This window comes from Paractinoplanes aksuensis (genome assembly GCF_024137025.1).
Lineage (GTDB): Bacteria > Actinomycetota > Actinomycetes > Mycobacteriales > Micromonosporaceae > Actinoplanes > Actinoplanes aksuensis.
The window spans coordinates 113,099-169,884 of record NZ_JAMYJR010000021.1 but is presented as its reverse complement, the minus strand read 5'-3'; the positions used below and the strand labels follow the sequence as shown (position 1 = coordinate 169,884).

Sequence of the window (56,786 nt, the reverse complement as noted above, 5' to 3'; positions counted from 1 at the left end):
AGGGCCGGGTGCAACGCCATGCCGGGATGGTCGATCAGGGTGTCGAACACGAACCACCGCGTCGCGAAGTCGGCCGGTTCCGGGTCGAGGGCCAGGGCGAGCAGCTGCCGCATCAGGTAGACGACAGCGCCGGGGTGGTCGCCGAACTCGAACGTCCGCGGCCCGCCGTCGTACCGGGCGGCCGGGAACGGGTCGGCCCGCACGGTGCCGTCCGGCTCCGGGGTGAGCGCGAGCAGGGGACCGGCACCCGCGGCCGGGCGGCGGACGCCAGCACCGTCTGATCGGTCCAGGTCGCCGCGACCGCGGGATCGCGCGGCCACTCGGCGCGCATCTCCGGTCCGGGCAGCACCACCACGTGGCGGCCGTCCCGATCCCGGTACGCCTCGTGGATCTCGCCGGCGCCGGCCAGACGTTGCAGGGCCGCCGGGCGGTCGCACACCGGCGTGAGGCTGCGCAGCCAGACCTCGACCGCCGGCCCACCCCAGGCCGCGCGGACCGTGATCAGGCGGTCTCGTGTCGACTCGGACATGACGACCATCGTCCCCAGCCCTGTCAACCCGGGGGTTCCGCGGTCAGCGGCTGGTGTAGCCGCCGTCGATGGGGAGGGTGACTCCGCTGATCATGGCGGCGGCGTCGCTCAGCAGGAAGGCGATGGGGGCGGCGATCTCGTCCTCGGTGGCGTAGCGGCCCAGCGGCATCTGGTCCAGGAACGGCTTCTGGATCTCTTCGCGACCCCAGTAGGACGCCGACATCGGGGTCATCACGACCGTCGGGTTGACGCTGTTGACCCGGATCCCGTGCCGGCCCAGCTCGTACGCGGCGACCCGGGTGATGCCGTCCAGGCCGGCCTTCGAAGCGGCGTACGAGGCGTGCCCGTCCAGGGCGACCAGCGCCGCCTGGCTCGAGACGTTGACGATCGCGCCGCCCCGGCCGCCCGCGATCATGCTGCGGGCGGCGTACTTGGTGACCAGCAGGGCGCCGCGGGTGTTGACCGCCAGCACCTCGTCGAAGACGCCGAAGTCGACCTCGGTCAGCGGGCCGACCACCCCGCCGTAGCCCGCGCAGTTGACCGCGCCCTGCAGCGCGACCCCGTCCAGGGCCTCGCGGACGCTGTTCTCGGCGGCCAGGTCGAAGGCCAGCGGGCGGGCGCCGGTCTCGGCGGTGATCGCGGCGAGGCTCTCGGGCGTGGGGCCGGCCGCGATGACGTCGGCCCCGTATTCGGTCAGCAGCCGCACCGTGGCCGCGCCGATGTTGCCGGAGGCGCCGGTGACGAGGATGGTGCGGTTGGTGAAGTCGAACATGGGGTTCCTCACTTGACTGCGCCCATGGAGAGGCCGCGCACGAGCTTATTCTGGGCCAGCCAGCCGGCGATCAGCACCGGAAGCGACACGATGGTCGCGGCGGCGCACAGCCGGGCCAGGAAGGCGCCCTCGGACGAGATGAAGCCGACCAGGAAGATGGGGGCGGTGCTGGAGTTCGTGGCGGTCAGGTTGAGGGCCAGGAAGAACTCGTTCCAGGCGAAGATGAAGCAGATCAGCGCCGTGGCGGCCAGACCGGGGCTGACGATGGGCAGGATGATCTTGCGGATCGACGTCAGCAGCCCGGCCCCGTCGACCTCGCCCGCCTCGAGCACCTCGCGCGGCACCTCGAGCAGGAACGAGCGCATCATCCACACCGCCAGCGGCAGGTTCATCGAGGTGTAGAGGATGACCATGGTCCACACGTTGTCGAGCATGCCGGCGTGCTTGACCAGCAGGTAGACCGGCAGGAAGGCGGCCACGACCGGCATCATCTTGGTGCTGATGAAGAAGAACAGCGAGTCCGACCACTTCTCGACCGGGCGCAGCGACAGGGCGTACGCGGCCGGGGTGGCCAGCAGGATCACCAGCAGGGTCGAGAAGATCGAGGCCATCAGGCTGTTGAGCAGGAACGGCGTCATGTTGCGCTCGAACACCAGCGCGTACTGGTCGAACGTGGGCTCGAAGATCCAGCTGGGCGGGTTCGAGGCGGCCGCGTTCTCCTGCTTGAAACTGGTCAGCACCATCCAGATCACGGGGAAGACGAACACGATGCCCGCGACCCAGGCCACGACGCCCCAGGCGGAGTCGATCAGACGGCGGTTCATCGGTTCGCCTCCACCTTGAACAGGCCCGAGATGACGCGCAGGGCGAACGTCGCCACGATGATCGTCAGGACCACCACGATCACACCGGCCGCCGACGCCTCGCCGTACTCGAACTTGCGGAACATCGTCAGATAAATTTCGTACGGCAGATTGGTGGTCGCCGTGCCCGGTCCGCCCTGCGTGATGGTGAAGACCGCGTCGAACGTGTTGACCAGGTAGATCGAGCCCAGCAGGGCGCCCAGTTCGAGATACTGCCGCAGGTGCGGGATCGTCATCCGGCGGAAGATCTGCCAGGCGTTGGCCCCGTCGACCTTGGCCGCCTCGAGCACCTCGTGCGACTGCGACTGCAGGCCGGCCAGCAGGATCAGCATCATGAACGGCGTCCACTGCCAGACCAGGGTGGCGATCACGGCCGCCTTCGGATACGACGAGACCCAGTCGGTCGAGCCGCCGAAGATGCCGTTGATGAGCCCGTACGTGGGGTTGTAGATCGCGTGTTTCCACAGCAGCGCGGCCGCGATCGGCATCACCAGGAACGGCGTGATGAGCAGCGTGCGCACCACCGACCGGCCGAGGAACTTGCGATCGAGCAGGATCGCCAGGGCCAGGCCGAGGATCAGCGAGAAGATCACCGCACCCGCCGTCAGCAGCACCGTGTTGAACAGCGCGGCCCGCAGGCGGGTGTCGGTCAGCACGGTCAGGTAGTTGTCGAAGCCCACGAACTCGCGCTGGCCCGGCCGCAGCGCGTTCCAGCCCTGCGTGGACAGATAGAGCGTGACCAGGAACGGCACCTGGGTCACGATGATCGCGAAGATCAGGGCGGGCAGCAGGGGCGCGCGGCGGACCCAGCGTTCCTTGGCGCCCCTTTTCGGCGCCGGAGCAACGGGCGCGGGCGCCGGCCGGGTAGCAAGATCGGTCATGGTTCGAGGCCTCCGGGCTGAGGCGGGCGCGCTCGGCAGGAGCGCGCCCGCACGGCGCTACTTGTACTTCTTCGCCACGTCCTCGGCGAGCTTCTGCCCGGCATCGAGCGCCTGGTCGACCGTCTTCTGGCCGGTGAGCGCAGCCGCGATCTCCTGCGACACCTTGGTCCCCAGGTCCTGGAACTCGGGGATGGCCACGAACTGCACGCCGGTGGCCGGCCGCTCCTGCAGACCGGGGTTCACCGGGTCGGCGTTGGCGATCGACTCGAGCGTGATGTCGGCGAAGGCGGCCGCCGACTCCTTGTACTCGGGGATCGAGTACGTCGAGGTGCGCTTGCCGGCCGGGAGGCGCGACCAGCCCAGCTCCTTGCCGACCAGCTGCTCGTACTCCTTGCTGGTGGCCCACGAGATGAACTTCCAGGCGTCGTCCTGCTTCTTGGTGGTCTTGGGCATCGCCCAGTCCCACGACCAGAGCCAGCCCGAGAAGTCGGTCTTGTTGACCGGGGCGTACGCGTAACCGACCTTGCCCGCCACCTTCGACGCGTTCGGGTCCTCGACGGTGCCGGCGGCCGACGTGGCGTCGTACCACATGGCCGACTTGCCCTGGCTGAAAACGTTCAGGCACTCGGTGAAGCCGGACTGGGCCACGCCGGGCTCGCCGTGGGCGCGGGCCAGGTCGACGTAGAACTTGGTGGCCTCCTTGAACTCGGGCGCGTTCAGCTTGGGCGTCCAGTCCTTCTCGAACCAGGTGCCGCCGTACGTGTTGACGATCGTCGTCAGCGAGGCGATGCCCTCACCCCAGCCGGGCAGGCCGCGCAGGCAGATGCCGGCCACGCCGTTGGCCTTGTCGTCGACCTTGGCCGCCAGGTCGGCCACCTGCTGCCAGGTCGGCTTCTCGGGCATGGTGAGGCCCTTGGCCTCGAACATCTCCTTGTTGTACATGAGCAGCGACGACTCGCCGTAGAAGGGAGCGCCGTACATCTTGCCGTCCTCGCCGCTGGCCACGGTGACCATCGGCTTGAGCAGGTCGGCCTTGTCGTAGGCGGTGTCCGCGTCCATCTGGGTCGACAGCTCGTGCAGCCAGCCGTTCTTGGACCAGATCGGCACCTCGTACGCGCCGATGGTCACCACGTCGTACTGGCCGCCCTGGTTGGCGACGTCCTGGGTGACTTTGTCGCGCAGCTCGTTCTCCGGCAGGATCGTGTACTTCACGGTGATGCCGGTCGACTTGGTGAAGTGGTCGGCGGTCAGCTTCTGGATGTCCTCCATCTGCGGGTTGCCGACCATCAGCACCGTGATCTCTTTGGCGCCACCCTCGCTGCTGCTCGAGTCACCGGTGGTACCGGCGCCGGAGCAGGCGGACAGGGCCAGGGCGCAGGCCGCGACGGCGGCGAGCGTTATTCGTGATCTCCTCATGACATGACCTCCGTTAGGGACGCATGTACCAGCCGGGGAGGGCTCTCTCCGGTGGAAAGTTCGTGGGTCGCTGGAAAGGTGACGCTCAGCCGGCGGTGACGACGACCTTGACGTGGCGGCCGCTGCCGGCGGCGGCGAACGCCTGGTCGACCTGGGCCAGCGGGTAGCGGGCGGTGACGATCCGGGCCGGGTCGACGGCGCCGGCGGCCAGCAGGGCGATGGCCTGGTCGATGTCCTCGCGGGTGTAGGTGGCGCTGCCCTGGATGCGTACCTGCAGGTCCTGGATCTCAGGCAGCGGCACGGTGACCGGCGCGGCCGGAACGCCGACGATCATGACGGTGCCGCCCTTGACGGCGATGGCGATGGCCTGGTCGACCGAGCTCTGGACGGCCACGCAGTCGAAGACCACGTCGGCGCTGGTGCCCAGGTCGGCCCGGATGTCGCGAACCAGGTCGGGCGAGGCGGCGTCGTGGACGGAGTCGGCGCCGAGGTCGAGGGCGAGCTCGCGCTTGTGTGGCGAGAGGTCGCTGACGGCGATGCGGGCCGCGCCGGCGTGCCGGGCCGCGGCCATGGTGAGCAGGCCGATGGTGCCGGCGCCGAGGACGGCCACGGTCCGGCCGGCGAGGTCGGGCCCGGCCAGCCGGACGGCGTGCACGGGCGTGGAGAGCGGCTCGATGAGCACCGCGTGCAGGTCGCTGACCTCGTCCGGCACCGGCACGAGCCGGTCGGCCGGGACGGCGAAGCGGTCGGCCAGGCCGCCCCCGGTCGTGGTGCAGCCGAAGAAGGCCATCGTCGCGCACAGGTTGTACCGGCCGTCGCGGCAGTACTTGCAGTGCCCGCAGGACAGGACGGGCTCGATCACCACGCGGCGGCCGTCGCTCTCGACGACGCCGAGGATCTCGTGACCCGGGGCGTAGGGCAGGGACACGAACGGGTGCCGCCCGTGCAGGGCGTGCACGTCGGAGCCGCAGATACCGACCATCCGCATGCGGACGACCACCTCGCCGGGAGCCGGCGTGAGGGCCGTGGCCGGTCGCAGTTCGACGATCCCGGGAGCGGCGACGACGGTCTGACGGTGGTTGGTGCCGGTCATCGGTGTGCCCCTTCCTGAGCGGTCTGTTAACTCGGTTGAAACGCACAGTAGGTCATGTCACCGGTGTTTGTCACCGGTGTCATGGACGAAAAGTTCGTCAGTATGTCATCGGTGTCATGCCTGTTGAGGGACGCTCGCGAACGAGGGTGGGTCAGGGCTGCGCGGTCCGGCAGGACTCGCGCTCGACCAGCGTCACGTCGAGGATGGTGGTGCGCCGCAGCCGGCGCTTCGGGTGGTCGACCCGTTCGAACACGCGGTGGGCGGCCGAGCGCCCGATGTGGTCGGGATCCTGGTCGATCACGGTCAGGGCGGGATTCAGCGCGTCGGCCATCGGGAAGTCGCCGAACCCGACCACGGCGAGCTCGTCCCTCGGGATGGCGTGGACGAGCAGCATCGACGTGCGGGCGTTGGACGAGAAGATGGCGGTCGGCGGCTCGGGCAGAGCCCGCAACCGGGCCACCTCGGCCTCGATCGTGGCCCGGTCATGGACGTACGCGGAAACAAGGGTGTCATCGGGCTCGAGCCCGGCCTCGCCGAGCGCGCGGCGGTAGCCGGCCAGACGGTTGACCTCGGTCGACAGGTGCATGGTGTCGCCGACGTAGGCGATCCGCCGGTGCCCGTGCCCGATCAGGTGGCTGGTGCCCAGATGGCCACCGGCCTCGTCGTTGTCGGTGAAGGTGTCGGCCGACAGGTTGATCGGCGCCCGGTCGACGAACACCAGCGGCGTGCTGTCCTTCCACCGCTTCAGCCACGAGTGGTCGGTGCCCACGGGGGCCACGATCAGGCCGGCCAGCCGCCGGCTCAGCAGCGACTCGAGGATGTCGCGTTCGCGCACCGGGTCGTCGCCGAGGTTGGTCAGCAGCGTGGCCACCCCGCGATCGCGGGCCACACCGTCGACGGCCCGGGCGATGGCGGCGAAGAACGGGTCGACGATGTCGGGCACGGCGACGCCGATGGCCGAGGTCTTGCCGGAGCGGAACGTCGTGGCCAGCACGTTGGGCACGTAGTTCAGTTCCTGCATGATCCGTTCCACGTGGGAACGGGTCTCGGGCAGCACGTGCGGGTCGTCGTTGAAGACCCGGGAGACCGTCTTCGCGCTCACCCCGGCGCGTGCGGCCACGTCCCGCATCGTCGCCATGACCACCTCCGCGTAGTTCCTGTGAGCGCCGCCGCAGCATATATCGGACCCGCGCCGGCGGATCAGCGACGGCCGTCGACCACCGCCGCGAGTTCGTGCAGGCGCGGCAGGGCCCGCTTGGTCAGGTAATCCTTCCGCAGATCGGCCGAGACCGAGAGGCTGTCCTTCCACAGCGACCGGCCGGCCATGGCCCCGGCCGCGCCGTGGGCCATCGCGGTGCCGACCTGGCCCAGGAACGTCTCGTGGTCGACCCCGGCCGACAGCACGGCCCACGGCACGCCGTCCGCGGCCGCGGTGACCGCGGCGCAGCCCTCGGCCGAGCCCGGGTACTGCAGCTTCAGCACCTTGGCCCCGCATGCGACGGCCAGCCGCGCGCCCTCGGCGACCAGGCCCGGGAAGGCGGCCGCGTACTGCTCGTCGGTCTCGTCCTCGAGCTGGTAGGTGAGCAGCTCGACGATGAGCAGCACACCCTCGTCGGTGCAGGCCTGGATCAGCTCGCGCATCTCGGTCGCGACCCGCGAGTCCGCGTCCTGCCGGTCGGGGCGGGTGTACCAGAGCATCTTGGCCGCGTCGCCGCCCAGCTCGCGGACGCGACGGGCGGTCACGCCGGGCACGAACCGGGTGTAGCGCAGGCCGTCGGCGGTCTCGTAGCCGGACGCGTCCATGCCGACGACCAGCGAGGTGCCCCGCTCCAGGACGCCGTCGTCGACCACGGCCGGCAGCGCGACCTCGGGGTCGAGCAGGATGGCCGGGGCCTCGACGGCCAGATAGCGGACCAGGTCGGCCTTGGCCGCGGCCAGCTCGTCGGCGCTGATCGAGCCGGGGCCGCCCGGGGCGTCCTTCATCGCGGCCTTCATGCCGTTGCGCTGGTCGGCGGCGACGATCAGCATCCGGCCGCCGGGGGTCGAGATCGCGGACATGCCACGGCGTTCGACGGTGGTGAGGGCATTCACGGTGCGGTTCCAATCTTCGAAGGAGTCGTGCTGAGCAGGCGGAGGGCGGACCGGGTGGCCCCGTACGCGGTTTCCTGGTCGCGGGCCGAGGCGGTGAGCGCGGGCAGCACCTGGGACCGGGCCCGCTGGACGGCCGCCATGCCGGCCCAGCCGCCGGTCAGGGTGGCCGTGACGGCCGGGGCCAGTTCCCGGTCCATGGCCTCGATGAGCAGCGAGATCTCGGCGTTGCTGTGCCGCAGCACGGCGCCGAAGACCTCGGCCGGGCTGACCCCGTCGGTGCGGACGGTCAGGTGCAGAACGCCGTCGTCGTTGCGGGCCCCGGACACCTCGATCGCGTCGTCCGGCAGCAGCCCCTCGTACGGCAGGGCCATGACGGCGACGTCGAGGTCGTCCCGGCCGCGCCGGTCGTGGATGCCGGCCGTCTGCAGCACCCGGCGCAGCAGCAGACCGGTCTTGACCCCGGCCACCAGCACGTGTTTGCCCGGCACGACGTGGCGGACCTCGTTGATCAGGTGGTCGGCCAGCCGGCGCCGGGCCGCGTAGCCGAGCGGGGCGTCGATGACGCGCAGCAGCACCTCGGCCGTGCCCATGGACACGTGGTAGTGGTCGGCCGGCAGCCCGCCGGTGGCCTCGGCCGCGACCAGGTGGTCGTGCCCGGCCACGGTCAGCCGGGCCCCGGCCATGCTCGGCGGAACGATGCCGGCGCGCGCCTCGCCGAAAGGGCTGCCCGCGTCGACCAGCGGCGGCAGGAACGTCTCGTCGAGGCCGAGCGCGTCCAGCATCTGCGGCCAGGGCCGCCCCGTGTCCTGGTCGAGCAGGCCCGTACGCGAGGTCAGCGACAGCTCGAGCGCGGTGCGCCCGCCCAGCGCGCCCGCCACGAACTCCGGCAGGTTGAGCCAGCGCCGCCCGGCCAGCCGCACTCCCTGGTCGCGCAGCCAGGCCAGCTTGGCCACGCTGACCTGCGCGCCCAGCGGCAACCCGGTGCGACCGGCGAACTCGTCGCGGATTCCGGGCGGGAAGGCCGCGGCCTGGCCCGCTCCCCGCGGGTCGAACCAGGCCAGGCCGGGCGCGACCGCGGTGCCGTCGGCGTCGATGACCAGGCCGGTCTCGGCCATGCCGGCGATCGCGACGGCGGCGATCGGCGCGGGGGAGACCTTCGCGGTCTCGTGCGCGGCCGCGCCGATCAACGACCACACGGCCTCGAGCAGCGCCTCGGCGGTCATCTCGGTGCTGCCGCCCGGCCCGGAGCGCCACGGCGTCGGCACCTGGGCCGCGCCGACCTCGGTCCCCGCCTCGTCGGTGACGAGCATCTTCAGGCTCGTGCTGCCCAGGTCCAGACCGGCGACCAGGCACGACGGGGCACCAACAGGGTCTGCCACAGGGGATCTCCAACCGCCGAAGTTTCGTCATGTCACCGGTGTCGCAGAAAGCCATGACACCGGTAACATGCGCCTCATGATGTGGCGCTCTCCGCAGGCTTGTCAACCGGCCGAAGCTCTCGTCGTGGCCGTCGCCGGCATCGCCGGCAGCGGCAAGTCGACGCTCGGCCGGGCCCTGGCGACCGCGCTCGGCGCGCCGCTGCTCGACCTCGACTCGCTGACGAATCCGCTGCTCGACAGCCTTCCGCCGGACGTTCTGGGCGGGCACTGGCTGGCCTCGCCGCACAGCCCGGCCATCCGCGAGGGTCGTTATGCCGCCCTGCGCGCGGTGGCCGGTGACGTCGCCGCCACCGGGGGCCGGGCCGTGCTGGTCGCGCCGTTCACGGCCGAGCTGCGGGGCGGCGAGGCCTGGGAGCGGCTGCGCGAGTCGGTGGGCGACGCCGACCTGTGCATGGTCCACATCGCCGGCGACGCGGAACTGTTCGACGCGCGCCGGGCCCAGCGGTCCGAGACCCGCGACCGGCACCGTACGCCCGAACCGCCCGCGCCGGCCCCGGTCGCCCCCGTCGTCACCGTCGACGGGGAGCTCACGACCGGCCAGCAACTGCTGCGGGTGCTGGCCGTGCTGGGGCACCGGGCCGCCGCCGAGCCGTCCGAGGCCCTGCTGCGCAAGACGTTCGACGCCGTCCTGTTCGACCTCGACGGCACGCTCATCGACTCCACCGCCTCGGTCCTGCGCTCCTGGCGACGGCTGGCCGCCGAGACCGGCATCCCGCCCGGCGCGGTCGCCGCCCACCACGGCCGACCGGCCCGCGACCTGCTCAGGATGCTGCTGCCGCCGCGCCGGGTCGCGGCCGGGCTGGCCCGGATCACCGACCTCGAGGTCGCCGACGCGGTGACCGTGCAGTCCACGCTGGGCGCGCTGTCGCTGTTCACCGGTCTGCCCGAGGCGCGTCGAGCCATCGTGACCTCCGGGTCGGCCCGGCTCGCGACGGCCCGCATCCGCGCCGCCGGCCTGCCCGTGCCCGCGGTCATGGTCACCGCCGACGACGTCCGCCGCGGCAAGCCCGACCCCGAGCCGTTCGTGCTGGCTGCCCAGCGCCTCGGCGTCGACCCCCGCCGCTGCCTGGCCGTCGAGGACGCGGTGGCCGGGATCCGCTCGGCCCGGGCCGCGGGCTGCTCGGTCATCGCCGTCACCGGCACCTCGGCCGCCGGCGAGCTGACCGAGGCCGACCTCGTCGTCGACGGCCTCGACCGCATCGGCCTCGACCGGAGCAACGGCGCCCTCCGGCTGTCGGTGTCGTGATAGCAGGGTCGCGCCCGCCCCGGATCCTCGGTTGACTGGCTGGTGTGGACAACGAAGCAGTGGTGATCGGGGCCGGGCTGGCGGGGTTGACCGCCGCCCGCATGCTCAGCGACCGGTACGACCAGGTGACCGTGCTCGATCGCGATTCCCTGCCCGACGAGCCAGTGCCCCGGCGCGGCGTGCCGCAGGGCAGCCATCCGCACATCCTGCTGGCGTCCGGGCTGCAAGAGCTGGACACCCGCTTCCCCGGCTTCGAGGCCGAGCTGATCGCCGCCGGCGGCACGAAGTTCGACACCGGCACCGGTCTGTGCAGCTACCGTCTGGGCCGGCGCTGGCCGAAGGCGCCGACCGGGGTCGAGCTGGTCGCCGCCACCCGCCCGCTCATCGAGGGGCTGGTGCGCGACCGGGTGACCAAGCTGCCCGGCGTGACCTTCCGCGACCAGGTGGCGGTGTCGGGGCTGACCGGGTCCTCGGCCGGCGTCACCGGTGTCGTCCTCGACGCCGGCGAGACCGTCGGGGCCGACCTGGTCGTCGACTGCACCGGGCGCGGGGCCCGTTCCGACCGCTGGCTCACGGCCCTCGGTCTGCGCGCGCCGGCACAGCTCGAGGTCAAAGTCGGCGTGGCGTACGCGACCCGTCTGTACCGCCGCCGGCCGGGCGACCTGCCGGACTGGGAGGCCGTCTTCACCCTGCCCACCTCGCCCCACGAGCGGGTGGACGGCCTGGCCATCCCCGTGGAGGGCGACCGCTGGATGATCGGGATCGGCGGCTGGCACTTCCCCGAGGTGCCGACCGACGTCGAGGCGTTCGAGCGGTTCGCCCGTGAGCTGCCCGACCCGATGCTGAGCGAACTGATCGGCCGGGCCGAGCCGCTGACCGACATCGTGGTCGCGAAGTTCCCGTCGTCCCGCCGCCGGTTGTTCGAGCAGCTGGAGAATCCACCGCCGGGCTACGTCGCGCTCGGCGACGCGATCTGCAGCTTCAACCCGATCTACGGCCAGGGCATGACCTGCGCCGCCTTCTCGGCCCGGGCGCTCGGGGAAGCCCTCGACAAGCACCCTTCCGGTACGGCGATGGCCCGCGACTACTACGCCGCGGTCGCGCAGATCGTGGAGACGCCGTGGCAGTTCGCGGTCGGCGGCGATTTCGCCTATCCGCAGACCACCGGGCCGCGCCCGCGCGATATCAAGCTCCGCAACTGGTACTCGCGCCAGATCGCGTACGCCTCCCAGATCGACGCCGGCGTCAACCGCGCGTTCGTCCGGGTCCAGCAGCTGCTCGACCCGCCGTCGGTGCTCATGAAGCCCGAATTTGTGTTGCGGGTGCTGCGCCGGGCGCGGGAGCGTAAACGCCAGGGGTGAGGGCATGGGCGACTACGACTTCGCGGCGCTGGAACGCAAGTGGCGGCCGGTGTGGCAGTCGCTCGCCCGCCCCCACGGTGGGCCCCGCCGCACCGTCGTCGACATGTTCGCGTACCCCTCGGGTGATCTTCATATGGGCCACGCCGAGGCCTACGCGCTGGGCGACGTGGTCGCCCGCTTCTGGACCCAGCAGGGCTTCGACGTGCTGCACCCGGTCGGGTGGGACTCGTTCGGCCTGCCCGCCGAGAACGCCGCCCTCAAGCGTGGCCGCCACCCGGCCGACTGGACCGTCGCCAACATCGAGACGCAGGCCGAGTCGTTCCGGCGGTACGCGACGTCGATCGACTGGGCCACCCGCCTGCACACCCACGACCCGTCGTTCTACCGCTGGACACAGTGGATATTCACGCGGCTGCTCGGCGCCGGCCTGGCTGAGCGACGGCGGGCGCCGGTCAACTGGTGCCCGGCCGATCAGACCGTGCTGGCCAACGAGCAGGTGATCGCCGGCTGCTGCGAGCGTTGCGGCGCCCAGGTGGTCCAACGCGAGCTCACGCAGTGGTTCCTGAGAATTACGGCGTACGCCGATCAGTTGCGCGACGACCTGGCCGAGCTCGACGGGCGTTGGCCGCCCGCCGTCCTCACCATGCAGCGCAACTGGATCGCCCACCTGCACGACTGGCTGGTGTCCCGGCAGCGCTACTGGGGCTGCCCGATCCCGGTCGTGCACTGTGGAGGGTGCGGCGTCGTGCCGGTGCCCGACGACCAACTGCCGGTGCTGCTGCCCGACCTGCGCGGAGCCGACCTGGCCCCGAAAGGGCAGTCACCGCTGGCCGCCGCCCGCGACTGGGCCGAGGTCGACTGCCCGCGCTGCGGCGGCCCGGCCGAGCGGGACACGGACACGCTGGACACCTTCGTCGACTCGTCCTGGTACTTCCTGCGGTACTGCTCACCCTCGTACGAAAAGGGGCCGTTCGATCCGGAAGAAGTTCGGAAGTGGATGCCGGTCGACCAGTACATCGGCGGCTCCGATCACGCCGTGCTGCACCTGCTGTACGCGCGCTTCCTCACCAAGGCGCTGCGTGACCTGGGCCTGATCGGTTTCGGCGAGCCGTTCCGCCACCTGCTCACCCAGGGCCAGGTCATCCTGAACGGCGCGGCGATGAGCAAGTCGAAGGGCAACATGGTCCACCTGGGCGACCAGTTGGACACCTACGGCGTGGACGCGGTCCGCCTGACCATGGTGTTCGCCGGCCCACCGGAAGAGGACATCGACTGGGCCGACGTCTCACCGGGCGGCGCGGTCCGCTTCCTGAGCCGCGCGCTACGCCTGGCCGCCGCCGTGACGACGCCACCCGGCACCGACCCCGCGCGCGGCGACGCCGAACTGCGCCGCACCACCCACCGCCTGCTGCGCCAGATCACCGACCTGCTCGAGCATCGTCGCTTCAACGCGGCGGTGGCCCGCACGATGCAACTGACCACCGCGGCCCGCCGGGCCGACCCCGCCGACCCCGCCACCCGCGAGGCCACCGAGCACCTGGCCGTGGTGTTGACGCTGTTCACCCCGTACGCGGCCGAAGAGATGTGGTCCCGCCTGGGCCACCAACCCGGCGTGGCCTACGCCGGCTGGCCCAGAATCGACCCCACCCTGGCCGCCGAGCCGACCGTGACGTGCGTGGTCCAAGTCAACGGCAAGGTCCGCGCCCGCCTTGAAGTCCCACCCGACATCGACGCCGCCACCCTGCGGGAACGCGCCCTGGCCACCGTCGACCACCCGGTCGCCCGCGTCATCGTCCGCCCACCCCGCCTGGTCAATCTGCTGACCTCTTTGGAGTGACAGCTGTCTCTGCCGTTCCGAATTGCCGGGCCGGACACGCCTACCGTGCGGGACTACCCGGTCCTTAGGGGAGGGCAGACGGCACGTGGACGCCGACAAGGTTGTCGCGTAAGGAGAACCGTCGGCTGACCGGCGAGGCTGAGTATCAGGCGGGTGTTTTCGAGCGCCCCGGGGACGAAGTCGCGGGCTGCCTGGAGGATCCGCTGACGAGGGATGAGCTTCTCAGCGTGTTGACCCCGCAACAGCGGAACTTCGTCGAGCGCACGATGGCCGGCCGGGCCGCGACCTCGTCGGTGCGCCGGCGCTGGATCACGGCCGGGGCCATCACCGTGGCGGCCGGGGTGGTCGGCGCGGTGGTCGTGCCGGCGCTGGTGCCGGGGGCGGCGGAGAAGGCGGTGGCGTCGTGGACCGCGATGCCGACCGCCCGCACCGACGAGTTCACCGTCGTCGCCCGCAGCGCCTCCGGCGAGACCACGTATCTCCCCTCTCAGATGCCGTAAGGGCTATTGATCCTCGGGGGCGAGGCGAACCCGGCGCAGGAGCTGGGCGTTGAGGGCCACGACGATCGTGGACGCGCTCATCATGATGGCGCCGACGGCGGGGCTCAGCGTGAAACCGGTCCAGGCCAGGACGCCGGCGGCGAGCGGGATGGCGAGGACGTTGTAGCCGGCCGCCCAGGCCAGGTTCTGGATCATCTTGCGGTACGAGGCCCGGGACAGCTTGATCACGCTGGTCACGGCGCGCGGGTCGGAGGAGGCCAGCACCACGCCGGCCGACTCGATGGCCACGTCGGTGCCGGCGCCGATGGCCAGGCCGACGTCGGCCCGGGCCAGTGCGGGGGCGTCGTTCACGCCGTCGCCCACCATCGCCACCGTGAGGCCCCGCTGTTGCAGGTCGGCCACCGCCTTGTCCTTGTCGGCCGGCAACACTTCGGCGAAGACCTCGTCCAGGCCGAGGTCGGCCGCCACCGCCTCGGCCACCGGGCGGGCGTCGCCGGTGATCAAGACCAGTTTCCGTACGCCGTGGGCGCGCAACTGCTGGATCGCCTGCCGGGCCTCGGGGCGGATCTCGTCCTCGAGCGCGAACGCGCCGATCACCTCGGGGCGGTCGTCCGTCAGCCGTACCAGATGGAGCACGGCGGCCCCCCGGTCGGACCAGGCCTTGGCCTCCACGGCCAAGTCGGCCGGGATGAGCCCATGCAGTGTCCGAGCGTCCGCCGCTGACCCGCCTGCGGCCGGTCGGCCGGGATCGTTCGTGGCGCCGGGCGCGGCGGCTAGTTCGCGGAGCAGGGCCGGGCCGCCTACGGCGTACCAGCGGCCGTCGACCTGGGCCTGGACGCCGCGGCCGGTCAGGGATTGGAAGTTGCTCGCCGTGGTGGTCAGGTTGCGCTCCCGGGCCACAGTAACCAGAGCCTTGGCCAGCGGGTGCTCGCTGTCGCTCTCGACGGCGGCGGCCAGGCGCAGCACCTCGTCCGCCGTATGACCGCCCGTGCCGGCCAGGCCGGTGACCGTATGTGCGCCCTTGGTCAGGGTGCCGGTCTTGTCGAAGAGAACCGCGTTCACCGTACGCATCCGCTCGAGCGCGAGCCGGTCCTTGACCAGGATGCCGGCTTTCGCCGAGAGGGCCGTGGACAGGGCGATGACCAGCGGGATGGCCAGGCCGAGGGCGTGCGGGCAGGCGATGACCAGCACTGTCACCGTGCGGACGACGGACTGGTCGAGGCTGCCCAGCGTCCACCACGTCACGAAGGTGATCAGCCCGGCCGCCGCGGCCACGTAGAACAGCCAGGCGGCGAAGCGGTCGGCCAGCACCTGGGCCCGGCCGCTGGACGCCTGGGCCTGCGCGACCAGGCGGCCGATCCCGGCCAGGGCGGTGTTCTCACCCACGGCGTCGACGTCGATCCGGACGGCCGAGTCGGTGGCCACCGTGCCCGCCACGACACGGTCCCCGGTCGTACGGGAAACCGGCCGGGACTCTCCGGTGATCATCGATTCGTCCATCTCGGCCGTGCCCGCGACGATCCGCCCGTCGGCCGGGACGCGGGCGCCGGAGCGGACGAGCACCCGGTCGCCGATCATCAGCGTCGCGACCGGCACGTCCGTGGTCGTGCCGTCCTCCCGGACGAGCGTGGCCTCGTCCGGCAGCAGCGCGGCCAGTGCCGACAGCGCGCCCTGGGCCTGGCCGATCGCCTTCATCTCCTGCCAGTGCCCGAGCAGCATGATCGTGACCAGGGCGGCCAGCTCCCACCAGAAGTCCAGCTCGAACAGCCCGGCGCTGGTGGCCAGCGAGGCGGCGTAGGCGACGGTGATCGCCATCGCGATGAGCAGCATCATGCCGGGCGCGCGGGTGCGGACCTCACCGACCGCGCCGGCGAGGAACGGCCACCCACCGTAGAAGAAGACGAAGGTGCCCAGCACCGGCCCGGCCCAGTCGATGCCGGGGAAGTCGAGCGAGTAGCCGAACCACTCCATGACCATCTCGCTGCTGACCACGATCGGGATCGTCAGCACGAGGCTCAGCCAGAACTTGCGCCGGAAGATCGCCGGATCATGCCCGGCATGGCCGCCGTGGCCGGCGTGCATCTGGTCGTGGTGCTGGTGTGTCTCGGTCATGGCGGACCACCTCCGTCGTCCGAACCTATACCCCCTAGGGGTATAGGTAAAGCCCAGTCATGCGTATCAAGCGGCAAGGACAATCGAGTGACCTGCGGCGTGGCAGGCTGGAGTAATGCGCATCACGGCCCTCTACTCGCACCCGGTCAAGGGGTGTCATCGCGTCGAGCACGACACCGCCCGGGTCGAGCCGTGGGGGCTGGCCGGCGACCGCCGGTGGGCGATGGTCGACGCCGAGGGGGTCGCGATCACTCAGCGCGACACCTCGGTGCTGACCCGACTCACCGTCACGCCCCGGCCCGGTGGTCTGCTGCTCGAGGCGCCCGGCCTGCCGCCCCTGGCGATCGACGAGCCCGTCGACGGGCCCGAGGAGTACGTGCGCGTGTTCCGCCGCAAGCCGGCCGTGCCCGCCCGCGTGGCCGAGAAGGAGTGGAGCAGCCGGTTTCTCGGGCGCGACGCGCGGCTCGTGTGGCAGGCCGACCCGGCCGGGCGGGCGATCGAGTCCCACGCCCGGCCGGACGACCACGTGAGCTTCGCCGACGGCTTCCCCGTGCTGCTGGCCAACGAGGCGTCGCTCTCGGCGCTCAACGACTGGCTGGTCGAGGCCGGGGACGATCCGGTGCCGATGACCCGGTTCCGGCCCAACCTGGTGGTCGGCGGGGCCGAGCCGTGGGCCGAGGACGACTGGCTCGGCGGGCGGCTGCGGATCGGCGCGATGACGTTCCGGGCCGCCAAGGAGTGCTCGCGCTGCCTGGTCACCACGATCGATCAGGAGACGGGGGAGAAGGGCGGCCAGCCGCTGCGGATGCTGGGGCAGCGGCGCAGGTTCGAAAGCGGCCTACTCTTCGCTATCAACCTTATTCCGGATGAAACGGGTGAACTGCACGTCGGCGACCCGGTGGAGGTCCCGACCGGGTGAAGCGGGCCACCCGAGTCTTAGGAGTGTCTTAGGAAAGTGGCGCCGCGCTCGCCGTCCGCGCAGGATCGCTGACCGTGACCGCTTCTCGTCTGTTCTCGCCCCGCTGGCTCGCCCTCGGTGGCGCCGGCGTCCTCGCCGCCGTCCTCGGAGTGGCGCTCGTGCTGCAGAACAGCGGCTCGGCCTGCGCCGCCCCGCCGTCCACCGCGGCCGCCAAGGGCAAGGCGACGTACTTCTTCATGGAGGGCACGCTCGGCAACTGCTCCTTCCCGAGCGTGCCGGCCGACGACCTCTACGTGGCGCTCGGGCAGAAGAACCAGTACTCGAACGGCGCCGCCTGCGGCACGTACATCGACGTCACCGGGCCCAAGGGCAAGGTCCGGGTCAAGGTCATCGACTCCTGCCCGGAGTGCCCGGTCGGCCACCTCGACCTCAGCCTCACCGCGTTCAAGAAGATCGGCGCGCAGTCGGCCGGGATCATCCCGATCACCTACAAGGCGGCGCCCGGCGCGGCCGTTCCCGGGCCGATCTCCGTACGGGTGAAGGAAGGTTCTTCGCAGTACTGGCTGAGCGTGCTGATCGACAACCACTCCAACCAGCTGGCCTCGGTCAAGATCGCCGGCAAGGGTGGCAGCTTCAAGTCGGCGTCGCGCGAGGACTTCAACTACTGGACCCTGCCCAGCGGCGTCGGCAACGGCCCGTTCAAGGTCAAGATCACCGATGTGTACGGGAATTCGGTGACCGTCGGCAACATCAAGCTGGCCGTGGGGAAGACCCAGAAGACCACGGCCAAGCTGGGCGGCAGCATCAAGGTCCAGCCCGAGAAGGCCAAGGCGACCAAGAAGGCCGTCACCAAGAAGGCGACCCCCAAGCCGACTCCCACCAAGACCACGGCGTCCCCGAAGCCGACGAAGACGACGGCCGCCCCGCTGGTCGAGTCGACCGTCGCGGCGGCGCCCACCGTCACTCAGCCGGCCGCCCCGCTCGACGCCGACCTGGCCGCCGATTCCCCCCGCTGTTCCTGACCGTCCCCACCGCACCCGGCCGGACGCGACCTCCCCGTCGCGCCCGGCCGGCTGCGGTCCGGGCCGCGGTAGAAGCGGTCGGCCGGCTTGGCCAGGCCGCAGCGGGAAGCCGGCCGTCAGGGCCGTAGGGGAGCCGACCGTCAGGCTCCTAGCGGAAGCCAGTAGAGAAACTCGTCGCGGTCGTCGTCCGGGGCGACCCGCAGCGCGCCCGGGACCCGGCCGACCTGGGTGTAGCCGAGCCGTTCGTAGAACTTCTCGGTGCCGGCGCCCCCGCGCACGGTGACCTGCAGGGCCTCGAGCCCCAGGCCGCGAGCGACCTGCTCGGCCTCGCGCATCAGGGCGGCGCCGTAGCCCCGGCCCTGGCGCTTCGGGGTGACCATGACGCGCTTGAGCACCTGCCAGTGGTCCTTGAGGTCGAACCGGTTGCTGACCACGAACAGCAGGGCCACCAGCTCACCGTCGTCGTAGCCGGTCAGCAGGTGGTCGACACCCGACTCGACGCCCGCGAAGGCGGCCTCGGCGACGGGCGTGACCTGCGTACGGGAAACCGGCGCGACAAAACCGACCGCCCCGCCCGCGTTGGTCACCTCGACCCAGAGCGTGATGATCTCGGCCCGCAACTGCGGGGTCAGCGGCGGATCCACGACGAACTCGATAGCCATGACGCCATCATTACGAGTGCGGAAGGGGGGACTTGAACCCCCACGCCCTTTCGGGCACGGGCACCTAAAACCCGCGCGGCTGCCGATTACGCCACTCCCGCGTCCAGCCGAGTGTAGACGTAAAGGCACGGCGGCCGCCTCGCGGATCATGCCGCGTGACAGCCGCCGTGGTCTGAGAGACCGTCAGAGGGTCCTGCCGTAGAGATCGGCCGCCGCCGGAGAGACCGTAGGCTCAGTCGATGCCAAGATCGCGACGCAGCTTGGCGACGTGACCGGTGGCCTTGACGTTGTAGAGGGCGCGCTCGATCACGCCGTTCTCGTCGATCACGAAGGTCGACCGGATGACCCCCATGACCGTCTTGCCGTAGTTGTTCTTCTCGCCGAACGCGCCGTACGCCTGCAGCACGCTTTTGTCCTCGTCGCTGACGAGAGGGAACGTGATGGCGTCGCGCTCGCGGAACTTGGCCAGCTTGGCCGGGGCGTCGGGCGAGATGCCGACGACCTCGTAGCCGGCCGCCTGCAGCGACCCCAGCGAGTCGCGGAAGTCACACGCCTGGGTGGTGCAGCCGGGGGTCATCGCGGCCGGGTACGCGTACAGCACGACCTTGCGCCCGCGCAGGTCCTTGAGGGTGAGCCGGTCGCCGTTGTCGGTCGGCAGGCTGAACTCGGGCGCGGTGTCGCCGGCGGTGAGGCGAGCGGTCTCAGTCATGCCGAAGAGACTAGACCGCCTGCCCGCAAGGGCGGCGAAAAGGCCGTCCGGGTCACACAGCCACGGCGTCCGGGGCCGGGGCCGGCACGGCGGAGCGCATCCGCAGGAGGCCGGTCACGGCCAGACCGGCCCCGGCCCCCAGGGCCAGCGCGACCGCCAGCCGCACGAGCCAGTCCGGGCCGGTCGTCGGCACCACCGAGGCGAAGAACACGCGGGTCTCGTTGAAGCCGGCGAACAGTGCCACGACGGCTCCGGTGAGGGCCAGGAAGAACGGCGGATGGCGGTAGACCGCGGCGAGGGCCATCAGCCCGGCCAGGAAAAGCACGGGCGAGGGCGTCGTGCCGTCGAGCAGACTCATCACCCCGTACGCCAGAGGAGCGAGAGCAGCGACCAGAGCAACCGCCCGTACGGACCTCGGCCACCGGTGCAGCAGAGCGGCCGCCGCGAGACCGGCCAGCCCCGCCCCGGCCCACCACAGCCAGGCCACCGGCGGCGGCTCCCAGTCGAGCGTGCCGCGAACCTCGTACACCGTGGTCTGCACCCGCAGCGGCACGGTCCAGTCGCGCAGACGGTGGCTGCGCGACGGGTCGGCCACCGACTGCGGCGGCTTCGACGGGTTCAGCCACTGGGTCCGCTGGTCGTGCCAGCGCACGGTCGTCGAGTCGGAGAGCTTGCGCCACGTCGGCGGCGCGGTCGCGTCGGCCGACGCGGGCACTGCCTCACCGGCCGCGGTCTCGTTGATGTACGCCGCCGGCGAGCTCACGTTCTGCCACGTGCCGTCGGGCCGGATCTCGAGGTAGGGCTCGCCCGCGTAGCCGAGCACCTCGACCGGGTGGCCCGTGGGGTTGGACAGTTCGAGCCGCGCCCCGGCCTCGACCGCGCGCACCTCGATCCCCGGCGCCGAGACCGAGGTCACCGCCGTCCGGTACGCCGTGGCGCCCGGGATGTCGCCGGTGTGGGCGAACGCGGGGGCGGCCGGCGCGAGCACCACGCCGGCCACCGCCACGATCAGGAGGAACCGTCTCACCCGGCGGCCGCCGTGACGGCCTGCGTGAAGATCTCGGTGGTCGGCAGCGTCTCGTTGGGCCCGGTCACCTGCTTGCCGTTGACGACGATCGTCGGCGTGCCGTTGTAGCCGCGCGACGCGAACGTCTCGGTGGACTTGGTGACCCAGGAGTCGTACGTCTTGTCGTTGACGGCCGTGGCGAACGAGTCGCCCAGCCCGACCGACTTGCCCAGCTCGATCAGCTTGGCGTCGTCGAGCCCGTCGCTGCCCTCGGCGGGCTGGTTCTCGAACAGCACGTTGTGGTACTCGAGGAACTTGCCGTCGACGGCAGCGGCCGCGGCGGCCCCGGCCGAGCGGGTCGAGTACTTCGTGCCGTTCGACGCGCGGTCCAGGATGGACACCGGGTGGTAGCGCACTGTCACCTTTTTGTCGGTCACCATCTGGGCGATCGTGGGGCCGGTCTGCTTCTCGAACTCGTGGCAGATCGGGCACATGAAGTCCTCGTAGATGTCGACCGTCACCGGCCCTGACCCGACCGCGAACGCCGTGCCCTCGTCGACGGCCACACTGGGCGTACTCGCGGTGGAGTTGTCCTGGTTGGCGACGACGCCCCAGCCGATCAGGCCGGCGATCACCAGCACGGCCACCACGCCGACCGACGTCCAGATGGTCACCCGGCGGCGGCGCTCGGCCGCATTCTGCTGTTCGACGATCCGCTTGGCCGCCGAGCGGTCGCGCCCCCGATTACCCTTGCTCATCTCTCTCCCAACAAGACACTGTCGAGCGAGAACTTCGACCGCGGCTTCCAGATCAGGATGCCGGCCAGGGCCAGGAAGCCCACGTCACGCAGGATGTCCAGGCCGTACTGGGCGGTGCGTCCGCCGGTCAGTTCCCCGCCTTTGCTGAAGCAGCCACAGTCGATCTGCAGCCCGCGGGCCCACGCCGAGATGATGCCGGCGATGAAGATCACCATCAGCACCGCCGCGATGATCGCGCTCAGTCGGGTGGCGATACCGATCAGCAACAGCAAGCCCAGTGCGATCTCCAGGAACGGCTGGACGGCCCCGATCACCTTGGCGGTGTCGTAGGACATCAGGTCGTACGCGTTCACCGCGCGCGCCGAGGCGGCCAGGTCGGTCACCTTGAGCCCGCCGGCGATCAGGAAGACCGCCGCCAGGCCGAGACGCGCGAGGGTGGAGATCCACGGCCAGGCCGCCGCGAGCCGGTTCGGCTGCTGCCTCAAGTCCATGGTCACGCCCGTTTAGTCGAAGCAAATGTCCCGCCGGTTCCCTTTATTGTGCTGGGGTTCCGCTGGGAATTGGCTGACTACACCGCTCTGGCTTGCGAGACGGCCGTCACCAGCTCGTCCCGGGCCCGCGCCACGCGCGAGCGGATCGTGCCGACCGGCACGTCCTCGATCTCGGCCGCCTCGGCGTACGACAGGCCCAGGACCTGGGTCAGCACGAACGCCGTACGCCGCTCGTCGCCGAGCCGGTCGAGCAGATCGGCCGTGGAGAGCCGGTGCGCCGGGTCGGGCGAGGGCGTCGCCGTCCAGGCCTCGGCGGCCAGGCGGGCGTCGAGCCGGCGGCGGCGGACCACTGTGCGCAGATGGTCGGCACACGTGCGCCGGGCGATGCCGAGCAGCCAGGTGCGGGCGGTCGAGCGGGCCTCGAACGCGGGCAGGGCCTTGAACGCGCGCAGGAACGTGTCCTGGGTCAGGTCGTCGGCCGCACCCGGGTCGACCAGCGCCGCCGTGAACCGCCAGACCTCGGCCTGGGTGGCGCGCACGAACGTCGCCAGAGCGGCTTCGTCACCCTCGCGGGCGGCGAGGGCGAGCGAGGTCGTTTCGTCCAGGCCGTCCATGGCCCGTCATCGTACGCCCATGGGTTTGCGGATCGTGTCCAGCGGGCACCGCGGTCCGGATCGCATCGTCGCCGACCACCTCTAGTGGGCAGCGGTAGACCGGATCGGGCAGCATGTCGGGCATGACTGTTGATCGGCGCCGGTTTTGTCGGGGTTTGGCGGCTCTGGCGGGCATCCTGATCGGGTTCTTCGCCGTTCTGGTCGGCCCGGCCCTGCCCGCGAGCGCCCACGCCGCGCTGGCCAACAGCGACCCGGCCAACGGCACGATCGTGCCCGACGCCCCCAACAAGATCACGTTGAACTTCACCGAATCGGTGCAGCTGCTCAACGGCAAGATCCAGGTGCTGGCCCCGGACGGCTCCCGGGCCGACCAGGGCGAGCCCAGCGTCGACGGCGGCAGCGTCACGATCCCGCTCCGCTCGGGCGGCGGCCGCGGCACCTACCTGGTCAGCTACCGGGTCATCTCGGCCGACAGTCACCCGGTCGGCGGCAGCATCACGTACTCGGTGGGCGCCGCCTCGGCCCCGCCCACGGCCACCGTCGACGACGAGACGGTCGACCCCGTCGTGCGCGGGCTCATCCCGGTCGGCAAATACCTGGGGTACGCCGGTCTGGTGCTCCTGGTCGGGCCGGTGCTCGTCCTCGCGCTGCTCTGGCCGCACCGGCTCAGCCGCCGCGGGCCCGGCCGCCTGGTCTGGACCGGGCTCGGGCTGATCGCGTTCAGCACGCTGCTCGCGATCTGGCTCCAGGCCCCCTACTCGACCGGGTCCGGGCTCTTCGACGTCCGGGTGGGCGACCTGCGCGACGTGCTGGGCAGCACCTTCGGCGCGATCATGCTGGTGCGGCTGGGCGTCATCTGCGCCGCCGCCCTGCTGCTGCGGCCGCTGCTCAAGGGCTCGGGCAACGACTCCAAGACCGACCTGGCCCTGCTCGGCGTGCTCGGCGTGGCCGCGCTGGCCACCTGGCCGCTGACCGGGCACCCGACCGCCTCCCCGGTGGCCGGGGTGTCGGTGGTGGTCGACGCGATCCACCTGGCCGCCATGGCGGTGTGGCTGGGCGGCCTGGTCATGCTGGTCGGCTTCCTGCTGCGCCAGGCCGACGAGCGGGAACTCGGGGCGATCCTGCCGATCTGGTCGCGCTGGGCCTCCACGGCGGTGGCGGCGCTGATCGTGGCCGGCGTCGTGCAGGCGCTGATCGAGGTCTCGTCGCTGGACGGGCTGTTCTTCACCACGTACGGCCGCCTGATCCTGGCCAAGGTCGGGCTGGTCGCGATCGTGCTGGTCGTGGCGTTCTTCTCGCGGCGGCTGGTGCGCTCGAAGGCGGGCGAGGCCGAGCCCAGGGGCCTGCGCCGGGTGGTGTGGGCCGAACTGGCGGTCACCGCCGTTATCCTCGGCATCACCTCGGCCCTGGTGCAGATCCCGCCCGCGCGGACGGCCGAGGCCTCGCAGAGCACGGGCACCTCGACCACCGTGTCGAAGACGCTGACCGACAACAAGATGGCCCTGCAGATCGACGTGTTCCCGGCCACGGTCGGCAACAACAGCATTCACCTGTACGCCTACACGCCCGACAACAAGCCGCTGACCGTGGTCGAGTGGACCGCCACGGCCGCGCTGACGGCCAAGGGCATCGAGCCGATCGAGGTCCCGCTGCTGCGGATCACCGACTTCCACGCGATCGGCGACATCGCGCTCCCGGCCGCGGGTGAATGGACGTTCAAGGTCACCGCGCGCACGAGCGACATCGATCAGTCGACGCTGTCCACCACCGTCACGATCAAGTAAGCCTTCACTACTGTCAGCGAGTTGGCCACTGTTTGACCACTTTGGGGGTATTTGGACTTGTATGGTCGGGGCCGTTACCGCTTGAGCTTTGAGGGGGAGAAGCGATGCGGGTGTTCCGGACCATCCTCGGGATGCTGGCGCTGACCATCGGTCTGCCGTCGCTGCTGGCCGGCGCGGGCCTGTGGGCCGCCATGCAACACCGCGACGCCGGTGGCGCGTTCAGCGGCCGGTTGCAACAGTTGTCCACACCCGGCTACGCCCTGGTGGTGGAGGACGTGGACAGCCTGCTGCGCACCGACGCGCCGTTCACCCGGCTCGGCGACACCCAGCTACGGCTGCTCGGCCAGACGCAGAAGGGCGCGGCCTTCCTGGGCCTCGCGCCGACCAACGCCGTCCGCGAATACCTGGCCGGGGTGCAACACAGCACAGTGCGTACGGTCGACATCGGCACCGGCGCCCTGCCGGTGGCCACGACCGTCGTCCCCGGCATCACCGCGCCCCGCCTGCAACCCGGCCAGGCGCCGTTCTGGACCAGGTCGAGCAGCGCGGGCCAGATCTCGTGGACGCCGTCCGAGGTCCGCGGCGGCCCGTACAGCCTCGTCGTCATGAGCACCGACGCCACCCCCGGCGTGCAGCTGCGGGCCACGGCCGAACTACGCCCCGGCTGGCTCAACTCCAGCGCCTGGGGCCTGCTCACGCTGGGCACCCTGCTGGTCATGGTCGGCCTGGTCGTGCTGGCCTGGCCCACCCGCCGCCGCGAGATCGTCTACGTGGTCGAGCCGAGCCAGGTCCCCGACCTGATGCGGGCCATCGGCGCCCCCATGCCCGTCCTGCCCGCCACCAACCGGCCGGTCGGCGCCCACCGCCCGCGCTCGCTGGCCGACGCCCGCCCCGGCCCCGTGCCCGCCGTCCTGGCCTGGCCGCCGACGCCCGCCCTGACCGCGACCGCGTCGCCCGCCGCGGCCCCCGGCATCCCGCCCGACCCGGCCGAGTACGCGGCGGCCACGGCCATCCCGGCCCGCCCGCCGGCCCCGGGAGAGCCGCTCGAATACCTCGGCGCGGCCGCGCCGACGGCGAGTCGCCCCGTGGCGAAGCGCCCGGTGCCGGTGCCCGGCGACATCCCCATGTTCCAGCCGTCGGCGGTCGAGGCCTGGGTCGCCGAGACGGCGCCGGTGCGCGCCCGTGAGACCGAGGCCCAGGCCACCGCCCGCCTGGCCGAGGCGGCCCGGCGGCGAGCCGCCGCCGGGGCCGAGCGGCCGGGGGCGGCCTCTCCCGCTTCCCCGCGTACGGCGATGCCCGCGGAAACTGTCGACCCGGAGATCGGGGCGGCATCCGCATCGGCCGCGGTCGAGGCCGCTTCGGCCGCCGCTGCGGCGTCGGCCGCCTCTTCGGCCGCCGCCGTCGGGGCCGCCAAGCTGGGCGCAACCTCGCCCGCCGGCGCCTCATCCGCAGGCACGTCGCCCGCCGCTGCCTCATCCGCGGACACGTCGCCCGCCCGCGGCTCATCCGCAGGCACGTTGCCCGCCGCTGCCTCATCCGCAGGCACGTCGCCCGCCGCTGCCTCATCCGCAGGCACCTCGCCCGCGGCCGCCACCTCGCCGGCGTCCGCGGCGGCTGCTGCCGTCTCGCCGGCCACGTCGCCCGTGGCCGCAACCCGGTCGGCCACGTCGCCCGCCGCCGCCTCGCGGGCCGCCGCGGCCGGTGCTGCCTCAGTGCCCGCGGCCACCACCTCGTCGGCCGCCGCGGTCGGTGGTGCTGCCTCGCCCGTCGCTGCCGACCTCGCTGCGCCCGCCGGCAGGCAGGCCGCCGCTGACGGAACTGGCGCTTTTGCCGCGCCGGCTGCCGCTGCCGGCGTCGGCGTTCCTGCCGCCCAGGCGGGCGCCGCCCAGGCGGGCGCTGCCCAGGCGGGCGCTGCTCAGGCGGGCGCTGCTCAGGCGGGCGCTGCTCAGGCGGGCGCTGCTCAGGCGGGCGCTGCTCAGGCGGGCGCTGCCGCTTCGGGCGCTTCTGCGGCCCAGGCTGTTGCTGGCCCCGCTGGTGCTGCTGGCCCGGCTGCCGCTGGTGCTGCCCGCCAGGGTGCCACTGCCGCCGGCTCGGGTGTCGCTGGCCCAGGTGCCGCTGGCTCGGGCGCGGCCGTGACTGCGTCCACGCCGGCTGCCGATATGGCTCACGGCACGGCTTCCATTGCGGATCCCGGCACGTTCGTCGAGGACCCGGCCGAGGTCGGCCACCCGATCGACGCCGTGGCCGCCGCGTACGCGGCCGGCGCCGCCGACGCCCGCGCCGTCCGCGAGGACGCCATGGACTACGACCTGCGCGACCCCCGGATGGCCAACCAGAAGGTCTCCATGGTCACCGGCCCGAACGCCACCGACTGGTCCGCGATGGGCATGCCCCGCACCGAGCCGCCCCGCGCCGAGCGTCAGTCTGCTCCGGCCGCCCGCCAAGCCCCCAGCCGTCGCTCCTCGTCCGGAGGCCGCCCCGGCCGCCCGTCACCCACCGGCCGCGGCCCGTCCCCGGACCACGAGTCCGCGGCACCCCACCTGCCCAGCCCGACTCCCGGCGCAGCACAGACCCCGCAGGCTGCCCCGGGCCGCCAGGCTCCCGGCAGCGACGGCACGGGCCGCCGCTCGGCACCTGGTGGCGAGGGCACGGGCCGCCGTCCGGGCATCCCGGGCCGCCCGGCCGCGTTCCCCGGTCGCCCCGTGCCCGGCCCCGGCCGCGCCGCCGACGAGCCGATCAACCAGGTGGATCCCGCAGGCGACCACGCCGACCCGGCGAACCTTCCCGATCGTGCGACTGCTGGTTCGGGCCCCGCGACCGCCGCCCCCGACGGGCGGGCTGCTGGTTCGGGTTCCGCGGGCACTGCCTCCGACGGGCAGCGTTCGGCCGCGGATGTCTCCGGTGGTGCTGTTGCTGGTTCGGGCCCTGCGGCCGCTTCTTTCGGGAGTGCGGCTGCGGGTTCGGAGCCCGCTGCGGGCGTCTCTGAACGTCCGGTCGACGGTGCCGGGCGCGGGACGGCCGACGCCGGCCACCCGGTCGCGTCCCCGAACTCCGCGGCCTCGGCCCGGGCCGGCCGGCAGACCTCCCTGGCCGACGCCCGCCCCGCTACGCCCACCGCCAATGCGGGCCGGCCGTTCCCGGCGGCCGAGGCGGGCCGGTCGATCCCCGTCGCGAACAGTGGCCGCCCGGCCCCCGCAGTGAATGCGGTGCCCCCGGCGCCCGTGAACAACAACGACCGCGGCTGGGCGGCCGGGCTTTCCCGCCCTTCGCCCGCGGCCGCCCGGTCCGCGGCCGCCGGGTCCGCAGCCGCTCGGTCCGCGGCCGCCGGGTCCGCGGGCGCTCAGCCCGGCAGCCCTGACGCAGGCCGTCGAGACGACACCCGATCCGTGCCGGGTTCCGGGCAGCCCGCCCAGGGTCAGACGGTCGCAGCCGACGTCGATGCGGTGATCCCGGCCGGCCCCGGCGGGCGCGTGACGAACGCTGCCGGCTCGACGCCGGACGCGGTCGGCTCGGCTCCGGCCGTGACCGATTCGGGAGCCGCATCGGCTGACCCGGTCGGCGTCAACGGCTCTGTGAACGCGGACAACCTCGAAAGCTCGGCTGCTCCTTCGGCGGCCGCGGCTGAGGAACGCGACGGGGAATCGGGCGCTGCGCAGGCCACGACCGCGCCGGCCCCGCCCCGGCCGACTGTTCCGCGGCCGCCGTCGCCGAGCCGGCCGATCGTGCCGTCGCCGGCGCGTCCGGGGACCTCGGGGCAGCCGGCCGGCGACGCCGCCGCGACGGGTTCGGGACCGGCCCGGTCCGGCCGACCCGTCCCGGCCGGCGCCTCCGCTTCCGCGCCGGCCGCGCCGGGCGCCCGGGTCTCCGGTGCGGCCACCACGGACGGCTCAGCCCAGCCCATGACCTCGGCCCGCGCGGACACGTCGGCCGACATCGACGAGTCGATGGGCAACAACCCGTCCTCCACGGGCAGCGCCGGAGCCACGCTCGGCCGAGCGCAGGGGTCACCCACAGCCGGCGACGACGCGAACGGCCGCACGCCGGGAACGCCCCGGGTCAACTCGGCCGGTGCCGCGAACGGCCGGGCTCCGGGCGCGACCGAGGGTGGTTCGACCGGTGCGGCGTCCGCCGACAGCGGATCGCCGGACGACGGGGACGCCGACGGCTGGACGTCGGGATCTTCGGACGGTGGCCCGACCGCCGACTTGTCGTCCGCGAGTGAGGACTTCGCGGAGCACCGGGCTTCAGGATCGGAGCAGGCGGACTCGGCCCAGGGGCGCCCGGCTGCTTCGCCGCACCAGCGGACCAAGTCGTCGGCGGCGGTCGGCGATTCCGACGCGGAGGCCGACGCCGAGGGTGAGCGGCCCGCGGCGGCCAAGGAGGCGGCGTCGGGCCGACGGGCTGCGGGACGCTCGGAGTCGGAGCGGGACCTCATGGCCCAGGCCCAGAGCCGGACCGAAGGCGGCGTCACCTCGTCGCTGTTGGGGCGGCTGCCCGGCGGCGCTTCGGGACGGCCGGCCCCGGCCGCGTGGCGCAAGGCCGCGCAGACGGTGGCGGCTCGAGCGGCCGCCGCGGCCGAGGTCGGTTCGGAGCCGGCCGCGGACACCCTCGACGAGGAGCCCGCGAAGACGGCCAAGCCGAAGGCCAAGACCACCCGTACGCGTGCCACGAAGCCCAAGGCCGACGCCGCCGAACCCGAGAAGCCGGTCAAGGCGGCGAAGGCCGCGAAGGCGGCTCCGGCCAAGACGACGGCGGCCAAGGCGACTCCGGCCAGGACCCGGGCCGCCGCCAAGCCGGCCACCCCGGCCAAGGCAGCCACCCGGGCCACCACCAAGCCGGCCGCGCCGCGACCCGCCCGCCCGGTCGCCGACGTGCCGGTGCGGACCAGCACGGGCGCCATCCCGGCCAGCAGCGGCACCCCGGCCGGGTGGCTGGCCGCGTACCAGAAGGAAGCGGCCGAACTGCTGGCCGGCAACCCGCAGCGACGCCGTCGCCCGATCACGGCCACCGCCCCGGTCGAGCCGGCCCAGGACGACCAGGAACGTCCGCCCACCCGTCGCCGCCCAGCGCCGGGTGCTCCGACCGAAGGCTGACCGACCGGAAACACAGATGGGGCCCTCCGCGCTGCCGACGCGGAGGGCCCCATCTGCGTCCGGAAGGCCGCCGGAGCCTGAAAGGGCCCTCCGCGCTGCCGACACGGAGGGCCCTTTACCGGGGGAACGGAGTAACCGAAAGGGGGCTTCGTCCGTTAAGCCCAGTTTAGCCGGTTAGCGGCGCGAGTGGGAGGTCATCGCCCGAAAGCGGACATAGCACGTGCCTGCGTCGGTCGTGCCCGAACGGGTCTCTCGAAAAGAGGTGACACCGGTCCATGTGGTCACGGCGTAGGCTGTGCGGGTGGCTGATCATTTGGTGTGGATCGACTGTGAGATGACGGGCCTCGACCTGGGCAAGGACAAGCTCATCGAGGTGGCCGCGCTCGTCACCGATGCCGATCTGAACGTGCTGGGTGAGGGCGTCGACCTGGTCATTCACGCCGACGATGCGGCGCTCGACGCGATGCCGCCGGTGGTGCGCGACATGCACGCCAAGTCGGGGCTGACCGATGAGGTGCGCCAGTCGGCGATCACCATGGCCGAGGCCGAGGAGGCCGTGCTCGCGTACATCCGCGAGTTCGTCCCCAACCCGCGCTCAGCGCCGCTGTGCGGCAACTCGATCGCCACCGACCGCGGCTTCCTGGCCCGGGACATGCCCGCGCTCGACTCGTTCCTGCACTACCGCATGATCGACGTCTCCTCGATCAAGGAGTTGTGCCGCCGCTGGTACCCGCGGGTGTATTTCGGTCAGCCGGCCAAGGGTCTGGCCCACCGCGCGCTGGCCGACATCCGCGAGAGCATCCGCGAACTCGAGTACTACCGCCGCACGATCTTCGTCCCCCTGCCCGGCCCCGACGTCGAGTCGGCCAAGGCCATCGCCGCGGAGCTCTAGAGCAGGCAGAACCGGTCACTCGACCGTGCCGGCAACCCGCTGGACGGGTACCGCCGGAGTTCGGCTATGCTTGTCCGGCACCACGGGGTTGGTTCCTCGTGCGCGATGGTGGTCGTAGCTCAGTTGGTAGAGCACCTGGTTGTGGTCCAGGGGGTCGCGGGTTCAAGTCCCGTCGATCACCCCATTGAAGTACCTGTTCAGAGGGCCGTGCCGAGAAGTCGGTACGGCCCTCTGGCTGTTAGATGTCCGAATTCGGGAGCAGCGTGGGAGCGGAGCCCCCGAGGCCGGGTACGCGCGGCCCGGTCGGCAGCGCCCGCAGTGCCGCATCCAACACAGGCACTGACGACGTCGGCGACAGGGCAGCGCGAGCTTGGAGCGACGTCATCCACAGCAGCTCCAGGGCGGTGCGGATATCAGCGAGCATCCGATCAGTGACGTGACTGTAGATCCCTCGCATCCCCGGCACTTGGTGGCCCATCTGCTGTGACTGCGCGACGTACGGGATCCCGGCCTCATCGAGCCACGTCTGATAGCCGTGCCGCTGACCGTGTGGCGTCAGGCCGGCCAGGACCGGCAGCCACGAGGCCAGGCGCACATCATCGGTGATGCGAGGGCGGCCCCGTCCCTGCGGAGGGGCGTAGACCTCATCCGGCACTGACGCCGGCCACGGCGGAAGTGGGCGGCCGGGCCAAGGTGCTTGGCAGTCGACCAAGACAGGCATCCGCGGCCGTCGGTTGCCACGTTGCGGATACCACCCGTCTGCGGCAGGGCGGAAGATTCTCTCGCTGAAGTTCGAGCGCCGGTAATGGGTGCCCTGCGCGGTGAGAAACGCGTACCGGTCTCCGCGGCACCACGGGATATCGCCGTCCTGCTCCGGCAAGGACGAACAGGTGCACCGAAGCGGGACGCCCGACGTCAGGTGCCGTCTCAGAAGTTCGTTTAGGAAAGGTGGCGTCGCGATAGTCCGCATTGAGCCGTCCTTCGGTCGGCCCCGGTAGAAATTGCCGTTGAGTTCGTACAGCTTCCAGTGCAGGTCGATGGCGTCGGCGTGGATCAGCTGTGGCGGCAACCCGAGAAGCTCGCTCCACCGGCAGCCCGTATAGGCGATGGTGATCGCTGCGGTGAATGTGGCATCGCCACCGGATATGACTGCCGCCCGTTCGGCGATCAGAAGGACCTGCAACGGCGATGGCCAAACCTTGGACTCCGACTCAATACGCTCGACTCTGCCTCGGCCTTTCCGGCCCTTCCCTTTCTTTTTAGCCGCTGGGTTCACGGCGATGTATCGCGGCACGGCATCCGAGAGTGCCGTCGAAAGAGCGCCGCGGGCGTTGGACGCCGTCTTCTGGGCGTATCCCGCGGTTATCAGTCCTTTTTCCCACTTGGAGACTTCTTCGATGGTCAGCGAGTCCAGAGGTGTGTCACCGAACTTGGGAAGGACGAACACCTCAAGCAGATATCGGTAATTCGTCATCGTCGTGGGTTCGAGGTCGAGAGCCGAGTACCAGGTGTTTACCCAGTCCATCAAAGACATTCGGGCGCCACGGGGGTCCACATAGCGGTTTGCGCGGATCGCCGCTTCTTGGTCGCGTGCGTACTTCTCGGCCGCAGTCTTCGTGGTGAATCCCGGCTGGGATTCCAACGTGCCATCCGGTCCGCGCCACCGGGCGCGGTACAGATTTCCTCGTCTCTCGGCGTAGCCCATGCTGTTCTTCCTTCTGATTTTCGACGGATCAGGCAGCGAGGTTGTTCTGGCGGTGCGTTTGAGGTTGCCGGGGCCGAAGCGGAACGACACTCGGATCGGACGGCTCGGCTGGCTTTCGCCTGGGACGTCGAGAGGCCGTGTCCGTCCGACCAGGCGAGTCGGCGACGACGGTAGGAAACTCTTCGAATTTGCGGACTATTTCTTGCAGATGCTCGGGAGTGAACCGGTAGCTGCCGCCGAGCATGGTGAACGGAATTCGCCGAGCGGCAGCCTTTCTTTCCAACCAGGTCCGCTTCACCCGAAGGATCTCTGCGGCCTCGGCAGCGGTGTAAATCTCGGGTGTCGAAGGAGAGACGTTCAGCGGAGATGCCACGAGAGGCTCCTCGGTAGTACTTCGCGGCCCGCCTGAACGGACCGTCAGGCCCGATCCGAGCGGGTGAGGGGTTACGAGATGCGTCTGCCACGAGCCGTAGCAGCGGGCCTTACATCGCGCCGTTCAGGGCGCCGTGGAGCCAAGATCTGTGCCGGGTGAGGGGTTTGGCAAGGGCGGTTTGGCCTGGGTGGCTCTGAGGCGGTCGGGGTTCTGCGCTGTGTCGAATCGGGCTGGGATGGCTGAAACATCTCCGCATCTCCGCAGCAGGGCGTTTGACCTGCGGTTTTGTGGTGCGGAGATGCTCGGAAGCCATCTCCGCACATCTCCGCATCTCCGCATGATCTTGGGAGGGGTCCAGGTTGCGGAGATGCGGAGATGTGCGGAGATCGGTGGCAGCTCATCTCCGCAGCCTGTTTTGGCTGGTAGAGCAACCTTTCTTCGGTGGCTTGCGGAGATGCGGAGATGTTTCAGCGGTTTGAGGTCATCCGTCGTGGTGCTCAACCCGGAACACGGACCGGTCACCGCGTTCGGAGGGCTCTGCGCGGAGCACGTATTCGCCGCGCCACCTGCCGTTTTGGCCGGTGAGCATCCGGCCGAGCACGATCGCGTTGGGCAGCCGGCCGTTCTTGCTGGTAATGAACAGCCCGTCCCACGGGTCGTGCAGGTCCCCGCCGAGCTGCATCGGTTCGGCGCTACGCCGAAGCTGCGCCGCGGTGACCAGCGAATCACCGTGGCGTTCGTGCCAGGCCGACAGGAAACCGCGCCAGCGGGTGGCATCCTCGTCAACCTCGCGCACCTCGGTGATGTTGGTCAGGAAACCCTCGATGCCGTGATGGGTGAGGAATCCGCCGAGGGCTTGCGCCCACGGGGTGAACTGCCGCATCGAGATCCCACCGGATCGTGGTGCCCCGGCGCGGGTCCAGTCGAGCACCAGCACGAGCAGATGCCACAGCACGGTCATCTGGTTGGCCGGGAGGGTGATCCACTGGTCCAGGTGCGGGATGCCGAATCCGGACTGGTCGCGGGCCTCGGGGTGCGGCATGTTCGGATCGAGGTGCACCCGCACCGTTCGGGAGGCCATGTCCCCGCCGACCTGAAGGTTGTTGCCGGTGGCCATCCACAGCCGGTCGTTGACCGAGGCGACGTTGCGGGAGGCGCCGAGTTGCCGGTCGGACCATTCCCGTTGGGTGATCAGCTGGGCCAGCACGGCCGAGTCGATGACGGTGCCTTCGGCCAGGTTGTCCCAGATGACCACGCCGACCTGCTCGGCGAATACGGCCGTGATGCTCTTGCGGAGTTCGCCGTCCTCATCGGGCCAGGTGAGGATTTTCTGGCCGTAGAGCATGCCCGGCCCGCCGGTCAGAATCGATTTGCCGGAGGCGGGCATGGTCGCGTCGATCAGCCCGAACGGGGTCAGGCTGCGGGTGAAGTGCCGCAGGATCGGCGTGGCCAGAAGCGCCACGTAGTTGGCCCGGTCCGCCGGTGTCGACCACGGGAAGTCGCGCAGGAAACGGCCGAGCAGGAACGTCCGCGCGGCGGCCACCTGTTCCGCGGTCGGGGTGTCGGGCACGGGCGGCAGGTCGACTTTGGAGGCCAGGTAGAGGCCGGTGGTCGGGTCGTAGCCGGGCGCCTGCAACAGGGTGCCGTCCCGGCGTAGCACCGGCGCGCCGATGATTGCCCTTAGCGCGGGTACCCCGGGCCACGTCTTCCCGGCCAGCACCGCCGAGAGAACTTCGCGCGGTGGGGTGCATTCCTCGTCGTAGGGTTCCATCTCCCCGGCCGCGTTCTTGCGGTGCTTGGTGCGGTAGACGTGGGCGTGTTCGGCCAGCAGCGCGGCCAGGCCGGCCGGGTTGAGCTGGCTCGCGGCGACCGGTAGCGGGCTGTCCTCATCGGCGGCGCTGGGCAGGCCACCGGAGACGGTCTCCATGTGCACGAGCTCCCCGGCCGCCACGTACGTGTCGGGCAGCAGCCCGCAGGTCAGCTCTCGCTTGAGGGTGCGGATCGTTTCCGGGCCGGTGCCGACCTTGACCCGCCGCCGGTCCGCGGGGATCTCGGCGTCGCTCATGCGACCCTCCTCGGTGCGCGGGCTCCGGCGGCCAGGCCGGAGCGGATGGTGCGGGCGGTTTCCCGCTCGGACAGCCCGATCGCGTGTGCGGTCGGGGTGAGGGCCTCGGCCACCTCGGCCTCGGTCAGGGCGCCGCCGGCCGCGAGCTGCCCGAGCGAGGTCGCCGCGATGTACAGGGCGAAGTTGCGGCCGCCGGGCGTCGCGGCGGCGAGCCGGTCGAGGGTGCGTTCCACGGCGGCCCGCACGTACGCACCCCGCCTAAATGCGGAGAAATCGCCCAGTACCTTGCGTGGCCCGGCCACCTCGGCCGGGCGCAGCAGGGCAGTCAGCCAGGCGGGTAGGGGCGCGGCCGGGCGGTCGAGCAGCACCTGGTAGGCCCGGCCGCTGACGGTGGAGCCGGGCGCGACGACGTAGCCGCCGTGCGCGCGGGTGTCGATCAGCCAGCCGAGGCCGCCACGGTCGCCTTGGGTGTTGCGCAGCGGCGGCCCGTCGGGGTGGGTGAAGTAGAGGTGCCGGCCACCGTTGCCGGTCGCGACGGTGAACGTGTCGTCAGGCACCGGTCGCCCGTTGGCGGCGCAGAGATCGGCGAACACCTCCCAGCCATGTCCATACCGGTCGTGGCCGTCCGGCGGCACGGCGGCGGGCTTACGGACGTCGAGGTCGATCACCACAAGGCCGGCGGGGCCGCACGCGATGCCGATGTTGTACGGCGTGCCCGCCCACGCCCGGGTGATGCGGGCCGCGTCGGTGGTGGCGCGGGGCTCCCAGCCGGCGTGACTGTCCCGGCAGCGCGGGTCCGTGCCGGTGCACCGATCCTCGGCGTGGTCGGGGAAGGCCGGCCGTTTGGGGTGGTCGGCGTCGTGGGGCCGGTTGTCGCAGCGCAGCGGGAAGACGGGCCAGCCGCGGGCGGCGTGGGCGAGGGCGGCGGCCCGCAGCGGGCCGTTCTCGAGCATGGGGATTCTCCTCGATCGGCAGGCGGCCAGGGCGGCGCCTGATCCGGGTAGCGGGCGGCCAGGTCACGGCGCCGGGCGATGCGTAGCGCCCGCTCGGCGGTACTGACGTCCGGCGCGGCCGGGCAGGCGAACACGTCATGCACCCACGCGAGATGTGCGGCCCATGCGGCCGAGTCGGCCGGACCGCCGTCGCGGCAGTTCAGACACGCCCACCGCCACACCCGCCGAACAGCAGGCCGAGGCGCGGTGGCCGGGTCACAGCCGGGATGCGTGGTGTGCCCGCCCGCGACGGCGGCCGGATGCAGCGGGATGCCGCACCCGGCCGCGCAGACCAGCGCGGCCGGGTGCCGCACGGTCATGCCGTCAGGTCGAACTGTTCGCCGGTGATGGCCTCCACCACGGCGGCGACCAGGTCGCGGGCGGCGGGTGGGGTGACGGCGTTGCCGAGCATCCGCACCCGTTCGCGTTTGCTGCCCAGCAGCACGTAGCCGGGGGTGAAGGCCATCCCGGCGCGGATCTCGTCGACCTCCAGCATCCGGAACGTGCAGTCCTCAACGGCGATGCTCGTGCCGACGACGGCGTCCCCGGCGACAGTGGTCTGTGCGGGCAGTGGCACATCGAGCGGTCGCAGGCCTCGCCCGTCGTAGGGCATCAGCACGTGGTCCCAGCGGACCAGCGACTGATGCCCGGCCGTGGTCAGCGCCCGCAGCGGCTCATCGAGCGGGGTGGACATCTCGCCGCCCGCGCCGCGGGTGGTGTTGTTGCGCATCACCACCCCGAGGTGGGTGCCCCCGGCGGCGAAGGTGCGCAACGGATGCCGTGCGGCGGGGGTGGCCACCCCGTTGTTGCGCAGCGGCACCACCAGCGCGTTCTCGGCCCGGGCCGTCTGGGCGCGCAGCGGCGCCGAGGCGGGCCGGGCCTGTTTGCCGTCGCGGCCTTCCACGGGCACCACGAGCGGTTGCGGCATCAGGACGGCCTCGGTCTCCCGGGTCGTGCGGGAGCGCATCGGCACATCGACCGGCTGTGCGGCGTCGTTCCACGTGCCGCCGGCCGGGATCAGCAGCGGCGGGCAGGCCACCGCCTTGGACGCTGTGGTGTGCACCGCCGTGAGCGGGCGGTGCACCGGCCAGGAGCGGACGCCGGGGCGGCGCTCGAAGGTTTGCCCGGCCGCTTCGACAGTGACCGGCCCGGCGTAGCGCTGGAGCCCAGCTTCGACACGGGCGAGGGTCTTGGGCTGCAACGGCCGAGCCCGGTCACCGATGCGCTGCCCGGTGATCGTCCAGTCGATCGCCGAGGCTGCGGGCAGCACGTACGGCGACACCCGCGCCCCGCGGCAGGTCGCGTGCGGGCAGCGGTAGTGGTACTGCTGGCCGTAGCGCATCGCCCGACGCTTGCCCGGCTTGGTCACCATGACCGCCCGCACGTCCCCGCAGGACGCGCACCATGCGCGCGGGCGGGTCCACTTCGCGAAGTCCGGCGCCCGGTACTGCCGGCGCCAGAACACGAAGTACACCCGGTCGCGCAGTTGCGGCGCTCCCGGCCCGAACGCCGAGGCGAACGCGCTGTTGAGCACCACGATCCGATGGGCGTAGCCGAGCGCGGCCATCCGGGACAGCCACACATCGAGGTGCTCCCACATCAGCACGTCGGTGACGTTCTCCACGACCACCGCCCGGTACCGGTGCACCTCGGTGAACCGGGGCACGTCCTGCATCAGCATCCGGGAACGCTGGGCGGCCTCGTCCGGCAACGGCCGCTCGTCGGCCTGGTCGAACAGGTTGAGCTGGGTCGGCTTGCCGTCGTAGTCGACCTTCTTGCCCCGGGCGATCGACCAGTTGGTGCACTCCGGGGAGAACCAGCCGATATCCGTGGTCGGGTGCCGGCGCGGGTCGATCGCGGCGACGTCGGCGACGTCGTGGTCGGCGTGCGGCAGGTTCGCGTTGTGGGTGGCGATGGCCAGGTCCCAGTGGTTGGCGGCCATCACGACTCGCACCCCGGGTACCTGCTCCATGCCCGAGGATGAGCCACCGGCGCCGCAGAAGTAGTCCGCCACGGTCAGCATCAGGCCACCGCCCGGATGTGGTCCGGCGTGCGGGTCATGTCGTGTTCGTCTGTAGGGCAACCATGCAGGCAGGCGCAGCATGACACCTGCTCGCAGTGTGTGCCCTGCTGGTCGGCCAGGCAGAGGTCAGGGTCGCAGATGCAGTCCGGGCAGCCGCCGCGCCGCCGAAGGTCGCGGAGGATCTCGGCGTCGAGGTCGATGCGCATCTGTTGCGGGTCACGGCGGTAGGCGCTGGGCCGGGACACGGTGGTGATCCGCAGGCCGGGCGCGCTTTCCAACGCAGCGACCATGGCGGCGACCTGGTCGCCGTCGCCCATCAGTCGGATGTTCATGCGGCCACCGCCAGCGGCGCCTGGTCGTCGATCGGCTGGTCGTCGCAGCACGAGGTGATCTCGACCCGGTGCCAGCCGAGGCCGGTGACGTCGCTGCCGTAGTCCGAATCGGCTTTGACCCGGTTGTACTGCCGTCCGCTGTGGCGGACCTCGCGGACGGTGACTGGGATGCCGAGCAGGGCTGCCCAGTGGTGCACCTCGTCGGCCTGGTCGTCATCGAGGCGCAGCATCAGGGTGCCGGTGTCGTAGCCGGTGAAGTCCATGGGCAGCGTCAGCCGGTGCTCGGTGTGCATGGCCAGTAGCCACCGCAGGGTCGCGGCCCGCCGCGTGTCAGGCCCGTCGTCGTCCGCCGGCTCGTTGTCGGCCGGTTGGAGGTCGGGGGCGCCGGAAGCGGCGGCGCGGCGGGCGAGCTGTTCGAGACGCCCGGCGAGGCGGTCGGCCAGGGTGTACTCCAGGTGTTCGCGGGTGACGGTCTCGGCGAACACGAGGGCCGACATGACGACGTCGATGGCCTCGGCGACGACGTCGTCCCAGGTGTGGGTGACGCCCTTGCGCGGATTCTGACCCAGCACGCCGATGACGGCCTGAGCCATCTCACCCGCCTCTTCCTGCACCTTCAGGGCGCGGCACAGGGTCTCGGGCAGGCCGGCCAGGTCGGAGTTGCCTCGCTGGTCGAGCTGGGTGGCGATGCGTGCGGCGGCCCGGATGATCGGCTGGGTATTCACGGGGTATCCTCCTGGATCCGTTGCCGGGACTGCTGGGTGGCGTCACGGCGCTGGGCGTCGTAGGCGGCCATGCGGGGGTCGTAATCGACGTCCACCCCGGTGACGTGGTCGTCGATCCGGGCTTCGTCGTCGAAGCCGTGGTCGAACTGCTCGGGGTGCCAGCCGCGGGTGCGGAGCACGTGGTCGAGGTGGTCCATCGCGGCGAGCACCTCTTTCGGGTCGATGCCTTGCTCTCGGCCGCGCTGGTGGATGGCCTCGATCGCGGCCTGCCGGTGCTCAGTTGCTTGGATGTAGCGGCCGTAGGCGCTGCGTGCGGTCGGCCGCCACACGGTGCGTGGTTCAACGTGATCTCTGGTCGCGGCCCGGCTACTGCTGCCGGCCGCCGGTATGGCGTCGCCGGTGAGTAGCCGGGCCAGGACGGCGCGAATTCTCACGCTGCCCTCCGGGAGCCGATCGCTTCGGGTCGCCACGAGCGGGCGGGGGCCGTCTCGCGCATGCGGTGCCGGGTGGCTTCCAGGGCCTGGCGGGTGCCTTCGTCGAGCATGGCCAGGTCGGCGGGGTCGAGGCCGTTGCGGATGACGGCCTGGCGGCGGGCCTCGAACAGGGCGGGCAGGTCGGGGTGGCTGATCTGGCGGCGGCCACCGGGCAGCCGCACCACGGTCAGTCCTTGGGCGCGGGCGTCGTCGTCGTGGGGGGCGTGGATACGCTCGGCGATCCGGGCGAGGAAGTTCATGATGTCTCCTGCCTGGCGACGGTCAGTGGGCTTGGCGGTAGCGGCGGATGAGGGCGTTGGCGACGCGCCGGCCGATGCGCAGGCGCAGGCCGGTACCGCGGCAGCGCGGGCACTGGCGGTCGCCGCGGGCGGCGCGCGGGGCGGGCGGTCGGTGGCGGTAGCGCAGCCAGTCGCCGGTCTTGTGCGGCGTGGTGCCTTTTCCTTCGCATCGGTGACAGTGGGTGAACGGCTTGATCCAGCAGCACAGCGCGTACACAACAGTGGCGATGAGGCTGATGGCGGCGATCCCGATCGGAATGGTGGCGTAGGCGTTGCTGCTGGTAGCAGCCTCGGTGAGGGTCATCAGGGTTGCTCCGGGCAGGGTGACGGGCGGTGAGCGACCCGGGCCGCTACCGCTACCTGTGGATGTTGTTGCAGGTGGCATAGGTAGCGGGGCCGGTAGCGTTGCCGCTACCTTTTGCCGCCCCGCTACCTCTGCTGCTACCTGTCTTCCTCGACCTGCTCGGCGTCGTCGTCGCTGTCGCTACGGTCGCGTGCGGCCAGGGCGTCGATGATCTGGGCGTGGTAGATGCCACGCTGTGTGACGCCTTTCGCTTTGACGTTGCGTGACTCGATCTCCAATGCCCGCACGAGCGCTGAGAGGGCTTCGGCGGTCAGTGCCGCGTAGGCGTCGGGGAATTTCTCGGCCAGCCGCGGGGCCAGGGTCTTCCAGTGCTGGCCCCGCTCGCCCGGCACCCAGATGACGGCGAGGTCGGCGAGGATGTCGCGGGCCGGGGGCAGGTCGACCTGCTCGCGAGTTCCCCCGCGCAGGGCGAGGGCCTTGGCGCAGATCTTCTCCACGGTCCGCCGGTCGAGGTAGGCGGCCCGCACGGTGGTCATTGGCCCCATGCCGACGCGTACGCCCCAACCGGCGTCCACGCCAATCTCGAACTGGTTGGGCCGCGCGCCTTGGCGGAACGCGCCGGTGCCCAGCGCCAGGTCGACCTCGACATGCGAGGGAACGGCCAGGCAGGTGCGCAGCGCGATGTTGGAGGTGACGCCCTTGGGCAGCGATTCCTTGTCGATGCGCTGTGTTTCCAGGATCAGGTGGATACCCAGCGCTCGCCCGCGTTTGATAACGCTGGTCGCAGCGGCCGAGGCGGCTTTGCCCAGCTCAGGGTCGTTGATCAGTTCCTGGATCTCGTCGATCAGTGCGGCGATCGGACGGACCCGCGGATCGCGCATCGCGATGGCCCGGTTCAGCTTGTTCTCGGTGTTGAGGCCCTGCTGAGCCCAGCCCTTGATGATCGGGCCACGTTCGTCGCACTGCTTGACCAGCCACAACAGCATCCGGTAGGCGGCGCGTTTGGTGTCCTCATCAGCGCCGGAACCGAACAGCCCGGGTGCGCACAGCGGCTCGAACATGTCGTAGTCACCACGCCCGGCCAGATCGAAGATCGCGAACTGCACTATCGGGTCCAGCGACATGGCCGCGCACACCACCCGCCCGGACAAGCTCTTCCCGGATCCGGGGAACCCGGCGAACAGGCTGTTACGTTCGTCCATCCGATACATGACCTTGCGCATCCGCGGGTCGAAGCCGTACACGAACTCCTTGAAGTAGTCCGTGGCCCCGCCGGACAGATGCGGCCAGGCCGGTTGGCGCATCGCCGAGACCGGTTTGTCGGCCACCCACAGGGCGAGCCGGCCCGGATGCTCGCGCGGCATCGTCTCGGGCCACACCTGATCCAGCGGCAGCCGCAGCCCACCAGCGAGCTGTTCACGCTTGTCGACCACATCGACCGCGATGACCCCGTCGGGCAGGTCAGCGACCGCCAGATAGCCCGGGCCTTCCCGGCGGATCTCGCCGAGCCCGGCGGGGAACACGATGTCCTCCGGCTTCTTGACCAGGCCGGTGGCCATGATGCCTTTGCGGGTCAGTTCCGCGGTCAGCTTGCGGTACTTGGCTCGTACGACCGTGCGGGCCAGGATCGGCTTGTCAACCGGCCGGCCGTAGCGGGCCAGCGCGACCAGGCCGACGGCGGCCAACAGCCACCGTGCCCACCCCGGCGTCACACCCGACAGGACCACCAGCACGGCGGCCACAGCAGCCAGCACACCGGCTCCGGTAACCCACCACCGCCACGACGCCTGCCGCTGCCGGTGGCGGTCCAGTTCCAGCCACGTCTTGGCGTCGTTGCGGGTCGCAGCGTCCTGCCGTAGCCCCCAGTTGCCGACCTCGGCGCTGGTCCAGCCCAGCACCCGCCCGGTCAGTCGGGCCGCACCCTGCGGCGCGTACCAGGCCACCAGCGCGGCGTAGACCGGGATCCGGACCGCGTGGACCCCGGCGTGATAGCCCACGGCGGCCACCGCCCGACGCATCGCGTCCCGGCGGGTCTGGGAGTCCGACAGCCACACCGGGAACACCGGGGTGCGGCGCACGTCCAGAAACGCCAGCGCGTCACCCGGCGGGTCCGGCGGGTCCACCACTGTCCCCACGAGCACCGTGCCGGCCTCCACCGACTCGCCGTCGTCGTCGCCGACCACGACGAGGCCCTGCTCGGCGGCGACCCGGTCGGCCCGCCGCTGACCCAGGTTGACGATCTGGGCAGCACCGGGGTTGACGACGTCGTCCGGGACCGGCTCCGGGGCCAGTTCCTCCGCAACGGGTGATGGGGTGTGTGTGCTCACGGGCAGACCTCCGGTCCGTGGTCGGTGCCCGGGTCTGCGACCCGGTCAGGCTGGGATGATGCGGCCAGGGCCGGGAACCGGCCGGCGTCGAAGGATTCGACGAAGTCGGCGACCGCGGCCGGTGGGTGCACGTAGCACTCACCGCCGGGGTACTGCACCCAGATCTCGGTGCGGGACACGGCGACGTCGGTGGCGTCGGTCCGGTCGAGCAGGTAGTGGGCAACCGGGCAGGACCCGGCGTCGTCGCGCCGTCCGGTCGCCCCGGACTCGGCCAGCCTTTGGGCGACCGCTTCGGCGGACGCGCCCAGTTCGGCGATCAGGCCTCGGATGTGGCCGGGGCCGCGGGCATCGCTGTGCGACATCGTGGCCACCCCTAGGCGATGATCAGCGCGGCGGCGAACAGCCACGCGTAGTGGAAGGACTGGTCGAGCGCGTACGCGCCACCCAGGGTCGGGTTGTCGTCGCGGCCGGGCCGGGGCGCTCCGAGGGCGTAGAACCGGCCGATCCCGCACCGCTGGGCGAGGCGTTTGATCAGGGTGCGCCGGTCGGCCGCGTAGTGGGTGATCGCCGAGACAGTGAGTCCCGCGGCGACCTTGCCCGGGTTGAGTTGAACGCCGAGGGCCCATTCCAGGGCGAGCAGGGCGAACACGGCGGTGGCGGTGTAGGCGGCCACGTGGGTCGCACAAGCGACCCGGCCGCCCCACCCGGGGTCGGCTTTACGGTCGGCCTGATGCTGGGTCTGGACCCAGTGGTCAGCAACCTGGTGGGCCGTGAACAGGGCGATGAACACGGCAGCGAACAGGGCAGTCATGATGGGGGCTCCTCAGAGCTTCGTGTGGGGCTCGCGTTGAGGGGCCGGGGCGCGATCGCAGGGTTGGTAGCCGGGTTGGTCGCGCCCCGGGCATGGTCAGAACTCGTCGCCGTTTTCGTCGCCGCGGTGGCCTTCGAACGCCTCGTAGCGGTGGCCGCCCTGTTCGTCACCGGCGGTCCGGTCGTGTCCGCTGGTGGCCGTCTGGCCACCCAGCTGCCAGAACGGCACCTGCTCGATGCCGTCGATCGTTTCGGCGACGTGGCTGAACTGGCCGGTGGCTTCGACGTTGCGCGCCTTCTCCTGCGTGGGGTGGGTGCCGGCCTCCCAGGCGTCGCGGGTGGATTCGGTGAACACCGATCCGGACTCGGCCGCCCGCTGTGCCGGAGGCCGGCCGTCGATCAGGATGCCGCCGCACTCGGCGGCGGTGGCCACCTGGTCGGCTTGAGCGAGCTGGTCGGGGGTCAGCCGGGTGTCCGGGCTGGTGGCTTGCTCGCGGAGTCCGGCCGCGTACTCGCGGGCCGCGGTGGCGGCCTGCGTCTTGCGGGCGGCCCACGCCTGTGGGTCGGCCGTGTCGCCGCCGGCCCGGGTGGACAGCACCTCGGCCGCGTGGGCGGCATCGTTGTCGAGTTGGTCGGCCGCGCGGTCGATGCGGGCGGCCATGGCCTCGTTGGTGTCGGAGTGTCCGCTCAATGTGCTGACCCTTTCTCAGTACTCGTCGGCGTCGTCGCGGTGGGCGGTGAATTTGGCGGCGGCCTGCGGGCCACCCCAGGCCTCGGCGAGCGTGGCCTTGTCGGTGGTAGGCAGGTCGGCGGCGTGGAGCAGGTCGCCAGGTCGCTGCCGTCGGCTGCGGCCTGCTCTTCCATGCGGGTGGCGTGGCTGAGCAGTTCCGGAGTGAGGTGGGCGTACGGGCTTGGCAAGGTGTCTCCTTTGGATCGACTACGCCGGGGTGCGGACCGGCCGGGAAGCGTTGTCCGGCCGGGGTTTCGGGCGACGAACCGGGCGCGGGGTGGGTGCCGGTTTTGCAGTGGTGCGGGCCTGGCGGGCGGCGCGGCGGACGTCACGGCGGTGCCAGGCGATCGGGGTGCGGACCAGGGCGACGCGCATCCCGCGGCGGATCAGCAGGGCGTGGAAGTTGGGCAACCCGGCGAGCATGGCCGGGGCGATGACCGGCACCCGCCGGGTGCTGGTCGAGGTGATCCGCCCGCCCGCGTCGCGGGTCGGGGTGACCTCCTCGCGTTCCCCGGCCAGATCGCCGAAGGCCCGCAAATCTTGGGCGTCCTTGCAGCCGCCGAAGACCAGCACCGCGGCGGCCGAGTTCAGGATCATCGATGCGCCGTCGTTGCCCCACCGCTCGCGTAGCTGGCCGAGGCCTTGGCAGGCGGCGTGAATGGCAATGGAGCGTTTACGCAGCTCGGCCATCCACTTGTCCACCGGGATGGGGCAGACCAGGGCGAGCTCATCGAGCACGAACGCCATCCCTGGGTCGAGCCGCCCGCCCGCCCGGCCGGCCGCGGTGTGCCGGGCCTGGTAGGCGACCTCGGCGACCAGGGCGGCCACCAGCGGGCCGACCGTTCCGTCGTCGTCGCCGAGCAGGTACAGCGTCCCGGCCCGGTCGGTGAGCTCGGCCACGGTGAACGTGCCGGCCTCAGCCGGGTCGGCGTCGCCGGTGACCGCGGCCGACGGCAGGGTGGTCCAGGCCAGAGCGGGGGCCATGGCGAGCATGACGCCGTCGCGGGTGCGAGTGCTCATGTCGATCGACTGGGCGGCGGCCTGGCGCATCGCCGCTGCCTGCGGGGACTCCTTGAGTGCGGTCAGGATCGCCTCACGGGCGGTGTCCGGGTCGGCGCACCACGCCTGCACGTTAGCCATCCGGTAGCCGCCGAGGGCGGCCGCGTGCAGCCACACGGCGAGGACCCGGCGGGCCTGGATTGCCCACCGCTCACCCTCGCTACCAGCCTGGGTCGGGCCGATCAGGTCCTTCGCCCGGCGCCCGGCGGTGGCCGGGTCGTGGCAGCCGGCCAGCGGGGTCCACCGCAGCGACGAGTCGAGACCGCCGAGCCCGCCCGGGTTGAACACCCGCACCGGGCCGCGCCGGGCGCGCAGCGGGGCGGTCAGGTCGTAGAGGTCGGTGGCGGTCGAGGTGACCACCACACCGCCGGGAGCGTCGATCACCCGGTTCGCCAGTTCGGCGGTCTTGCCGGTGCCGGGGATCCCGATGCGCAGCGTGGATTCCTCACCGGAGGTCCACACCGTCATCCGCCCCGCGGTCGCCAGGGGAACGGCGAAGGTGCGCAGCGGCACCCGCCACCGCCGCCAGCGGCTGAGCGTGGCCAGCGATGGGCGGATGACCGCGGCCCGGCGGCGCATCGCCCACCACGACGAGGTCCGCCACACGTCCACCGCCGACGCGGTGCCGGAATGCCGGCGGGCGTGGCGGTCCCACCGGCCGATCACCCCGGCCGAACCCCGCCCGCGGCGACGGCCGCGGGCGAGCAGGGCCAGCAGGGTGATACCGCCGAGGATCAGCCCGTACCCAGGCTGATCGTGGTCGGAGTTCCGGGCGAGCAGCCACCCGGCAGAAATCAAGGCCAAGCCGGCACCGACGGCGCGGGCCAGGGTCTTCCCGGACAACATCACAAGAGGTCTCCGTTTCAGAATTCGTCGGTAACGTCAGCGCGGTCCAACCGGGCATCGCGGGCCGCGCAATGCGCCTCCAACCAGGCGTCGCGGGCCGCGCAATGCGCCTCCAGCCACGCGTCACGGGCCGCGTTGTGCGCGGCCATCGCGGGCTCGACAGGGGCAGGACCCGCAGCCAACCGGGCCTCACGGGCCGCAGCCCGCTGGGCGTTGCGCTCCCGGTACTCGGCCTCCCGCTGCGCACGGACCTCGTCGACCCGGGCCACACGCTGCTCGCGCGTCTCGCCAGGCTCGGGTACCTCCGATCTGGACGGCATGTGTTCCTCCTGTTCAGAACTCGTCGGTGCCGGCGTCGCGGGCGGCCATCTGCCGGTCGGTCGCGCCGGCCAGGGCGTCGAAGATGGCCAGGGTTTCGGGGTCGGTGACGGCGTTGCCGTCCTGATCGATCGGGCCGGTGTAGCCGGACTCGCGCAGGTCGAAGAACCGTCGGTCAGCGTCGGTCTCCGGGGCACGGTCCCAGCGTCGGGAAGTGGTCACGGCAGCCTCGTTCCGAGACGTCGAAGGGGCGGATCGGGTGGCCTGGTAGGCCAGCGCGAGCGGATAGCCAGCCCGCGGATCGGTGTAGGGCAGTGACTCCGACGCGACCGCCGCGAGCATCGCGACGGTCGCCGGAGCCGGCCGGTGCAGGCGCCACATCGTCGGCCGCCGCAGTCACATCTCGTCGGCGTCGTCTCGCGCCCGCTGGCGCGTCACGCCGATCGACCGGCCGTCACGGCCCGCCGACGCGGCCGCCCGCTGCCGGGCGGCGTCCTCGGCCATCGCCTGCCGTTGCCCGGCGCGGATATCCGCCGCGGTGCGCTCGGCGCCGGCGCGACTCGGACCGAACTGGTTACTTGCCATACTGGTGACCTCCCGAAGGTCTGGTGACTGGATGGGGAGACCAGCGGCACAGCACGCGCTTGCAGGCTGAGGGCTGTGCCGCTGGGCGAAATCAGGGCTGACGCTCGATCAGGGCGCGGATCCGGCCGCCGATCTCCACCAGGCTGATGGAGGCGACCACGATCAGGCCGTCCACGCTGAACGGCAGCAGGTAGGCCGAAGCGCCCGTCTCGCCGTACTCGACAGCGACACCGACCATGTGCCAGTAGGACACCCACGCGGCGATCCCGGCGATGACCGCCGTAGCGGCCAGCCGCAGGTACGAGGTCGGGCCGCGCCGGACCGGGACACGGGAGATCAGCTCCACCGTGAGCAGCAGTGCCAGCGGTGACCAGGCCGAGATAGCCTGACTGATGATGTTGTCCGAGGCGTGCAGCACGTTGCCCGCCAGCGACGCGGCGATGCCCAGCGTGAACACCGCCCGCACCGCCCAGCCGATCCGCTTGAGCCGCGAGACGCTGGTTCCCGGCGTCACCGCATCCTCCGCGGCCGGCACCGGCGCGCGATCAGCCTCGACGACCGGCGCGGGCTCGGCGAGCAGCTCGGCCTCAGCGACCGGGCCGGGTTCGGGCAGTGGCTCGGCCTCGGCGGGCAGGGTCTCGGGCACCAGGTGCAGCGGGGGCCGCGGGGCGACGCTGCCGCGGATCACCATCGAGGTGTGCAGGTCCTTGACGTTCTGGTCACGTTCGGCCAGCTTGCCCAGCTCGGAGAGAACCGTTTTGGCCTTCTCGGAGCCAATGCGCAGCTCCTTCATCAACCGGTTCCGCGAGGGCAGCTCACCGTCAAGGGTCCGGGTCAGCTCGATCGCTTTGGGCATCAGCTCGTCGATGCTGGCGGGGTAGGCGCTGCGGGTCAGGGTCGGAGCGGTCATGCGGCAGCCTCCAGGGGTGCGCAGGAAGGCACTCGGCCAGCGAGCGCGGGAAGACGTTTGGGGTGGATCAGGCCGCGCGGCGCGGGCCGGGGCGGGTGAAACGGCGACGGGCGACGTGGGCGAAGGTCTCGCGGATGACGCGGCCCTCGGCGCGGCGCACCCGGCGCCAGTCCAGGTCACTCGGACCGCTGTCAGCGGCCAGGATCGCGATCTCCGCGTCCAGCCAAGCCACCTCGGCGTCGAGCAACGGCTGCTCGGCTTCGATCTCGGCCAGCTCGGTCGGCGAGGGCTCGCCGTCGTGGGGAACGTGCGTGCTCACAGGTGTTCCTCCAAGGAAGGGCCAGCGCGGCGACAACCACCACACGAGCGGCTGACGCCGCGCTGACGAGCGAAAAGCGAAAGAAGTTGAGGTCGCGACTGCGGTTGAACCACCAGGCGGACATGTCTTGCAGCCGGACAAGTCAACGGCCGACACCCGAGGCAACCCCGTAGTCGCGTGTTCAGTTCTCAATGAGCAAGCGCGCGGCGGGACGATCACGAACGGTGCAGCTGTTAGGCCACTTCCGCCGTGCCGGAGCCCGACCGGCTACTCCGCGTTACAGCTATCTCTATTAGACGTGCGGAAGGTGCACCTGTCAATAGAGCTATTTCTAAGAGCCTGATTGGTCGTGCTCGCGCAGTACCGCTAGCCTTATTGCCGCAGGTTGAGGGGGTGCGCCAGGTGGGCGTGGGTTATCGAGAATTAGCGGACGCACTGCGTAATCGGATTCAAGATGGTACATATCGGGCGGAATCAACTCTTCCACGACAGGAAGACCTGGCCAGAGACTTCGCCGTGAATATCAACACCGTTCGCCAGGCCGTTCGTCTCTTGGAGGCCGAGGGTTTAGTCACGGCTGTCCGACGCAGGGGCACCGTCGTGCGCAGCCGGCCGAGAATGAAACGTCTAGGTGTTGAGCGGTACGCAAAGAGCAAATGGAAGTTCGGCGGCTTAGTCGCCTTCGCAGCCGATCGCGAAGCTTCAGGCCGCCCTTGGGCGCCTAGCGATCAAACCAATAAGACTCGCCTGACAGCGGCCGATGCCGAGGTTGCAGAGGCGTTTGGTCTATCGGAGGGCGATCTGGTGTACGAGCGAGCGCGTCTAGTTAAGGACGCCGGCACTCCGACTCATGCACTAACTAGCTACTACCGGCCTGATGATGTAGCTAACACGCCGCTCGTTGACCCGGCGCCCGGACCCGCTGGAAGGGGCGGAGGCTTTGCGGTTCTGACGGTCCAAGGCCTAGAACCGGACACGATTGCCGAGACTCTGCATTCAAGAATGCCGACGCCGGGAGAGATTGAAGTTCTAGAAATTCCACCTGGCGAACCCGTCGTAGTCCTTCATCGCAGCACGTTTACGGCAAGCGGGAGACTGGTCGAGTTCGCCCGGGGGGTTCACAGGGCATCGCATTTTTCCTGGACGTACAAATTTCAGATCCCGGACTGAGGAGAAGATGGACACCACGTCTGTTCAAATTTCGTCGGAGTATCGCGAAGACATCGAGACCCTATGGGCGTACCACGACATGCACCACCGGCTTGTTCCCACCGATGTGGGTATAGGTCTCGGCAGTCACGACCTCGGCGTTGCGATAGTCGCAGCAGAACTTTACGAACAGCACCTATTTCCGCTGATTGTCTTTACGGGAGCGAATTCTCCAACAACCGTAGAGCGGTTCCCGCGTGGAGAGGCGATGCACTATCGCGAATACGCAATTGGGCATGGCGTCCCGCCTGCGGCCGTGCTGGTCGAAACTGCCGCAACGAATACCGGCGCGAACATCCAGTTAACCCGTCAGCTGCTTGAGCGCGGTGGCGTTGAAGTCGACTCCGTAACTCTTATGTGTCGCCCTTACCAACAGCGCCGGGCATACGCCACATGTAGGAAGCTTTGGCCTCAAGTGATGGTCCAGTGTGCCTCGCGTCCGCTGTCGCTTGATGACTACGTCTCATCGATCGGCGATGTGAACCGAGTAATCAATATGCTCGTAGGCGACACGCAAAGGGTCGACCTTTACGCCAAGCGGGGTTTCGCGATTCACCAAGATATTCCTGTAGAGGTGCAAAGCGCATTTGATCGCCTGGTTGCCGCCGGTTTCACAACTCGCTTGATAGCGGGTGACTAAAGTTGAGGCGCTCCGGGTGTTACGCGGCGGTCTTAGGTCGATAGCGACTTCGGTTATAGTCACTCGAAGTATGTATCGCTTTCGATAGTGGTGTTGGTTGCAGCTCTCGTTGCCTGGCGCCGTGTCTGTGATGGAATTATTTTCAACGGCGGCTTGTTCGCAAACCATCGTGAAATCTCCCGGCCAGCATCCTCTGAAATCTTGCCAGATTCGACGGCTTCGCTAACGGACATCTCTTCCCCTACAAGGGCGGCCGCGAGTCTAATCCTCTCCGCTGTGGGGTTGTTATCGCGAAGGATTCGACGTGCTCTCATCTCTGATTTGATGAACGTAGACATCAAAATCCACATGCCACCTATTTGGACGTTGAGGGGTAGGGAAGAAACCGAAGGCAACGTTTCATCTGATTCCGCTGCGATACGAGTTAGAGACGTAGTTACCTCTCTTGCTTTGGGTGACAATAGGTGTGGCTTTTCCAGTTCACGAACAAAGGCGCCAATCTCCGAAATCATCCGTTCAGGGTTATCCGCAAAAAAGTGTCCTGGAAAGTATCCATTTATAAACCATCGAGCCAATCCGACGGCAAGGGGGCTAAACCCGAGGAAGTTGCCAGGCAAGCTGAGCTGACGCCAGAGGGGTCGCAGAAGATCTACGCTGTTTTGTTGGCCAGAAGATATCTGCCGAATCGAGATTGTCCCGCGTGTCCATGCGAAGCAGCTGATTATCTCATCCCCGCGAAGGGCGGGTTTCGAGGCCGCATATGCCGAGTCAAAAGTCTCTGCATAGAAGGCGAATAAACGTTGGTCGGACTCGCCTCCGGGAAAATACACTGCCGTGTCCCGCGTGAAAGTAGCCACCCACCCCAAAGCCGCTAGTCTGAGGGCGGCGGTCACCTCAGCCTGATCCTCGCTCTTGGCATGCTTAAGTATATTCGCTTGTAGCTCAGTTTCGACTAGGCTACGGCGGGGACCTATAGCGCTGATTATTAGTGCGTCTAGTGCGGAGTAAGCAGCAAAGACACCCGTAGGTGTCAGCACAGGCGTAGAAACTGCAATCTTCGCGACCACTTGGTTAATAAGTTGTCTCAAAGTTGAATGTTTCACTGTCACGAAGGGCAAGCACCGGCATAGGAAAGATAAGAGGTTGCATCGCTTGTCTTGCGATCGCCTGACTCTTTCCTCAAGGAGGTACTTGTAGAAACGCTCAGCGCCAGCCTCTTTGTGCTTATCCTCAATCTGGAGAGCCAGCTGGGCGACAACATCCCACTCTGCATTTGCCACTTTCGATGCCAAGCTTTTGGCTAGTTTCTCGGGTGTGTCGTAGGCCCTCGTTAAGTAGTAACCAGCAAAATACTCCATGAAGGTTCGGTGGGTGAATTTGTATAACGGCTCTCCGTCTGCGGTCGATCCAGCGTCGCTAAAGACCCACGCACGGCCGCGGCAAAACTCGACGAATTCCTTTGCTGCAGCCTCCGCCTCATGCGCGTCCTCGAAGTCATGCTGCTGGAGGTATGCTGAAGTTTGTTGAATTAGTACTCCTTCCGTCACCCCCTCGGTCTTATCGGACTGGGTCAGCATCCAATATCCGAGAAATTTCATCGCTGGATCTACCAAGCGGCCGACACGAAGCTCTACATGAATCTTGCGGTGACTGTCCCATTTTTCAAAAAGCATCGTAGCGCAGCGTTCATACACGGCCGGCCTGTTTCGCGGAATGGATTGCTCCCCTCTGTAGATAATGCACATCAACGCAAGAAGGAGTGGGACGGATCGTAAGTCTTGAACTTGCTCGCTTTCTTCCATAAAGGAGTCTGTCCAGGACGACGCTTCTTCCTCGGTGAGCGAGTCGTCCTGCTGGAACCACTTCTTTACGTACTCCTCTGTCCTATCGGCGTCGAAGCCGTCTATTTCGAACGTCTCGAATTGCTTGGTGTCCATTGGAGCTTGGAGATACCCAACACGTCTGGAGGTAACGAGTACGCGTGAAAGCGGATACCTTCTGCAGAATAGCTCGACCGCGTCAGTTACAGCGCGTCGCTTAGTCGTATCGAGTAATTCGTCTAGGCCGTCGAATATGATTAAGCATCGCCCAGCATCCAGTAGGTGGTTGATTAGGCCAGCAGGCGCCGGACATTGGTATGCCACGCGAAGGCGTTTCTCAATGTGCTCTACGATGGACTCAGTCAGATCGGCGTCGGAGGCGAATTCTCGTAGAATCACCATGAACGGGATGAGGCCATCTGACTTTGAGGCTTCAGTGAACATCGTGACCGACGCCGCAGTGGACTTTCCATTTCCAGGATCGCCTAGCAGCACGGTTCGGTCGATCTGTCGGATCAGGTCTTCAATGCGACGCAGTGTCGCTTTTTGCTGTCCTAAGCCACTCTTCTTGATGCTTGGACTGACGTAAATATCCGCGATCGGGACCCTGCGGCGGCGTTCGAAATCCGGAGGCGTGATGAATCCGTGAGCGGCGATTGCTTGAGCTCTGTATGACTCCAGGAATCGCTGTTGTTCATTCGCGTCTAGCTTGTTCGGCGTGGAGGCAATATCAGAGGTCTTGCGTTCAATGGCCTCCAGAATCGCTGCAATTCTGTCAAAGTTGGCCTGTTCCTTGAATTTCGCTGCGACATCCGGGAAGTCTCGTTCGACTGTACCCGTGACATGCTCGCATTCGTCCCGAAGCGCAGCAAAAATCTCGCGTTGGAACTTTGTGCGCACAGCTTGGGAGAAGTCCGGCAGGAGGCGACCTCCATCTGCGAGCCAGCGACTCAAGATCGGTTCCGCTGAGGCTGCCGGCGCACCCGTAAGCATTACGGTCATTAGCTCGAAGGCGATGGCTTCGGTAGCTGGGTCCGACATAAGCGCCCTAAATCGTCCGGCGTCTAGTCCTGCGGGGAAGTCGACAGCGATTAATCGCTTAGAGTCGAGTGCCCGCTCTGCGGCCAAGAGGCCAGCTACTGTGTCTTCGTCGGTCTCTCGGCCACGGCGGCGACGCACGGCCCCAGCGACTTGTTTGCCAACCCGCGCTCCGGCCCCCATAACAACTGACCCGAGCACCTCGGCTGCCACTGCCTCAAGCATGTCGTGTTCGCCCCTCTGTGGACTGCGCGGGGAGCATAAGCCGTGAGGTACCTGTTGGCTCTGTCAGTAGTCTGACAGCGCCCACTTGTTGCGCTCGATGGCCACATGGCGGCGAGACGGCGCGACTGCAGGTACCCATCAGTCGTTAGGCATCGCTTGTGACTCAGGCTCTAGCCGGCAAGCTAGGCCGCATGATCACGGCAAACGAGCGCAGCAGTGAGGCCGTGCCGTCGTGTAACTGGCGATGGCCGACGCGATCGGTCTTGAAAGCTAGGGGAGCGGGCTGGGAGCGGGCTGGGAGCGGGCTGGGAACGGTGAGCTTACCTAGGGCTCCGTGAGAGTCCGGCAAGTGGCGGGCACCGACTGCCTCTGAACTGCACAAACCGAGGCGACCACTGCTCCTCGATGGCCAATGACCTTGGTTGTGGTCCAGGGGGTCGCGGGTTCAAGTCCCGTCGATCACCCCATTGCAGTAAAGAAAGCCCGGTCATCGACCGGGCTTTCGTCGTTTCCGGCCGGCTAGTCCGCGGTCATGGTGGCGCCCGGCCCGCTGTCGGTGACCAAGAAGTCGGTGCGGGGCAGGCGGCCGTCCGGCCCTCGCGGGCCCGGCGGCGGTGTCGTCGACCGGAAACGATCAGCCGTCCAGCCGGACTGCTGCCAGCTGTTGCCGGCCTGGGGCGAGTCCGGGGCCAGGCCGGCCGGCTCGCCCGTGTTGCCGACGGCGACGTTCGAGCGCAGCGTCGCCGCACCCCCGGGCAGCGCGAAGCCCGACCCCCGGTTCCGGAACGCCGTGTTGTCGGTGAGCGCCAACCCCTCGGTCGGCCCCGCGTCGTCGGTGAAGCCGTGGCTGCCGTTGTCCCAGGCCGCGTTGTCGCGCAGCTGGTGCGACGCGGGCTCACCGGTCAGCACGAACCCGCTTCCGCCGTTGTCGTACGACCAGTTCCCCTCGACCAGCACGGCGCTGTCGAACTTGAGGTCCAGCCCGGCCAGCCTGTTGCCGAAGAACCGGTTCCCGCGAACCACGTTCCCCGTCCCCGATCCGAATTGGACCCCCAGCCCGATCCCCTCGGACCCGCTGAAGTCGCTGTTCAGCACTTGGTTGCCGGTCGTGCCGGGGTCGCGCAGCATCATCCCGGCCCGGGTGTTGCTGCGGAGGGTCAGGCGCTGAAAGACGTTGTTGCGGCACCCCGAGCAGACCAGCGCGTGCGACGGCGCGTTCCTGATCTCCAGCCCCTGCACCGTCCAGTACGCCGTGGACTGCTCGATCGCCCAGTCCGTGTCCGGCAGCCCGGCCGCGTCGAGGATCGGCCGCTCGTCGCGGTAATTGCTTACCGTGATGCGTCGCGCCGACGTGCCGTTGACCGAAATGGATATCTCGGACGAGACGTCGTAGACACCGCCCCGCAGCGCGATCGTCTGCCCCGGCCGCACCACCTCGGCCGCCTTGTCGAGAGTGGCGTACGGCTTCCCGAGCGACCCGTCACCCTGGTCCGACCCGCCCGGCGCCACGTAGATGTCGGCCCGCTGCACCCCCGTGCCCACCACCACGGGCCGCGCTGTCGGCGACGCCGAGGCCGGGACCGCGGCCCGGCTCTGGGCCACCGCACCGGGCGCCGACGGCCGCACGACCGCGGGCGGCGCCACAGCCACGGGCGGGCGCGCCGGCGCGGGCGAGTAGTTCACCGCATACACAATGCCGCCACCCACCGCGACCGAGGCGACCGCCGCCACCGCCAGCAGTTTGTGCGACAGGGCCGGCGCCAGCTTGGTGGCCGCTCCGGTCGCGAGGGCCGCGAGAGCCGCCGGAACCGGGAGTGCCGCGATGCCCAGCAGCAGTTCCTCGGGCGCGACCAGCCCGTGCCGGCCCAGGGTGCACTGCTGACACTCGCGCACGTGCCGCCCGAGCCGCTTGCGCCAGAGCGGATCGGCCACTCCGTTCCACCGTCTGACCTGCGCCATCAGCTCGGGGCAGCGGGGCCGCGAGCGCAGCGCGCGGACGACCCCGCGGGCCGCGTCGAGTTGCGCCTTCATCCGCTGCACCCGCACCGCCGCGTGTTTCGGCGGCACTTCGAGCGCGGCGGCCAGTTCCGTACGCGTGAGCTCGCCCGCCGCCTCCTGCCACCACAACCCGAGCAGCCGGCGGTCCTGGTCGTCGAGCCAGTGGGTGGCCTCGATCAGTTCGCGCCGCTGGTCGGCCACGACGATCTCGGCCGTGGCCCGCTCGGCGAAGTCACCGTCGGGGTCGGGCACGTCGAGCGGGGCCGGCACCGTGCGGTCCCGGTTGGTGCGGCGGGCCCGCAGGTGGAGCTGGATCTGCCGGTAGGCGATGGTGACCAGCCAGGACCGGAAGCGGACGGGTTCGCGCAGCCCGTCGAGCCCGCGGACGGCCCGCAGCATCGTCTCCTGCACCACGTCGTCGACGTCGGGGTGCCCGTCGAGCGCGCGCCCGATGATGTTGTAGATCAGCGGCAGGTGCTGGGCGATCAACGCGTCCCGGGCCGCCGCGTCACCGCTCTGCGCGGTGCGCACAAGACGGACGAGATCTGGAGCGATCTGACTCTGCGTCATATCCAAGATGATCCATTCCAAATGCCCCCGAAGCGGGCGGCCCGATGCTGACATGTACGCCGCGAGCTGTGAAGAGAAGAAATTTCGAAGATTCCTGTTGTCGCGTCGTCAACCCGGCATCTACCAGGGTGCCGCCGATTCCCCGCGGTGGCGGAAGCACAGCGTGACCGAACGGGAGCGCTCCCACAATGCGAGAGGACATTCTCGTGCGCCGTCCGTCCCTGCGAGGACTCAGCGTGCTCGCCGTCCCCCTGGCTGCGGTCTTCCTCACCGTGGCACCGTCGAGCGCGGCCACCCTGCCCACCGCCGGAGGTATCTATCAGCTCAAAGTGACCAAGAGCGGCATGTGTATCGACGTGCCCGGCGCGAGCAGCGCCAACGGCGCCCTGCTGCAGCAATGGGGCTGCACGGGCAACGCCACCTGGCAGCAGTTCAAGCTGGTCGCGTCCGGCTCGAACTTCCTGCTGCAGAACGTCAGCAGCGGCCGGTGCGTCGATGTGCCCGGTACCTCGACGGCCAGCGGTGTGCAACTGCAGCAATGGGGCTGCGCGAGCGGGCAGACGAACCAGCAGTGGCGGCTGGCCGCCAGCGGAACGGACACGTTCCAGATCATCAACGTCGGCAGCGGCCTCTGCGTCAGCGACAAGGACGCGTCCACCTCGTCCGGCGCCGCGATCATCCAGGAGACCTGCACCGCCAACTCGAACAAGCAGTGGGCCTTCACGCCGGTCGGCGCCACCGGACCGGCCACCGTGGCCAAGGACGGCACCGGCCAGTACTCGACCGTGCAGGCCGCCGTCGACGCGGTGCCGGCCGGCAACACCACGCGGCGGGTCATCACGATCAAGCCGGGGACCTATCGCGAGATCGTCACGGTGCCTTCCAACAAGCCGTACGTGACCTTGCAGGGCCTCGGCGCGGCGGCGAGCCAGACCGTGATCGTCAACAACCGCAGCAGCGCGGGCGGCTACGGCACCTCGGGCAGCGCGACCGCGTTCCTCGACGGGCACGACTTCGCGGCCACCAACCTGACGTTCTCGAACGACTACGGCGAGGGCAGTCAGGCCGTCGCCGTCAACCTGAACGCCGACCGGTCCGTGTTCGACAACGTGCGCTTCCTCGGCAACCAGGACACATTCCTGGTCAACAACAACCGGTCGTACGTCAAGAACTCGTACGTCGAGGGCACGGTCGACTTCATCTTCGGCGGGGCGACCACCGTCTTCCACAACAGCACGATCCACGAGAAGCGCAGCAGCGGCGGCCCGATCACTGCCGCCAGCACCGACGCCGCCAAGACGTACGGGCTGCTCTTCTACAAGTGCACGATCACCGGCGCGGCCAACAACGTCACGCAGCTCGGCCGGCCCTGGCGCCCGAACGCCCAGGTGCTGTACCGCGAGTCGAACCTGAGCGCCACGATCAAGACCGCGCAGCCCTGGACCGACATGTCCGGCAACTCGTGGAAGAACGCCCGCTTCCTCGAGTACAAGAACACCGGCTCGGGCGCCGGCGCCAACAGCAACCGGCCGCAGCTCAGCGACGCGCAGGCCGCCACCTACACCCCGCAGAGATACCTGGCCGGCAGTGACGGCTGGAACCCGGTCGGCTGAAGGAGCCCCATGAAAAAGATCAGCATCGCGGCCCTGACCGCCGCCACCGTCGCCGCTCTCATCGGCGTCTCCGTGCTGCCGTCGGCTGCGGCGACCACCCCGGTCGCCGGCGGCACCTACTACCTGGCCGTGACCAAGAGCGGCAAATGCATCGATGTTCCTGGCGCGAGCAGTGCCAACGGCGCATTGCTGCAGCAGTGGGGCTGTACCGACGGCGCGGCCTGGCAGCAGTTCAAGGTGGTCGCGGCCGGCTCGAACTTCCTGCTGCAGAACGTCAGCAGCGGCCGGTGCGTCGACGTCCCGGGCAGCTCGGCCGCGAGCGGCGTCCAGCTGCAGCAGTGGGGTTGTGCGAGCGGGCAGGCCAACCAGCAGTGGCGGTTCGCGGCCA

General features: G+C 70.1%; 55 protein-coding genes and 2 tRNA genes (2 of these 57 running past the window's edge). 14 read left to right on the top strand and 43 right to left on the bottom strand.

Annotated features, from left to right (window positions below):
* The 10 genes from M1L60_RS19910 to M1L60_RS19865 all read right to left on the bottom strand — a co-directional run.
* A protein-coding gene (locus M1L60_RS19910) for a hypothetical protein (RefSeq protein WP_253238951.1) crosses the window boundary here: on the bottom strand, positions 1-203 show its 5' portion. It extends 340 nt beyond the left edge of the window; 203 of the gene's 543 nt are visible here — the first part of the coding sequence; the start codon lies at positions 201-203; the stop codon falls past the left edge of the window.
* Positions 113-529 (bottom strand): hypothetical protein, encoded by a 417-nt coding sequence (locus M1L60_RS19905; protein ID WP_253238950.1) that lies wholly within the window; start codon positions 527-529, stop codon positions 113-115. Before M1L60_RS19905 ends, M1L60_RS19910 begins: the two co-directional genes overlap by 91 nt.
* A 43-nt stretch (positions 530-572) precedes the next feature.
* Complete coding sequence (locus tag M1L60_RS19900) at positions 573-1,301, bottom strand: SDR family oxidoreductase (protein ID WP_253238949.1); 729 nt, start codon at positions 1,299-1,301, stop codon at positions 573-575.
* An 8-nt stretch (positions 1,302-1,309) separates the two neighbouring features.
* Positions 1,310-2,125, bottom strand: coding sequence for a carbohydrate ABC transporter permease (locus tag M1L60_RS19895; protein WP_253238948.1), 816 nt, complete (start codon positions 2,123-2,125; stop codon positions 1,310-1,312).
* Positions 2,122-3,045: a carbohydrate ABC transporter permease gene (locus M1L60_RS19890; RefSeq protein WP_253238947.1), complete on the bottom strand. Its 924-nt coding sequence runs from the start codon at positions 3,043-3,045 to the stop codon at positions 2,122-2,124. The genes M1L60_RS19895 and M1L60_RS19890 overlap by 4 nt, the downstream gene beginning before the upstream one ends.
* 57 nt (positions 3,046-3,102) lie before the next feature.
* Positions 3,103-4,461 (bottom strand): ABC transporter substrate-binding protein, encoded by a 1,359-nt coding sequence (locus M1L60_RS19885; RefSeq protein ID WP_253238946.1) that lies wholly within the window; start codon positions 4,459-4,461, stop codon positions 3,103-3,105.
* A gap of 85 nt (positions 4,462-4,546) precedes the next feature.
* The gene (locus M1L60_RS19880; RefSeq protein ID WP_253238945.1) at positions 4,547-5,554 is read right to left on the bottom strand and encodes a zinc-dependent alcohol dehydrogenase; all 1,008 of its coding nucleotides are present in this window, start codon (positions 5,552-5,554) and stop codon (positions 4,547-4,549) included.
* A 151-nt stretch (positions 5,555-5,705) separates the two neighbouring features.
* Positions 5,706-6,692 (bottom strand): LacI family DNA-binding transcriptional regulator, encoded by a 987-nt coding sequence (locus tag M1L60_RS19875; RefSeq protein WP_253238944.1) that lies wholly within the window; start codon positions 6,690-6,692, stop codon positions 5,706-5,708.
* A gap of 62 nt (positions 6,693-6,754) precedes the next feature.
* Positions 6,755-7,645 carry a tagatose-bisphosphate aldolase gene (locus M1L60_RS19870; RefSeq protein ID WP_253238943.1) on the bottom strand — a complete coding sequence of 297 codons (891 nt, stop codon included), beginning with the start codon at positions 7,643-7,645 and terminating at the stop codon, positions 6,755-6,757.
* Complete coding sequence (locus M1L60_RS19865; protein WP_253238942.1) at positions 7,642-9,024, bottom strand: FGGY family carbohydrate kinase; 1,383 nt, start codon at positions 9,022-9,024, stop codon at positions 7,642-7,644. The genes M1L60_RS19870 and M1L60_RS19865 overlap by 4 nt, the downstream gene beginning before the upstream one ends.
* Positions 9,025-9,100: 76 nt before the next feature.
* Between M1L60_RS19865 and M1L60_RS19860 the strand changes: the two genes are divergently transcribed.
* The 4 genes from M1L60_RS19860 to M1L60_RS19845 all read left to right on the top strand — a co-directional run bounded on the left by M1L60_RS19860 (position 9,101) and on the right by M1L60_RS19845 (position 14,028).
* Positions 9,101-10,330: an HAD-IA family hydrolase gene (locus M1L60_RS19860; protein ID WP_253238941.1), complete on the top strand. Its 1,230-nt coding sequence runs from the start codon at positions 9,101-9,103 to the stop codon at positions 10,328-10,330.
* Between the two features lie 44 nt (positions 10,331-10,374).
* Entirely contained in the window at positions 10,375-11,691 is a 1,317-nt protein-coding gene (locus M1L60_RS19855; RefSeq protein WP_253238940.1) for an NAD(P)/FAD-dependent oxidoreductase, read from the top strand.
* 4 nt (positions 11,692-11,695) lie between these two features.
* Complete coding sequence (locus tag M1L60_RS19850; RefSeq protein WP_253238939.1) at positions 11,696-13,528, top strand: leucine--tRNA ligase; 1,833 nt, start codon at positions 11,696-11,698, stop codon at positions 13,526-13,528.
* Positions 13,529-13,755: 227 nt separating this feature from the next.
* Positions 13,756-14,028, top strand: a complete 273-nt coding sequence (locus M1L60_RS19845) for a hypothetical protein (protein ID WP_253238938.1) — start codon at positions 13,756-13,758, stop codon at positions 14,026-14,028.
* A 3-nt stretch (positions 14,029-14,031) separates the two neighbouring features.
* Here M1L60_RS19845 and M1L60_RS19840 read toward each other — a convergent pair whose 3' ends face one another.
* Entirely contained in the window at positions 14,032-16,140 is a 2,109-nt protein-coding gene (locus tag M1L60_RS19840) for a heavy metal translocating P-type ATPase (protein WP_253238937.1), read from the bottom strand.
* Between the two features lie 115 nt (positions 16,141-16,255).
* Between M1L60_RS19840 and M1L60_RS19835 the strand changes: the two genes are divergently transcribed.
* Complete coding sequence (locus M1L60_RS19835) at positions 16,256-17,059, top strand: MOSC domain-containing protein (protein WP_253238936.1); 804 nt, start codon at positions 16,256-16,258, stop codon at positions 17,057-17,059.
* Positions 17,060-17,133: 74 nt separating this feature from the next.
* A complete protein-coding gene (locus M1L60_RS19830) occupies positions 17,134-18,081 on the top strand; it encodes an expansin EXLX1 family cellulose-binding protein (RefSeq protein ID WP_253238935.1) in 948 nt (315 codons plus the stop codon).
* A gap of 140 nt (positions 18,082-18,221) precedes the next feature.
* On the opposite strand, the gene M1L60_RS19825 is transcribed toward M1L60_RS19830, so the two are convergent.
* From M1L60_RS19825 to M1L60_RS19795, 7 genes are all read right to left on the bottom strand, one after another.
* Positions 18,222-18,743 (bottom strand): GNAT family N-acetyltransferase, encoded by a 522-nt coding sequence (locus M1L60_RS19825; protein ID WP_253238934.1) that lies wholly within the window; start codon positions 18,741-18,743, stop codon positions 18,222-18,224.
* A 17-nt stretch (positions 18,744-18,760) separates the two neighbouring features.
* Positions 18,761-18,844, bottom strand: a tRNA-Leu gene (locus M1L60_RS19820).
* Positions 18,845-18,975: 131 nt separating this feature from the next.
* A complete protein-coding gene (gene bcp, locus M1L60_RS19815) occupies positions 18,976-19,452 on the bottom strand; it encodes a thioredoxin-dependent thiol peroxidase (protein ID WP_253238933.1) in 477 nt (158 codons plus the stop codon).
* Positions 19,453-19,504: 52 nt separating this feature from the next.
* Positions 19,505-20,479 carry a hypothetical protein gene (locus tag M1L60_RS19810; RefSeq protein ID WP_253238932.1) on the bottom strand — a complete coding sequence of 325 codons (975 nt, stop codon included), beginning with the start codon at positions 20,477-20,479 and terminating at the stop codon, positions 19,505-19,507.
* The gene (locus tag M1L60_RS19805; RefSeq protein WP_253238931.1) at positions 20,476-21,216 is read right to left on the bottom strand and encodes a DsbA family protein; all 741 of its coding nucleotides are present in this window, start codon (positions 21,214-21,216) and stop codon (positions 20,476-20,478) included. The genes M1L60_RS19810 and M1L60_RS19805 overlap by 4 nt, the downstream gene beginning before the upstream one ends.
* The gene (locus tag M1L60_RS19800) at positions 21,213-21,707 is read right to left on the bottom strand and encodes a MauE/DoxX family redox-associated membrane protein (protein WP_253239078.1); all 495 of its coding nucleotides are present in this window, start codon (positions 21,705-21,707) and stop codon (positions 21,213-21,215) included. Before M1L60_RS19800 ends, M1L60_RS19805 begins: the two co-directional genes overlap by 4 nt.
* A 77-nt stretch (positions 21,708-21,784) precedes the next feature.
* Entirely contained in the window at positions 21,785-22,321 is a 537-nt protein-coding gene (locus M1L60_RS19795) for a sigma-70 family RNA polymerase sigma factor (RefSeq protein WP_253238930.1), read from the bottom strand.
* Between the two features lie 113 nt (positions 22,322-22,434).
* On the opposite strand from M1L60_RS19795, the gene M1L60_RS19790 reads away from it, so the two are divergent.
* Positions 22,435-24,105, top strand: coding sequence for a copper resistance CopC/CopD family protein (locus M1L60_RS19790; protein WP_253238929.1), 1,671 nt, complete (start codon positions 22,435-22,437; stop codon positions 24,103-24,105).
* Positions 24,106-24,358: 253 nt separating this feature from the next.
* Here the strand turns inward: M1L60_RS19790 and M1L60_RS48300 are convergent, their stop codons facing one another.
* The 3 genes from M1L60_RS48300 to M1L60_RS48290 all read right to left on the bottom strand — a co-directional run bounded on the left by M1L60_RS48300 (position 24,359) and on the right by M1L60_RS48290 (position 26,273).
* Complete coding sequence (locus M1L60_RS48300) at positions 24,359-24,802, bottom strand: hypothetical protein (protein WP_369077240.1); 444 nt, start codon at positions 24,800-24,802, stop codon at positions 24,359-24,361.
* 69 nt (positions 24,803-24,871) lie between these two features.
* Positions 24,872-25,831 carry a hypothetical protein gene (locus M1L60_RS48295; RefSeq protein ID WP_369077239.1) on the bottom strand — a complete coding sequence of 320 codons (960 nt, stop codon included), beginning with the start codon at positions 25,829-25,831 and terminating at the stop codon, positions 24,872-24,874.
* A complete protein-coding gene (locus M1L60_RS48290) occupies positions 25,815-26,273 on the bottom strand; it encodes a pentapeptide repeat-containing protein (RefSeq protein ID WP_369077238.1) in 459 nt (152 codons plus the stop codon). The genes M1L60_RS48295 and M1L60_RS48290 overlap by 17 nt, the downstream gene beginning before the upstream one ends.
* On the opposite strand from M1L60_RS48290, the gene M1L60_RS48285 reads away from it, so the two are divergent.
* The 3 genes from M1L60_RS48285 to M1L60_RS19775 all read left to right on the top strand — a co-directional run bounded on the left by M1L60_RS48285 (position 26,265) and on the right by M1L60_RS19775 (position 30,274).
* Positions 26,265-29,198, top strand: a complete 2,934-nt coding sequence (locus M1L60_RS48285; protein WP_369077237.1) for a hypothetical protein — start codon at positions 26,265-26,267, stop codon at positions 29,196-29,198. The genes M1L60_RS48290 and M1L60_RS48285 overlap by 9 nt on opposite strands.
* 295 nt (positions 29,199-29,493) lie before the next feature.
* The gene (orn, locus tag M1L60_RS19780) at positions 29,494-30,090 is read left to right on the top strand and encodes an oligoribonuclease (protein ID WP_253238927.1); all 597 of its coding nucleotides are present in this window, start codon (positions 29,494-29,496) and stop codon (positions 30,088-30,090) included.
* Between the two features lie 108 nt (positions 30,091-30,198).
* Positions 30,199-30,274, top strand: a tRNA-His gene (locus tag M1L60_RS19775).
* A 54-nt stretch (positions 30,275-30,328) separates the two neighbouring features.
* On the opposite strand, the gene M1L60_RS19770 is transcribed toward M1L60_RS19775, so the two are convergent.
* The 20 genes from M1L60_RS19770 to M1L60_RS19680 all read right to left on the bottom strand — a co-directional run bounded on the left by M1L60_RS19770 (position 30,329) and on the right by M1L60_RS19680 (position 47,285).
* A complete protein-coding gene (locus tag M1L60_RS19770; protein ID WP_253238926.1) occupies positions 30,329-31,795 on the bottom strand; it encodes a tyrosine-type recombinase/integrase in 1,467 nt (488 codons plus the stop codon).
* 28 nt (positions 31,796-31,823) lie between these two features.
* Positions 31,824-32,168: a helix-turn-helix domain-containing protein gene (locus M1L60_RS48280; protein ID WP_369077236.1), complete on the bottom strand. Its 345-nt coding sequence runs from the start codon at positions 32,166-32,168 to the stop codon at positions 31,824-31,826.
* 481 nt (positions 32,169-32,649) lie between these two features.
* Positions 32,650-34,233, bottom strand: a complete 1,584-nt coding sequence (locus tag M1L60_RS19765; protein ID WP_253238925.1) for a hypothetical protein — start codon at positions 34,231-34,233, stop codon at positions 32,650-32,652.
* Entirely contained in the window at positions 34,230-35,186 is a 957-nt protein-coding gene (locus M1L60_RS19760; RefSeq protein ID WP_253238924.1) for a bifunctional DNA primase/polymerase, read from the bottom strand. The genes M1L60_RS19765 and M1L60_RS19760 overlap by 4 nt, the downstream gene beginning before the upstream one ends.
* Before the next feature lie 355 nt (positions 35,187-35,541).
* Positions 35,542-37,248, bottom strand: coding sequence for a DNA cytosine methyltransferase (locus M1L60_RS19755; protein ID WP_253238923.1), 1,707 nt, complete (start codon positions 37,246-37,248; stop codon positions 35,542-35,544).
* Positions 37,248-37,580, bottom strand: coding sequence for a hypothetical protein (locus M1L60_RS19750; protein ID WP_253238922.1), 333 nt, complete (start codon positions 37,578-37,580; stop codon positions 37,248-37,250). Before M1L60_RS19750 ends, M1L60_RS19755 begins: the two co-directional genes overlap by 1 nt.
* On the bottom strand, positions 37,577-38,305 hold the full coding sequence (locus M1L60_RS19745) for a MazG-like family protein (RefSeq protein WP_253238921.1): 729 nt from the start codon (positions 38,303-38,305) through the stop codon (positions 37,577-37,579). Before M1L60_RS19745 ends, M1L60_RS19750 begins: the two co-directional genes overlap by 4 nt.
* Positions 38,302-38,739 (bottom strand): hypothetical protein, encoded by a 438-nt coding sequence (locus M1L60_RS19740; RefSeq protein ID WP_253238920.1) that lies wholly within the window; start codon positions 38,737-38,739, stop codon positions 38,302-38,304. Before M1L60_RS19740 ends, M1L60_RS19745 begins: the two co-directional genes overlap by 4 nt.
* A complete protein-coding gene (locus tag M1L60_RS19735) occupies positions 38,736-39,038 on the bottom strand; it encodes a hypothetical protein (protein WP_253238919.1) in 303 nt (100 codons plus the stop codon). The genes M1L60_RS19740 and M1L60_RS19735 overlap by 4 nt, the downstream gene beginning before the upstream one ends.
* Positions 39,039-39,060: 22 nt before the next feature.
* The gene (locus tag M1L60_RS19730; RefSeq protein WP_253238918.1) at positions 39,061-39,381 is read right to left on the bottom strand and encodes a hypothetical protein; all 321 of its coding nucleotides are present in this window, start codon (positions 39,379-39,381) and stop codon (positions 39,061-39,063) included.
* Positions 39,382-39,518: 137 nt separating this feature from the next.
* Positions 39,519-41,708 (bottom strand): cell division protein FtsK, encoded by a 2,190-nt coding sequence (locus tag M1L60_RS19725; protein ID WP_253238917.1) that lies wholly within the window; start codon positions 41,706-41,708, stop codon positions 39,519-39,521.
* The gene (locus M1L60_RS19720; RefSeq protein ID WP_253238916.1) at positions 41,705-42,070 is read right to left on the bottom strand and encodes a hypothetical protein; all 366 of its coding nucleotides are present in this window, start codon (positions 42,068-42,070) and stop codon (positions 41,705-41,707) included. The genes M1L60_RS19725 and M1L60_RS19720 overlap by 4 nt, the downstream gene beginning before the upstream one ends.
* A gap of 11 nt (positions 42,071-42,081) precedes the next feature.
* On the bottom strand, positions 42,082-42,519 hold the full coding sequence (locus tag M1L60_RS19715; RefSeq protein WP_253238915.1) for a DUF3307 domain-containing protein: 438 nt from the start codon (positions 42,517-42,519) through the stop codon (positions 42,082-42,084).
* A gap of 96 nt (positions 42,520-42,615) precedes the next feature.
* Positions 42,616-43,209, bottom strand: a complete 594-nt coding sequence (locus M1L60_RS19710) for a hypothetical protein (protein ID WP_253238914.1) — start codon at positions 43,207-43,209, stop codon at positions 42,616-42,618.
* A 246-nt stretch (positions 43,210-43,455) separates the two neighbouring features.
* Positions 43,456-45,111, bottom strand: a complete 1,656-nt coding sequence (locus M1L60_RS19705) for a type IV secretory system conjugative DNA transfer family protein (protein ID WP_253238913.1) — start codon at positions 45,109-45,111, stop codon at positions 43,456-43,458.
* A 59-nt stretch (positions 45,112-45,170) separates the two neighbouring features.
* On the bottom strand, positions 45,171-45,473 hold the full coding sequence (locus M1L60_RS19700; RefSeq protein WP_253238912.1) for a hypothetical protein: 303 nt from the start codon (positions 45,471-45,473) through the stop codon (positions 45,171-45,173).
* Between the two features lie 13 nt (positions 45,474-45,486).
* Positions 45,487-45,693: a hypothetical protein gene (locus M1L60_RS19695; RefSeq protein ID WP_253238911.1), complete on the bottom strand. Its 207-nt coding sequence runs from the start codon at positions 45,691-45,693 to the stop codon at positions 45,487-45,489.
* Positions 45,694-45,867: 174 nt separating this feature from the next.
* Positions 45,868-46,056 (bottom strand): hypothetical protein, encoded by a 189-nt coding sequence (locus M1L60_RS19690; protein WP_253238910.1) that lies wholly within the window; start codon positions 46,054-46,056, stop codon positions 45,868-45,870.
* 91 nt (positions 46,057-46,147) lie between these two features.
* The gene (locus M1L60_RS19685) at positions 46,148-46,966 is read right to left on the bottom strand and encodes a DUF2637 domain-containing protein (RefSeq protein WP_253238909.1); all 819 of its coding nucleotides are present in this window, start codon (positions 46,964-46,966) and stop codon (positions 46,148-46,150) included.
* 67 nt (positions 46,967-47,033) lie between these two features.
* A complete protein-coding gene (locus M1L60_RS19680; RefSeq protein ID WP_253238908.1) occupies positions 47,034-47,285 on the bottom strand; it encodes a DUF6284 family protein in 252 nt (83 codons plus the stop codon).
* A 249-nt stretch (positions 47,286-47,534) separates the two neighbouring features.
* Between M1L60_RS19680 and M1L60_RS19675 the strand changes: the two genes are divergently transcribed.
* Together M1L60_RS19675 and M1L60_RS19670 are read left to right on the top strand one after the other, a co-directional pair.
* Positions 47,535-48,455 (top strand): GntR family transcriptional regulator, encoded by a 921-nt coding sequence (locus M1L60_RS19675; RefSeq protein WP_308208509.1) that lies wholly within the window; start codon positions 47,535-47,537, stop codon positions 48,453-48,455.
* Between the two features lie 7 nt (positions 48,456-48,462).
* Positions 48,463-49,134: a YdcF family protein gene (locus tag M1L60_RS19670; RefSeq protein WP_253238907.1), complete on the top strand. Its 672-nt coding sequence runs from the start codon at positions 48,463-48,465 to the stop codon at positions 49,132-49,134.
* A 59-nt stretch (positions 49,135-49,193) separates the two neighbouring features.
* Here the strand turns inward: M1L60_RS19670 and M1L60_RS19665 are convergent, their stop codons facing one another.
* On the bottom strand, positions 49,194-52,217 hold the full coding sequence (locus M1L60_RS19665; protein ID WP_253238906.1) for an NACHT domain-containing protein: 3,024 nt from the start codon (positions 52,215-52,217) through the stop codon (positions 49,194-49,196).
* A 519-nt stretch (positions 52,218-52,736) separates the two neighbouring features.
* On the bottom strand, positions 52,737-54,785 hold the full coding sequence (locus tag M1L60_RS19660) for a sigma-70 family RNA polymerase sigma factor (protein WP_253238905.1): 2,049 nt from the start codon (positions 54,783-54,785) through the stop codon (positions 52,737-52,739).
* 206 nt (positions 54,786-54,991) lie between these two features.
* Between M1L60_RS19660 and M1L60_RS19655 the strand changes: the two genes are divergently transcribed.
* Together M1L60_RS19655 and M1L60_RS19650 are read left to right on the top strand one after the other, a co-directional pair.
* Positions 54,992-56,398, top strand: a complete 1,407-nt coding sequence (locus M1L60_RS19655; protein ID WP_253238904.1) for a pectinesterase family protein — start codon at positions 54,992-54,994, stop codon at positions 56,396-56,398.
* Positions 56,399-56,407: 9 nt separating this feature from the next.
* On the top strand, positions 56,408-56,786 hold the 5' portion of the coding sequence (locus M1L60_RS19650; protein WP_253238903.1) for an RICIN domain-containing protein. It continues 1,061 nt past the right edge of the window; 379 of the gene's 1,440 nt are visible here — the first part of the coding sequence; the start codon lies at positions 56,408-56,410; the stop codon falls past the right edge of the window.

Coding starts and splice junctions, on each gene's coding strand:
- M1L60_RS19905 (WP_253238950.1), bottom strand. CDS start 529: ATGTCCGAGTCGACACGAGACCGCCTGATCACGGTCCGCGCGGCCTGG.
- M1L60_RS19900 (WP_253238949.1), bottom strand. CDS start 1,301: ATGTTCGACTTCACCAACCGCACCATCCTCGTCACCGGCGCCTCCGGC.
- M1L60_RS19895 (WP_253238948.1), bottom strand. CDS start 2,125: ATGAACCGCCGTCTGATCGACTCCGCCTGGGGCGTCGTGGCCTGGGTC.
- M1L60_RS19890 (WP_253238947.1), bottom strand. CDS start 3,045: ATGACCGATCTTGCTACCCGGCCGGCGCCCGCGCCCGTTGCTCCGGCG.
- M1L60_RS19885 (WP_253238946.1), bottom strand. CDS start 4,461: ATGAGGAGATCACGAATAACGCTCGCCGCCGTCGCGGCCTGCGCCCTG.
- M1L60_RS19880 (WP_253238945.1), bottom strand. CDS start 5,554: ATGACCGGCACCAACCACCGTCAGACCGTCGTCGCCGCTCCCGGGATC.
- M1L60_RS19875 (WP_253238944.1), bottom strand. CDS start 6,692: ATGGCGACGATGCGGGACGTGGCCGCACGCGCCGGGGTGAGCGCGAAG.
- M1L60_RS19860 (WP_253238941.1), top strand. CDS start 9,101: ATGATGTGGCGCTCTCCGCAGGCTTGTCAACCGGCCGAAGCTCTCGTC.
- M1L60_RS19850 (WP_253238939.1), top strand. CDS start 11,696: ATGGGCGACTACGACTTCGCGGCGCTGGAACGCAAGTGGCGGCCGGTG.
- M1L60_RS19840 (WP_253238937.1), bottom strand. CDS start 16,140: ATGACCGAGACACACCAGCACCACGACCAGATGCACGCCGGCCACGGC.
- M1L60_RS19835 (WP_253238936.1), top strand. CDS start 16,256: ATGCGCATCACGGCCCTCTACTCGCACCCGGTCAAGGGGTGTCATCGC.
- M1L60_RS19825 (WP_253238934.1), bottom strand. CDS start 18,743: ATGGCTATCGAGTTCGTCGTGGATCCGCCGCTGACCCCGCAGTTGCGG.
- bcp (WP_253238933.1), bottom strand. CDS start 19,452: ATGACTGAGACCGCTCGCCTCACCGCCGGCGACACCGCGCCCGAGTTC.
- M1L60_RS19805 (WP_253238931.1), bottom strand. CDS start 21,216: ATGAGCAAGGGTAATCGGGGGCGCGACCGCTCGGCGGCCAAGCGGATC.
- M1L60_RS19800 (WP_253239078.1), bottom strand. CDS start 21,707: ATGGACTTGAGGCAGCAGCCGAACCGGCTCGCGGCGGCCTGGCCGTGG.
- M1L60_RS19795 (WP_253238930.1), bottom strand. CDS start 22,321: ATGGACGGCCTGGACGAAACGACCTCGCTCGCCCTCGCCGCCCGCGAG.
- M1L60_RS19790 (WP_253238929.1), top strand. CDS start 22,435: ATGTCGGGCATGACTGTTGATCGGCGCCGGTTTTGTCGGGGTTTGGCG.
- M1L60_RS48285 (WP_369077237.1), top strand. CDS start 26,265: ATGGCTCACGGCACGGCTTCCATTGCGGATCCCGGCACGTTCGTCGAG.
- M1L60_RS19770 (WP_253238926.1), bottom strand. CDS start 31,795: ATGGGCTACGCCGAGAGACGAGGAAATCTGTACCGCGCCCGGTGGCGC.
- M1L60_RS19765 (WP_253238925.1), bottom strand. CDS start 34,233: ATGAGCGACGCCGAGATCCCCGCGGACCGGCGGCGGGTCAAGGTCGGC.
- M1L60_RS19760 (WP_253238924.1), bottom strand. CDS start 35,186: ATGCTCGAGAACGGCCCGCTGCGGGCCGCCGCCCTCGCCCACGCCGCC.
- M1L60_RS19755 (WP_253238923.1), bottom strand. CDS start 37,248: ATGCTGACCGTGGCGGACTACTTCTGCGGCGCCGGTGGCTCATCCTCG.
- M1L60_RS19750 (WP_253238922.1), bottom strand. CDS start 37,580: ATGAACATCCGACTGATGGGCGACGGCGACCAGGTCGCCGCCATGGTC.
- M1L60_RS19735 (WP_253238919.1), bottom strand. CDS start 39,038: ATGAACTTCCTCGCCCGGATCGCCGAGCGTATCCACGCCCCCCACGAC.
- M1L60_RS19730 (WP_253238918.1), bottom strand. CDS start 39,381: ATGACCCTCACCGAGGCTGCTACCAGCAGCAACGCCTACGCCACCATT.
- M1L60_RS19720 (WP_253238916.1), bottom strand. CDS start 42,070: ATGTCGCACAGCGATGCCCGCGGCCCCGGCCACATCCGAGGCCTGATC.
- M1L60_RS19715 (WP_253238915.1), bottom strand. CDS start 42,519: ATGACTGCCCTGTTCGCTGCCGTGTTCATCGCCCTGTTCACGGCCCAC.
- M1L60_RS19700 (WP_253238912.1), bottom strand. CDS start 45,473: ATGCCGTCCAGATCGGAGGTACCCGAGCCTGGCGAGACGCGCGAGCAG.
- M1L60_RS19690 (WP_253238910.1), bottom strand. CDS start 46,056: ATGGCAAGTAACCAGTTCGGTCCGAGTCGCGCCGGCGCCGAGCGCACC.
- M1L60_RS19685 (WP_253238909.1), bottom strand. CDS start 46,966: ATGACCGCTCCGACCCTGACCCGCAGCGCCTACCCCGCCAGCATCGAC.
- M1L60_RS19670 (WP_253238907.1), top strand. CDS start 48,463: ATGGACACCACGTCTGTTCAAATTTCGTCGGAGTATCGCGAAGACATC.
- M1L60_RS19665 (WP_253238906.1), bottom strand. CDS start 52,217: ATGCTTGAGGCAGTGGCAGCCGAGGTGCTCGGGTCAGTTGTTATGGGG.
- M1L60_RS19660 (WP_253238905.1), bottom strand. CDS start 54,785: ATGACGCAGAGTCAGATCGCTCCAGATCTCGTCCGTCTTGTGCGCACC.